Raw genomic sequence first — 53,211 nt, 5'->3', positions numbered from 1 at the left:
CTTGCCGCCCAGCTTTGCCAAAGCGTTCCACGATGCGGGCGTGCCGGTTGTGCACACGTTCGGCCGGTCTGCCACCTCGCCCGAGGTGCATGTGGTCGGGATCGACAATGTGGAATGCGGCCGCATGGCCGCGCGCGAGCTGGTCGCGCGGGGTTATGCCAGCGTGGGCTATCTGGGCGGGCCGCAGGATGCGACCTCGTCCCTGGACCGGCAGCGGGGCTTTTTCGAGGAAATGGCCAACCATCCGCAGATTCCCGTCAACCACTCCTTCGCCGGAGCTTATTCCTTCGAGGCCGGCCGGGCCGAGATGCTGCGCCTGCTGGCGGGTGATCCGGCGCAGGCCTATTTCTGCGGCGACGACATCCTGTCGATCGGGGCGCTGTCGGCGCTGGCCGATCACGGGCTGAAACCGGGCACCGATATCGGGATCATCGGCCTGAACGACATGGAGATGTCGCGCTGGGAATATATCAACCTGACGACTATCCATCAGCCGATCAAGCAGATCATCACCTCGTCGGTCGATCTGGTGGAAGAGATGCTGAAGGCGCCCGATCGCTACCCCGAGGCACGGATTTTCCCCTGCCGGGTGGTCGAGCGGGGCACGTTGCGGCCCCGCCTCTGATCAGCGGAACATCGGCGGGCGGGCGTCCTGCCAGGCACCATCTGCTTTGCCCGACGCAACAGCCGCGTGCACCGCTGCGATCGATCGCACGCCATCCGCTGCGGTGGGCAGGCCATCCCGGCTTTCACCGCGGATCGCATCCGCCAGATCGCAATAGATATTGGCTACAGCCAGCGGGAAGCCTTCGGGGTGCGCGATGGCGACCCGAGACAGGCGCTGCACTTCATCATGAAGCCCCCCCTCGCCCTTTTCGATGATCTGGGTGCGCCCTCCTACCGGGGTGTAGATCAACTGGTTGGGTTGCTCTGACGCCCAGCGCAACCCGCCGGTTTCGCCAAAGACCTGAATGTCAAAGCCATGCTGGCGCCCGATCGCCACAGAAGATGTCCAAAGACGCCCGACTGTGCCGCTTTCCATCCGGAAGTTGATCATTGCATCGTCTTCCAGTTCCCGGCTTGCGATCGTTGAGGCCATATCAGCCGAAAGCGTCTTCACCTCATCATCGCAGATAAAACTGGCCATATGCAGGGCGTGGATACCGCAATCGGCGAACTGCCCGGAAACCCCTGCCATCGCAGGGTCATAGCGCCAGCGCACGCGCGGATTGTCCGCATCGGTGGCATCCCCATGATGGCCGTGGCTGAAATTGGTCACCACAAGACGCACCTGTCCGATTTCGCCTGAGCGCACCATAGCGCGGGCCTGCCGCACCATCGGATAGGCGGAATAGCAATAGTTCACCGAGCAGATCTTTCCCGACGCTTCGGCGACGCGGACAATTTCCTCACCCTCTCCCACAGTCATTGTCATTGGCTTTTCACACAAGACATTGAAGCCCGCCTCAAGATAGGCCTTGGCGATCTCGAAATGCGTCGAATTCGGAGTGGCGATTGTCACCAGATCGATCCGGTCTTCACGGTCCTTCTCACCGGCCAGCATCTCTTGCCAGTCGCCATAGGCGCGATCGGCGGCAACACCCAATCGCTGCGCGTATTCTCGGCCCGCTTCGGGCCGGTGATCCAGCGCGCCTGCGGCAAATTCAAACAGCCCGTCAGCCTGTGCCCCCAAGCGGTGCGCGGGGCCAATCTGGCTGCCTTCACCACCACCGATCATGCCCCATCTCAACTTAGCCATGGTCATCGTCTCTCATTAGAACTTTTTTGTTTGAGCGATCAGAAATCGCGGATGTCTTTCCACTGCCGCTGCTCGGACGATGCCAAGGCGGCGGCAAGCACCCGGTTGACCTCATGCCCGTCGCGAAAGGTGGGCCAAGTGGCCGTTCTGGTGTGGACGGCCTGAAGAAAGTCTTTGGCCTCGATAATGATCTGGTCCTGATAGCCCGTTCCGTGGCCCGGACCCTGGCAGAAGGGCTCGTAATCCGGATGCGCCGGTCCGGTCAGGATTTTTGTGAACCCACGGGACGCTTCGGGTCCTTCCCGCTTGTAGAGCCACAGCGCGTTCTGGTCTTCCTGATCGAACCGGATGGCGCCCTTTGTTCCCGATATTTCATAAGCATAGCCCATTTTCCGCCCCGTCGCGACGCGGCTGAAATACAGGTTGCCCATAACCCCGTTTTCAAAACGGCACATCATCTGGGCATGATCATCATTTGTCACTTCACCACCCGGTCGGGTTTTGTGAACCGTTTCAACATCCGCCATCACACGCGCGATCGGTCCAACCAGCGCCAATGCACCGTTGACCATATGCGGTGCCAGATCTCCGATGGTGCCATTGGCCATGCCCGTCGTACGCCAGGAGGCAGATGCGTGCGGGTCGGCATAGAAATCCTCGGTGTGCTCGCCCCGGAACCAGGTGATATCCCCGATTTCACCATTTGCAATAAGCTGGCGTGCGTATTGCGTCGCAGGCGTACGAACATAGTTGAACCCCACCATGTTGACCGCGCCCGACGCTTCGGCAGCAGCAACCATGGCCAGACTGTCCTCAAGCGATGCGCCCAGTGGTTTTTCACACAAGACCGGTTTACCCAGTGCAAAAGCTGCTTCGGCAATCTGACGATGTGTCGATTGAGGCGAGGCGATGACAATTGCCTGAACCCTGGGATCCTCAACCAATACCCGCCAATCATCGGTCGCTCGGTCAAAACCGTAGGCCGTCCTGTAACGTTGGGCGCTTTCGGGGCTGGAGGCACAGATGACCTCGAGCCGGGGTCTCAATGCCGTGTTGAACACCGCGCCGACCGCTGACATGGCCACGGAATGGGCCTTGCCCATATAGCCGCCGCCGACGATTCCAATTCCGATTTCAGGCATCTGCAACGGCTCCGAACATATCATTTGCAACCGGTTGCAAAATCAGTATCGTGTGAATCGATTCAACGCAAGGTCCAAACTTTGCCGACCCATTCTGCCGGAGGACAAAACTTGAGCGTTTTGATGGATGGTATCAAAGGAAACCGTTTCGCCGTTCTGGGGCGTGCGGGTATGGACCTTTACGCAGACCCAATTGGCGTCAAAAGCGAGGATGCCAGCACGTTTCATGCCGACCTTGGTGGTTCTTCTGCCAACATTTGTGCCGGGCTGGTCAAGTTGGGCAGCGAGGCGTCGCTGATCACGTCCGTCTCGAACGATGCGATTGGGCGGTTCTGCCTCAACCGGTTGCGGCATTACGGGGTGGACACATCCTATATCCGCATTCTGGGCGGCGAATACCGCATGTCTTTGGCCGTGTACGAAAGCCGGATCGAGGACTTTCAGAATGTGATCTATCGCAACGGGGCCGTTGATTTCCAAGTCACGAAAGAGGATATGGACAGGGTCGATTATTCATCTTTCTCGGCAATCATCTCGGCTGGAACGGTCTTTGCGTCCGAACCGTCGCGCAGCGCCACATTCCGGGCCTTCGAGAACGCCCGAAGCGCAGGCCTGCCGATCATCTTCGACATCGATTTCCGCCCATACAGCTGGCCCTCGGCCGAGGTGGCTGCCGAAGTTCTGTCGCGGGCTGGCGAAGCCAGCAACCTGATCGTCGGCAATGACGAAGAGTTCGGATTCATGGCCGGCGGCATCGAAAAGGGTTTTGCCAAAGCGCAGGAACTTGCCCAAAAACCGGGTCGGATCGTCATCTACAAGATGGGCGAAAAAGGTGCTGTCACCTTCGTGGACGGGCAAGAGCTGCGAACCGGTATTTACCCGGTTACGGCTGTCAAACCCAACGGGGCTGGCGACAGTTTCATGGCCGGGCTTCTGGCCTCGATCGCGGCGGGGCACGATCTGAAAGACGCCGTCATGCGCGGTTCGGCCTGCGCGTCGATCGTGGTGTCGCATCCCGGTTGCGCACCCGCCATGCCAACGACACCAGAACTGGACGCGTTCCTCGCTTCGCATCCCGGCCCGACCACATAGGAGAGTACCATGCATATCGCGCCCTATGACAATCGGAACAAACCCATCGTAGACGCCGATGATCCGACCGTTCCGCTGAACTATTTCAACATCGTCAAGCTGAAAAAGGGCGAGGCCTTTGAATACAAGGTCCCGGGTTACGAGACCTGCATCGTGCCCGCCACCGGCAGGGTCGACGTGGACGTCGAAGGCGTGCGCTTTGCCCATCTGGGTAATCGGGGCGAGGATGTCTGGGATGGCGAACCCGAGGGAGCCTATGTCCCGTCGGGAGCACGGGCGCAGATGGTCTGCGTGTCAGAGGCTGCCGAGGTGTTCGTGGCAGGCGCAAAGTATGACAAGGTGCTGGATCCGTTCGACGTGCGCGAGCACGACCTGGTGCAATACGGCAGCGACGACACCAAGACCCACCGCAAAATCAAGCACATCCTCGGCCAGAAACAGCATGACAAGGTCGGTCGCCTATTGGTGAGCGAGCTGTTCACCGTCGGTCAGGGCGGCTGGTCGGGCTTTCCCAGCCACAAGCACGACACCAACCGCCTGCCGGACGAGACCCGGCATGACGAAACCTACAATTTCCGCTTCAAACCCAACTGGGGCTCGGGCCTGCAGATGCTGCAGCGCGAGGACAACGAGCCGGGCGATGCCTATCACATCGTCGATGGCTCCACGATCTGCATCGACAAGGGCTATCACCCCTGCTGCGTGCTGCCGGGATACGAGATGTATTACTTCACCATCCTCGGCGGGCTGACCCAGCGGTCGCTGGTGCAGTATTTCCAACCCACCCATGCCTATCAGATCGAAACGATCCCGGGCATCAAAGACATGATCGCCAAATTCAAATGACCCTCGCTACGCTCAAAGACGTCCTGCAACCCGCCTACGAACAGGGCTATGCCATCGGCGGCCTGGTGACGCTGGGCTGGGAGGACATGCGCGCCTATGTCGCCGCCGCCGAGGCCGAGAACGCCCCGGTGATCCTGCAAGCCGGACCCAGCTGCCGCGAGCACACCCCGCTGCCGATCCTGGGCAAGATGTTCCGGTATCTGGCCGAAAACGCCACGGTGCCCGTCGTGGCGCATCTGGACCACGGCTATACCTTCGAGGACTGCAAGATCGCGCTGGACAGCGGGTTCACCTCGCTGATGTTCGACGGGTCGCGCAAGCCCTTGCAGCAGAACATCGATGAAACCGCCGCGATTGCCGAAATGGCCCATGCCGCCGGGATCTCGTGCGAGGGCGAGATCGGCTTCGTCGGCTATTCCGGCGGTGAAGGTTCCAACGGCACGGATCCCGAGGAAGCCGCGAAGTTTGCCCGCGACAGCAGCGTGGACGCGATGGCAATCTCGGTCGGAAACGTCCACCTTCAGCAAAAAAAGGAAGGTGGTCTGGACGAAAACCGCATACGCCAGATCGACTCCATGACCGACGTTCCACTGGTCATCCATGGCGGATCGGGTGTGCCGGTCGAACAGCGCGCGCGGCTGGCGCGTGAAACCGCGATCTGCAAATTCAACATCGGGACCGAGCTGCGCATGGCCTTCGGCACCGCCCTGCGCGAGGCCGTAAACCGCGACCCCGACCGGTTCGACCGGGTAACGATCCTGAAGGAAACGCACGACTCGGTTGAGGCTGCTGCCCGCACGGTGATCCGCGCCTTTGGTGCGCCACCGCAGCGGTAACGCTCAGAGCGTGAATGCCGACCGGAAGGCGTTTAGCGCGTCTTCCGGGTCGCCTGCGGCGAAGGCTTCCATCCCGACCGGGCCGCGATAGCCCAATTCGTTCAACGCACGCGCCACGGCGGCATAGTTGATCTCACCGGTTCCGGGCTCGCACCGACCGGGATTGTCGGCCACCTGCACCTCTCCGATCCAGGGCAGGCATTTTTCACACCAGCGGATCAGATCCCCCTCGCCGATCTGGGTATGGTAGAGGTCGAGATTGATCCGCAACTGCGGACGATCAACCGACGAAGCCAAGGAAAGCACGTCCGCCGTTGACCCGAACGGACAGCCTGGATGGTCCAGCAGGTTCAGGTTTTCAAGCGTGAACACCACATCTTCGGCCTGGGCCAGATCACAGATCCGGTTCAGGGTGTCCCTGGCCTTGAGCCACATCGGCCCTGTGACCTCGTCATGTTGCCAGATCGGTATGCCACCATCACTCAACCCGGTGCCGTGCAGATTCAGACGCGCAACGCCCAGACGCTTGCCGACCTGAATTGTTTCGGCCGCCGAGGCCAGCGGCATCTCGGCCCCGTCATCGTCGGCCAGCCGCCCCTGAAGATAGCCGTTCATGATGGTGAAACTGGCGCCGGTTGCGACCAGTCTGGGAATATCGAGCTTCGGCCAGTTCCACAGCCCGACACCGAACCCCATCTCGGCCAGCCGGGCGGCGCGCCAATCCATCGGCCTGTCCAGCCACAGCATCTCGGCACAGGCCGCAAGTTGAAACGGTTGAGGCATTGATTTCTCTTTCGGTATGGAAAGACTTAGATCGACCCGCCTTCGACCATGAAGTTCCCGGCACTGCACATGGCCGCGTCGTTCGAGGCCAGAAACAGCACCATCCGCGCCACATAGACCGGGTCGATCGGGTCGGGCAGGCACTGACGGTCGATCTGCTTGGCCAGAGCCTCGGGGGTGACCCACAGATCTTTCTGGCGCTGGGTCATGATCCAGCCGGGCACGACCGTGTTGACGCGGATACGGTGATCGCCCAGCTCGCGCGCCATGGTGCGAGTCAGTCCATGCACAGCGGATTTGGCGGTGGCATAGGCAGGGAAACCCGCCCCGGCCTCCCACCACGAATTCGAGCCGATATTGATGATCGAACCTGCACCCCTGGCGATCATTCCGGGTGCCACCGACTGAATGGCAAAGAACATGTGGCGGATATTTGTCGCCATGCGCTCATCCCAGTAGTCAGGCGTGACGTCGCGCCAGTCGTGCCGGTCATCCCGGGCCGCGTTGTTCACCAGAACACCCGCCTCGCCCAGCTCTTCAACCAATTGCCCTATTGCGGCGTTCATCTCGTCAATGTCGCGAAGATCGCATTGGGCGAATGCATGCTCTCCGTCCAGTTCGGAAAGCAAAGCAAGCCCGGCTTCGGCGTTGAGGTCCAAAAACCCAACCTTTGCCCCCTGTTCGGCAAAGGCCCGAACGGTTTCCGCGCCAATTCCGCCGGCGCCGCCGGTGATGAAAACAGTCTTCCCTGCGAGGCTTGGGTAATTGGCAAAAGTTTGGCTCATCCGTCACGCTCCATGATCCATTCGACCTCGGGGGCCGGCACGAACCGCCATTTCCGCAGCGGTCCGGCCATGACGTTCAGATAATACATCTCGAACCCATAGGGCGCACCGCAAGGGTGATGGCCACGCGGGACAGTCACAACGTCGCCATCGGATACCGCCATCGTCTCATCCAACTGGCCGTCATCGGTGTAAACCCGCTGGATCCCAAATCCGTTCGACGGGTTCAGGCGGTGGTAGTAGGTCTCTTCCAGATAGGTGATGTGGGGATAGTCATCTTCGTCGTGGCGGTGGCTGGGATAGGACGACCAGTGGCCGTTCGGCGTGAACACCTCGGTCACCAGCAGGCTGTCGGCGTAATCCTCGGCCTCCATCGCGATGTTGTTAATATAGCGTGTGTTTGCACCCTTTCCACGTTCAGTCAGGGTTATCCCGTCCGGACCGATCCGCCGGGCCTCGTGGCCGCCCTTGCCCGGGGCTGAACACACGGCGATCACACAATCGGTTTCGGCCACGGCCTCCCATTCGGTTCCGTTCGGCAGATAAAGGCAATGAGGCGGGGTCTTTTCAAAGACGTTCATCCGCTCGCCCAACACGCCCCAGTCCTGCCCGGCCCCGGTGATCTTTGCCTTGCCTTCGACCATCACCAGAATGACCTCACGATCCGCGGTCACTTCGTTTGCGCGATCCCCGGCCTTTAGCTGATAAAGCCCAAAGCCCACGTATTTCCATCCAGCGCTTGACGGAGTGATGTCATGTACCTTGCCGCGGGTTCCGATCGGTTTCTTCAGCAGGTCTGCCATTCTTGATCTCCTTCTTGGGCGGCCCCCGAGTGCCCGCCTGTGTTGTATTCAGGCAGCTTGCCTTTGGTTCCGGGCCGATAGGGACTGGGCCAGCTGCGCCTGAGTCCATCTTTCCGCAACCGCGCGACGCAGAATATCCGCTTGGCTTTCCGGCGCATTGCCCCCGACCGGGGGGTCCGTGTCCAGATTGGTCGGGAAGGGATAGCCCTCAGCCGTGGCCGCAATTGCAGCCTCCACCTGCGCTGTGTCCAGCGCCCCGCGCTGTTTTAAGGCGATCAGTGACGGGAACACCGCCACGGACATCGCCCGCCGATCCACCGACTCCATCGCGCGCCCGAAGGCAGATGAGATTTGCAGCAGGTTTGCCATGCGATTGATGTTGGCGCTGCTGTTCGCGCCCGCCGAATGGAACAGCGCCGGATTGAAGAACACCGCGTCACCCTTTTCCAATGGCAACTGGATACAGCTGTCTTCGAAATGCGCCCGGTGTGCTTCATCGTGGAACGCCAGATAGCCCGGCGGGTAGAGCTGCGAGAACGGTAACAACTTGGTCGGCCCGCTTTCCACCGGCATGTCACAATGCGCAACCGCCCCTTGCAGGGTCAGCGAGGCCGTCACCAGATGAGCCTGTGCCGGATAACTGGCCGCGCTTTCGGCGCTTTGAAACCCAAGGTGATAATCCCGATGCGCCTGTTGCGCCTTGCCACCGGGGCGCACCTGATTGATCTGTGCGGTCATTTGATAGTTCGGCCCCAGCCACGCCTCGCAAGCCGCTGCAATGGCCACATTCCCGAAATAAAGCGCAAAGCCCTCGGGATCGCGCAAGCACTGTTTCTGCAATGCGTTCCATATCCGGTCATTCGCGCCCGAGGCCGCGAAGTGGTCACCTTCTCCGGCCCCGCCCTGACGTTCTTCCTCGATCATCTGATGGAACACAGCGGTCGCCCGGTCGATCACGGACGTATCCGCAAATGCGCCTTTTAGAACGATCACACCCGCAGATTTGTCCAGCACATACGCCCATTCCGCCAGCAGCGCTTTTCTTTGATCAGCCTTCTCCAACGCCGGGCGCAGCGCATGCATATCATAGATCGGAACGTTCTTTTGCACCGATGCGGCATGAGGCACCGCACCGGTTGTCAGGTTTTGCGAGGTCAACACCTTGAATTCGTCCAGATCACAGGATTCCCGGTCGAAATAGCCGACATATCCAAGGTCCTGTTGTACCATGACGCGCTCCTCTCTGATGGCATCGGTGTTGCCCCGTTTGGGGTGGTGATCTATGGGGTGATCTTCAGCCCGGCCTTGCCGCAGACCTCGACGATGTGGTCATAGCCCATTTTCGAGTACTCGTAGGGCGGCGCCTTGGCCGGGTCCTGCTCTGCCTCGACCACGATCCAGCCGCTGTAATCCATTGCTTTCAGTGCATTGGCCACGGCCTGAAAGTCGATGCAACCATCGCCCGGCACGGTGAACGCGCCCGCGATCACCGCATCCAGAAAACTGCGATTGTTCTCACGCGTGTCCTGTACGATTTCAGGGCGGATATCCTTGAAATGCACGTGATGCACCCGGTCGCCCCAACGGTTCAGCGTGGCCATCACATCGCCGCCACCAAACAGCAGATGGCCGGTATCGAAACACAGGCTCAATTCGGGGCCTGACCCCTCCATCAGCCAGTTCACCTCATCTTCGCTTTCGATGATCGTGCCCATGTGATGGTGATAGGCCATCGGCATGCCCTGATCTGCCATCCATTTGGCAAGCTCGGTCAGCTTCCCCGCATAGGCCAGAACCTCGTCCCGCGACAGTTTGGGGCGATCATTGACAGGCGTTCCAATCTGTCCCTGGACGGTATTGGAGCATTCGGCATAAACGATGCACGGGCTGTTCAGCGCAACGAATTGTTCGACCTGTTCGCGCACAACGGCGATCTCGGCGTACAGGTCGTTGACCAGCGTGCTGCCCGAGCACCACCCCCCACACAGCGCGATGTCATTTGCGTCCAGATAGGCCCGCAACCCTTCGGTGTCGGCGGGCATCCTCTGGCCGCGTTCGACACCTGTATAGCCGATCTCGCGCGCTTCTTTCAGCGCCTGCTCCATCGTGTAAGCTGCGGTCAGGTCCGGCAGGTCGTCATTCTGCCAGGCAATCGGAGAGATACCGATCTTCACGCTCATTTCGTGTTTCTTTCCTTGATGGCGACTTCATAGGCCGCGCGTTTTTCATTCACTTCGGGGCGGGTGCTGACCTCGGGCACCGCCACTTCCCACCAGGTTCCGCCATATTCGGTCGATGGATAGGGATCGGTGTCGATCACCACGACATAGGGGCCTTTGACCTCATCGCGTTTGGCCAGCGCGTCTTCGAGCTCGGCAATTGAACTGACCTTGACCGAAGTCGCCCCCATCGCTGCCGCATGGGCGGCAAAATCGATGGCTGATTTTGTCTCGTGCACAGTGTGGTCGAGAAGGTTGTTGAACTCGGCCCCGCCTGTCCCCATTTGCAGACGGTTGATGCACCCAAACCCGCGGTTGTCCGTGACGACAACAGTGAACGAAATCCCCATCATCGCCGCCGTCGCCATTTCCGAGTTGGCCATCATATAAGTGCCGTCACCGGTAAAGCAGATCACGTCGCGGTCGGGCTGGGCCATCTTGATGCCCATGGCACCGGCGATCTCATACCCCATGCAGCTGAAACCATATTCCATGTGATAGGCTCCGGGGCGTGGTGCCTTCCAAAGCTTGTGCAGCTCACCCGGCATCGTTCCGGCAGCGCACATCGCAACAGTGTTTTCCTTGGCGGCCCGCTGCACGGCGCCGATCACCTGCATATCCGTGGGAAGTGCATTGCTGTCCGCAGGGGCATCCGTCAGCGCATCAACTTTGCCGAACCAATCAGATTTCAATGCCGCGGGCAGATCCGGCGCGCGATGGCCGCCCAGCGCTTCGCTGAGTTCATCCAGACCAACCCGAGCGTCGGCCTGCAACGGCATCGCTCCGTGCTTCTCGGCGTCATAGGCGGCCGTGTTCAGGCTGATCAATTCCCGCTCGGGGTTCGCAAACAACCCCCATGACCCGGTGGTGAAGTCCTGAAACCGGGTGCCGACGCCCAGCACAAGATCCGCCTTTGCGCAGATGTCGTTGGCAGGTTCGCCCCCGGTCACACCAACAGGACCAAGGTTGAGCGGATGATCCCAGGCCAATGCGGACTTGCCGGCCTGTGTCTCGGCCACGGGGACATTGTGTGCCTCGGCAAAACGCTGCAACGTGGCGGTTGCGTCCGAATAATGCACACCTCCGCCGGCAACGATAACGGGGCGCTTGGCGGCCTTGATCGCGGCAACGGCGCGCGCCAGTTCCCCCTCATCCGGGCGAATGCGGCGCTGATACCAGACGCGCGGCTCAAAGAAGCTTTCGGGATAGTCATAAGCTTCGGCCTGCACATCCTGACAAAAGGCCAGCGTCGCCGGGCCGCAATCCGCCGGGTCCGTCATCGTGCGGAAAGCGCGCGGCAGAGCCGTCAGCAGATGTTCCGGGCGGGTGATGCGGTCGAAATACCGGCTGACCGGTCTGAAACAATCATTCGCACTGATGGTTCCATCCGAGAACACTTCGGGTTGCTGCAAAACCGGATCGGGGCCACGCGTCGCAAATACATCGCCGGGCAGCAACAAAACAGGCAGACGGTTCACGTGGGCCAGAGCAGCGGCCGTGACCATGTTGGTGGCCCCCGGTCCGATCGACGATGTCACCGCCATGGCGCGTTGCCGACCCAACTGCTTGGCATAAGCAATAGCGCTGTGTGCCATGGTCTGTTCGTTGTGACCGCGATAGGTGGGAAGACTGTCTTTCACCCCATGCAGCGCCTCGCCCAGACCAGCCACATTGCCATGGCCGAAAATCGCCCAGACACCTGCGATAAAGGGCTCTCCGGCCTCGTTCATCTGCGCGCCCAGATAGCGCACCAGAGCCTGCGCCGCGGTCAATCGGACTGTTTTGCTCATCATGATCCCTTTCAACTCGGAGCCGCCATCGGCGGTCCGCGGGTTTTCTCATTTGCGAAGGTGTCAGGCCTTTTGCCAGAGCCTGAAATCAGAGTGGCGTCAGGTGCCACCGCCCGATGGATGCCCCCGTGAGGGCATCCGAGTGTCTTGCTTTAGACAGTACCGCCCAGCGATCCCTCAAGCTCGGCCATTTCCTGACCACCGGCCATCAGGTCCTGCAACTCTTCGGGTGTGATTTCACCGCGTTTGGCAGTGCCCAGTGTTTTGCCGCGGTTCAGTACGGTAAAACGATCGCCCACCGCCAGCGCATGGCGCACGTTGTGGCTGATGAAAACCACGCCGACACCCTGGCTGCGCACCCGGTCGATCGTGGCAAGAACATTCGACGTCTGACGCACACCAAGCGCCGAGGTCGGTTCGTCGAGGATCAGGATCTTGGCGCCGAAATACACCGCCCGCGCGATGGCCACCGTCTGACGTTCGCCGCCGGACAATGTCCCAACCGCCTGATCCGGCGCGCGCAGATTGATGCCCATCTTGCGCATCTCTTCCATGCAGACTTCGTTTGCATGATCCACATCGAACCGCTTGAGCAACCCTTTGCCCTTTGTGGGTTCGCGCCCCATGAAGAAATTGCGCGTCACGCTCATCAGCGGGATCATCGCAAGATCCTGAAACACGGTCGCGATGCCCGCTTCCATCGCGTCACGCGGCGTGTCGAAATGCAACGGCTGGCCTTCGAACAAAATCTCGCCCTTGGTGGGTTTGTGCACCCCGGACATGGTCTTGATGAAGGTGGACTTGCCCGCGCCGTTGTCGCCCAGCAGGCAATGGCATTCCCCGGGCTTGACGTCAAAGCTGACGCCAGCAAGTGCGATGATATTGCCAAAGTGCTTTTCGATGTCTTTCATCTGAACGATGGGCGCCTGATCATCGACGGCATCGCCATGGTGGAACTTGGTGTCTTCGGTCATATCAGCGCTCCCCGGTTACGCGCTTGCGGATCGCGTTGTTGAACAGAACGGCAATCAACAGCATGGCACCCAGGAAGACCTGGAACCAATCCTGATCAAAGTCGGTATAGGTCAGTCCGATGACGACCATTCCAAAGATGATCGAGCCGAAGAAAGCCCCGATGGCCGAGCCGTATCCGCCGGTCAGCAGGCAGCCGCCGATCACCGCGGCGATGATCGCCTCGAATTCTTTCTGGAACCCCCGCCGCGCATCGGTCGAGCCTGCGTCCATGACGGTAATGATCGCCACAAGGGCGGCACAGCACGCCGTCAGCATGAACAGTGAAACCTTGACGCGGTTCACCGGTACACCCGAATTGGATGCAGCCGTGCTGTCACCACCCGAGGCGAAAATCCAGTTCCCTACCGGGGTACGCAGCAGCACGTAGGTCGCCGCCAGTGTAATGACGATGAACCACAGGATTTCGACCGGAATACCCGGGACCTTGGGCGCGCCGCTTTTGAATGTATCGATCATGCCGTTGGCGGCCAGCCATGCGAACAGGCTGCCGAATGCTTCGCCCGAAAAGAAGGGGGCCAGCCAGTCGTTTTCGACCGCGTCGCGCACGCCGCGCAGTTGGGTCGAACCGCCTGTCGCCATTTTCAGCCCCACCAGTGACAGGCCACGAAGGATGAACAGAAACGCCAGCGTTACAATGAACGAAGGCAGGCCCGAACGGATCACGATATTGCCGTTGACCGCACCGACACAGGCCGCAAATACGAATGTCATTGGGATGGCAAAGATCAGCGGCAATTGCCAGGTCACGACGCAGACGCCGAAAAACAGCCCCGAGAACGCGACCATCGATCCGATCGACAGGTCGAACTCTCCACCGATCATCAGCAGTGCCGCACCGATCGCCAGGATACCTAACTGTGCCGCAGGGGTCATGAAGTTCATGACACCGGCAAGAGTGAACATCGATTCATCTGCGGTGATCGCAAAGAACACGAATACCAGAACCGCCCCTGCAATGGCGCCCAGCTCGGGTCTTTTCATCAGTTTGGTCAGGAACGGTTCTTTCTTGACCCTTTCGTCCGACAGGACGGGCGCTGATTCACTCATGGTTTCCTCCCAATTCGGTGAGACCGGCGCGTTGGCGCCGATCCTGTTGTTTGTCGGATCGCGCCGAAATCAGCGGATACCCTGCGCGGACAGTTCGATGACCTGTGCGGCCTTGTCCTGAGTGATCAGGTTCGGACCCGAAGGCACGTCGCCGCCCGGCATCAGGCCGTATTTGGCGTGCAGACCCATGAAGTTCACCGACAGGTAGCCCTGAAGGTACTGCTGCTGGTCAATGGCAAAGGCCGCGTCACCATCCACGATTGACTGGAGGAAGTTGGCCGACAGGTCGAACGAGGCAACATTCAAATCCCGCCCCGAGGCTTTGGCCGCGGCGACCGAAGGCTCGCCGGCCGAGCTCGCGCCCAGCGCCATAACGGTATCGACACTTTCGTCAGCGGCCAGCGCTGCGGCAACTTTGGACTCGATCTCGGACGGATCGTTCGAGGTCGGCAGAACGGTTACTTTACCGCCAAACCCTTCGGTGAAGCCTTCACAGCGCAGGTCAAGTGACACGTTGCCGACCTCGTGGTTGACACAGATCGCATTGGTTCCACCCATCGAGGCCAGCTTTTCACCAGCCGCCTTGCCCGCATCATATTCGTCCTGACCCACATGCAGCAGAGCGCCCAGTTCCTTGGCCACTTCCGCACCCGAGTTGATCGAGATCACCGGGATACCGGCGGCAACCGCACGTTCGATCGAGGGGCCAAGCGCATCGGCATCCGGGATCGAGACGATCAGTCCGTCAGGCTCCTGGTTCACGGCGGCGTCGATCAGCTGCGACATGGCAACCATGTCAAAGGTCTCAGGTGCACGATATTCCACATTCACACCGACATCTTTTCCGGCCTGCTCTACGCCGTTCTTCACGACGTTCCAGAATGCGTCATTGGCCTGGCCATGCGACACGACCACGATTTCCTGCGCAAATGCTGGTGTGGCCAAGGCCAGTGCCCCGGCAGCAAGCGCGCCTTTAACGAATTTCTTCATTTCAGTTTCCTCCCAATGGTTCAGTCTGATCTTCTGTCGGGGTACCGGCCCCAATCATCCGGCTGTGCCGAATCTCAGTGGCTGCGGCGCTGGGCCGAGCTGGTATTAGTTTGAAGAATTTCGATCATTTTGCAACCGGTTTCAAAATCTCTTCCATCCGAACGGGCTTTCCCGTCTGCGCTGACAGGGTCGCGGCCTCGGCCATCGCCAGCGCTGCAACACCGTCCTTCAGCGTGACCGGAACTTCGGATCCACTTTCAACAGCGTCGACAAATGCGGCCCATTCCACACGGTAAGCAGGCATGTAGCGTTCCAGGAAGAAATAGGTCGGCTTGGCCCCCACCACACCGTCCGCCGTTGACTTTACGACAGTGTTTTCCAACATGTTCTGAGCCTGTAGCAACCCCTCGGACCCCAGCAGTTCGACCCGCTGGTCATAGCCATAGGCCGCGCGCCGCGAATTCTTGATGACCGCGATGCAGCCATCCGCGTAAGTCATTGTAACTGCAGCTGTATCCACATCCCCCGCGGCGCCGATTTCAGCATCCACAAGCGAGGACCCAACCGCCGAGATCGTTTCGGGAACGTCCCCCATCAGGAAGTTAGCCATGTCAAAATCATGGATCATCATGTCCCGAAACAAACCGCCAGACACCTTTACGTAGCTGACTGGTGGTGGCGCCGGGTCAAAAGATGTGATCGACAGGAGCTCTGCCTTGCCGATCTCACCCGCATCCAACCCCGCCTTCAAGGTCGCAAAATTGGGATCAAATCGCCGATTGAACCCTATCATGACCGGCTTGCCGCGTTCCGCGACGGTATTCAGACAATCCGAGGCGCGCTTCAGGTCCAAATCAACTGGCTTTTCACACAGGACGGCTTTTCCTGCGCCTGTCGCTGCTTCAATCAGGTCAGAATGCGTATCTGTTGGAGTTGCAATCAGAACCGCGCCGATTTCCGGATCCGCAATGATCTCTTCGGAACTGCGCGCCTCGGCCCTATGATCACTGGCAAGGCTGGCCGCGGCCTCGGTCAAGGCATCGGAAACAGCAATGAGTTTGCTGCCCGGATGCGATGCAATCGCCTGCGCATGAACACGCCCGATGCGCCCGGCACCCAACAATCCGACGTTCAACATACAGATCTCCCGAATCTTGTTGTTGCGCGCAACAATGATTCCATTTGCAACCGGTTGCAATATTTTTTTCACAACCTTGGCGCTTTTGCGGCCCAGGCCCCAAATCACCCTGAAAAATTCGCGTTATGATCCCGGATCCTGATCCGCCGGCTGCAACCCACACGCTGAAATCCGCGCATTGGCCGTCCTACGGGAATCCCCCAATTTCGGAACATGGTGAATCAGGTTAATGTTTGGTTAAGGAACACACACTACCACTCTGTGACCCCTTAGAAGGGCTGGCATGACCCCCTCGTCCAGCCCTTCATACCTCACACGACAACCGCGAAGAAACAGCCCGCATGCGGCCTGACGTGTTCATCGAAATCGAAATTCGAGAATGGCGATCCCTGAAGGACTCGAACCCTCAACCTGCTGATTAGAAGTCAGCTGCTCTATCCAGTTGAGCTAAGGGACCGCTGCACCCTTCTTGCGGTTTTTACGAGCGGGGTTCAAGAGCCAAGCGCATGAATGCGCTGTTCGGATCGTCACTGTACCCAAAGATCGGTCCGCAATAGGAATAACCCAACGCTTCGTAAAGCTTGCGGGCGGCATCATACTCTGGAAGATGCTCTGCCCCGGTTTCCAAAACCAAAGCTTTGACGCCTTCTGCGCGCGCCAGATCGGCCAGATGAGCCATCATGACACGCGCCAGTCCGCGCCCCCGTGCCTGTGCGAGGATATGCACCGATTTCACCTCGGCCGTGCCATCGGGCAACAGCTTCAAGGCACCGCAGCCCAAAGCCTGCTGATCGTCGTAAATCGCACAGAACCGAATGCCCGATCCGGCCAGTGATTCTGCGCTCATCGTATGGTTGCTTTCCGCAGGGCCGGCCGATTCGCTGTGAGCGAAATGAGCTTCCACAATCGGGCGCAACACGTCCGAGGTCGGGTCTGCCTCGCGAATTTCGATCATTCAGTGTGTCCAGGGCCCACGGCGGTCGGTGGCGAAGTTTTCTCCGTATCCGCGTGCGCGCAGGTTGGGTTTGCGCTTATGCGGCTCGCTGACCTGCGCATCGATGCCATTGTCCCTGGCATAATCCATCGCCTCTTTCTTGGTGTCGAATTTCAGGCGTATCTGGGTTTGCGTGTCATTGGATGATGTCCAGCCCATCAGCGGATCAACCTCACGTGCCGAAGCGGGGGCATATTCCAGAACCCACTTGCGGGTCTTGGCCATTCCTGAAGTCATCGCATTCCTTGCAGGCTGGTAAATCCGTGCGCGCATGTCGCCTCTCCGTACTCACTTGGCTGGACCTGTTTATGCGTCAGAGCGCAGCCCGGGACAAGACAACAATTGTCGCGGATTGTCGAAGCAAGCCAATGACAGAAACTGTCATCAGGGCCAACTATGATCTTCGACAAGTCAGCCGAAGGATAAGCAGATGATCCATCGTGAATGCATTCTGGACGTCAACGCAAACCCCGGGAACAACCGGGCGATGCCCTCGACCGAAGCCCATGCCGTGATCGCCGGCAAACCGATGATGACGAAGGCTCTCATCGGCGACCTTGCCGCGTTGGCCGGCAAGGTTGGCTCGGATCACAATCCGGATGCGTATCTGCCCAGTTTCAAAACTGGGGAATTTGTACCGGATCAGCCCTTGCAGTTGGACAAAATAAGAACAAATGTAGGGGCCTGATCCGGAGCCTGCCCATGCCATACGCCCATTCCGACAAGACTCAAATGACAACCGAAGATGTTCGGGCCCGCCTGAAACTGGAAGGCGGCAAACGGTTTGTCATGCATACGGAGTTCGCCCCCGCAGGAGACCAGCCAACCGCGATCAAGGAACTTGCAGGCGGCATTCTGGATGGAGAGCGCGATCAGGTTCTGTTGGGGGCGACCGGTACGGGCAAAACCTTCACCATGGCCAAGGTGATTGAAGAAACCCAACGCCCGGCCATCATCCTCGCCCCCAACAAGACATTGGCGGCGCAGCTTTACGGAGAGTTCAAGGGGTTTTTCCCGGAAAACGCGGTCGAATATTTCGTCTCCTACTACGACTATTACCAGCCCGAGGCCTATGTCGCGCGATCGGACACGTATATCGAGAAGGAATCGCAGATCAACGAACAGATCGACCGGATGCGCCACTCGGCCACGCGGGCGCTGCTGGAACGCGACGACGTGATCATCGTGGCCTCGGTCTCGTGCATCTATGGCATCGGCTCGGTCGAGACCTACGGGGCGATGACACAGGATCTGAAGGTCGGACACGAATACGACCAGCGGCAGGTGATGGCCGATCTGGTGGCCCAGCAATACCGCCGCAACGATCAAGCCTTCCAGCGCGGGTCATTCCGCGTGCGGGGCGACAGCCTTGAAATCTGGCCCGCTCACCTTGAGGATCGCGCCTGGAAATTCTCGTTCTTCGGTGAGGAACTGGAAAGCATCACCGAATTCGATCCGCTGACCGGCGAGCGCGCCGCGACGATGGAACAGGTGCGCGTCTATGCGAACTCGCACTATGTCACGCCGAAACCGACGATGCAGCAGGCCATCATCGGCATTAAAAAGGAACTGCGTCAGCGGCTGGATCAACTGGTGGGCGAGGGCAAGCTGCTCGAGGCGCAGCGGCTGGAACAGCGCACCAATTTCGACCTCGAGATGCTCGAGGCCACCGGCGTCTGCAACGGGATCGAGAACTACTCGCGCTATCTGACCGGCCGCGCGCCGGGCGAGCCGCCCCCGACCCTGTTCGAATTCATCCCCGACAATGCCATCGTTTTTGCCGACGAATCCCACGTCAGCGTGCCGCAGATCGGCGGCATGTATCGGGGCGACTATCGCCGCAAGTTCACGCTGGCCGAACACGGGTTCCGCCTGCCCTCCTGCATGGACAACCGCCCCCTCAAATTCGAGGAATGGGACGCCATGCGCCCGCAATCCGTCTTTGTCTCGGCCACCCCCGCGAAGTGGGAGATCGAACAGACCGGCGGCGTCTTCACCGAACAGGTGATCCGCCCAACGGGCCTTTTGGACCCCGAGGTCGAAATCCGCCCCGTCGAGATGCAGGTAGACGACCTGCTGGACGAGGTGCGCAAGGTCGCCGCCAATGGCTTCCGCACGCTGGTCACCACGCTGACCAAACGCATGGCCGAGGACCTGACCGAATATCTGCATGAACAGGGCATAAAAGTCCGCTACATGCATTCCGACATCGACACGCTGGAACGGATCGAGATTTTGCGCGACCTGCGGCTGGGCGCATTCGACGTGCTGGTGGGTATCAACCTGCTGCGCGAGGGGCTCGACATCCCCGAATGCGGGCTGGTCGCCATTCTGGACGCCGACAAGGAAGGCTTCCTGCGGTCCGAGACCTCGCTGATCCAGACCATCGGCCGCGCCGCCCGCAACGCCGAAGGCCGCGTGATCATGTATGCCGACAAGATCACCGGCAGCATGGAGCGCGCGCTGGAGGAAACCAACCGCCGCCGCGCCAAGCAGATCGCCTATAACGAGGAACACGGCATCACGCCTGAGACGGTGAAGAAAAATGTCGAGGACGTTTTGGCCGGTCTCTACGAAGGCGACGTCGACATGAACCGCGTCACCGCCACCATCGACAAGCCGATGCACGGCGCCAATCTCGAGGCCCATCTGGACGGTCTGCGCGACAAGATGCGCAAGGCGGCCGAGAACCTGGAATTCGAAGAAGCCGCCAATATCAGGGATGAGATCAAACGTTTGGAAGCGGTCGATCTGGCCATCGCCGACGACCCCATGGCGCGTCAATGGGCGGTCGAGAAAGCCTCGGAAGACGCGGTGAAATCGCGCGGGCGTTCAACGGCCGGACGGCCGGGGCAGCGGGGTGGGAATGTGAAGCGGCGTAAGCGGTGACTTAGTCCTTATTGATATGCCAAGTCCGGAGGATTCCGGACTTGGCTTTTGTCACTACTTTGGCCGATTGACGTTGTCCGACTTACTACTATCGGGATTGTCGCGAACGTACTCGCGGCCGTTTACAGTTATGACGTGAGCCCCAGGGTGCTCGCCGCGTTTCACTTCTGCAACGGCATTGCGTCTTGGCACGTTCTTTCGACGACCAATATCATAGTGCTCGTTCCGCCCACCTGGCCCGTCGTTTTGCCCTCTGATCTTAGTCATAGTCGACGCTCCCCGTGTATTTGAGTGGTTCGACTTCTTGGTAGCGTGCCCCACTTATGACTTCAGATACACGACCTTGATTAATTGCACCAAGTGACGCCGATATTTGAGCTTGGTTCAGTGCCGTATTTTCCCACAACCATTTTATGTGGCCAGCAGTTTTCGCGTTCATTCGGGGGCTACTATTCTTTTGCGGCATGAGGAAGCTCCTTCGTTTGCCAATAGGCAGCCGTTGAACCCCTTACAAGTTGCGTGTACTATTTCCTTGTCACGGGAGGACACACAATCGGCACTGGGCAGCCACCACGGCTGCCGCCAAATGTGGCCTCTGAAAAGGCGGGGCCGTTTCGATGAAGCGCCCCGCCTTTTTCATTGCCTCTGTATAGCGGAAATATGCTACGACCTCAACTGTCGTATACAATGAATATGATCCATAACTGCCTTCTGCCGAAATGCCTTTTTTTCTTGGACCTGTCAATCAAAAAAGCGCAATTTCGTACAGATTGTCGCAGTAGGCTGCACGCTGCCTAACTACATAGTGTGGCTAGCGCCTCATTGATTGCCAAATGATGATTCGCGTGATCGCCGCGCCGAAATTTACTAGCAATCGTAGGATTGACGGTTACATTGATCCATTCCGGAACATCCCACACTCCACCCTTGCCACCCACCTCCCCCTCCTCCACGTTTGAAATCACAAATTGTGATTCCAAACGGATGCCATGACGAGACCTAATACCCTGCCCAGCACGCATGCGGTCCAAAGCGCCATTCACCGGGTGCGCGGCACCCGCGTCGTGCTAGCCGAGGATCTGGCGCAGTTCTACGGAAAATCCGTCAGTGCCTTCAATCAGGCCGTGTCGCGCAACACCGACCTGTTCGAGGGCTACCGCTTTCAGTTGACCGATGCCGAGGTTGCCGATTTGCAATCACAGAATGTGATCTCAAAACCCAAAGGCCGCGGTGGGCGGCGGGTCAATCCGTGGGTCTATACCGATTACGGCGTGGCCATCGCCTCGGCCCTGTTCAAGGACCCGCGCGCAATCAAGATCACGCGGATGATCACCGAAGCCTTTGTCGATGGCGCGAACGCCCTGACCGAAACCCCGCGCAGCGCGCCCGAGATCCTGCCGCCCCAAGACGCCCCCGCCCCGCTGCTGCCCAACGGTGAGCAGTTGCGCGATCTGGCCGAAAACATCCTCGATTCCGGGCAGCAGAGCCTGGTCGATTACATCGCCAACCCCACCACCAAGCGTCAGCAGGCCGTGGCGACAATCATGAAGACCCTGGCCGAAACCGCCGGCGAAGAGGTGCGCACCCAGCACGAGCGTCTGCGCCTGCGCATCGCTGAACGGTTGGCTGCGGGCGATTATGCCGATGATGACGACCGCAAGGGGTTGCTGGACCTGCTGAATGCGATGAAAGGCTGATGCAGCCCTTGCCCCGGACCTTTCGGCCGCTAGACTCCGCCCCATGCGCGTTGTCCTGTTATCACTGACCCTCGGCACACCCACCGCCGCGTGGGAAGCAACGGTGGGCCAGATCTGCACCCTGTCACACGTGACGGACACGGCAGAGATATTCCTGACCTATGACCCGGCAAAGCCGCTCTATACCCTGTCCGTTACCCGCAAGACCGAAGGTTGGACCAATACCCCATGGTTCGCGATGCGGTTCCAGGGGCCAAACCCTATCGAAATCGCCACTCCGCATCATGTCCTATCTGACGGTGCATCGATGCTGACGGTTACCGATACCGGATTTGGAAACGTGCTGGACGGGCTGGAATACAACCTGACCGCCTATGCGTTTACGCAGGACAGCGTGAGTGAATTTCCCTTGGACGGTGCAGCGCCGCAGGTTCGCATCTTCCGCGAATGTGCCGGGGCCCAGCTGTCCTAACCGGGTCAGAAATCGAACAGATCTTCCAGAAAACCGCCACGCTTCTTTTTCTTGCGATAGCCGTGATCCGCCCGGTCATCGTAGCCGGGTTGTGGCGAAGAATACGCCATCGACCGATCGATGATCTTGTCCAGTTCGCCCCGATCCAGCCAGACACCTCGGCATTGCGGACAATAGTCGATTTCAACCCCGTTTCTGTCCGTGATGACCAGTTGAGTTCCGTCAATCGGGCATTGCATCATACGATCTCCTGTTTTGCCATCCATATGAGATGGGGTTGATCCGCTGCATTGCCATCCCACTGTGACATGACGCCCGTTCGCTTGAGGCTAACTGGATGACACAGGCAACCGGCCCCGGCCCGAGCAGATTTTCTGGACTTCGCGATTACAACCGTCAGGGGCGCACGAACTTGGCCGTTCCAAGAGACCGCTGTTGCGGTTCGGGATTGTTGTGAACTGGCGGCGCAGTTGCCCGGGGCGGGCTGGTAGCGCCACAGGCGACCCCGTCGCCATCCGGGTCATTACGCTTGTGATAACCCGCCTGCCCCTCGTAAAACGGCCCCACCCCCAGCGACTGCGTTGCATCACACCCTGCCAATGCGATCAGGTGGATCACCGCCTCTTCCCGCTCAAATTCGGACAGGCGCAGAAAAACACCCGTGGCGATCAGCACGGTGGTCAGCGGCAACAACAGAACCATGACCAGAATGCGTATCGGAGACAGCGCATGCCTGCGCGTCGCCTCTGCGCGCCGGTGTCGTCTGGACGGCCGCGGCTTCGGATCAGGCGTATCCTGCGAGGGTTTCTTGAACAGCATTGTCTGATCTGTAACGTCGATTTGTGGCAAAGCCGAGGCAATCCCATATCGCTGAGGTAAAACAAATGGCGCAATCCATTTCAGGCACTTAAAATGACAGGGAACCGTCATCTGCCCGATTTTTTGCTGCCGAACCGATATCGTGACCCAATCCGATCCTTATCAGACGCCCGACGCAGCGGCGCGCTTGCAAGCACAGGACCTTCTCTTTCAGGCCAAATTTGCCGCACTGGCCTTTCTGCGCCCTGACACCGGGTTGCCGTCTGTCTCGCGGATCGCGCTGGCCACGGATGAAGCAGGTTGCCCTGTTTCGCTGATTTCAACCCTTGCGGAACACACGCGCGCGCTGAGCGCTTGTCCCAACTGCGCCCTTCTGATCGGAGAGCCCGCAGACAAGGGCGACCCGCTGACCCATCCGCGCCTGACATTGCACGTGATCGCTCAGCCAGTTCACCGGGACATGGCAGGCTATGGTGACTTGCGCGACCGGTACTTGGCGCGACGGCCCAAAGCGAAACTCTATATCGATTTCGCCGATTTCGGACTGGTCCGGTTCGCCATCCAGGGCGGTCTTTTGAACGCCGGATTTGGCAGGGCCTGCCGCCTTACCGCACAGGATTTCTAGCCATCAGCGGACCACATGCACGGCACATGCCGCATGACGAACGACATGAGACGCGGTAGAGCCCAGTAGCAAGTCCTGCATCCCCGGCCGGTGGGACGCAATTATGATCAGATCGGGTTTGTTCGCCTCGGCCCAATCCAGAATGGTCCGGCCGGAATGTCCCTCGATCACCAAACCCTTTGCATTCGGCAGCTGCGATGCCAGTTCATCCAGTTCTGTCTGAATCGCCTTACGCGCCTCTGTCAGATATTCTGACGGCATGTACGAGATTGCATAGTTAGGAATATGCTCGACCACATGCAACAAGGTCACCTGCGCGTCTGGCGTGGCCAGAATCTGGGCCAGCTTCAAAGGCCCGGATGTATCTCTTTCAACATCGAATGAGATGGGGACCAGAATGTTGTGATACATGATGTGAGCCTCCGTTTTTGCAGGCTAACTTTGAAACAGATACGAATTGCAGGCTTTGATTCAGGTCAGGAACTGCCGAATGTCTCAGCGACGTCATACATGACCGGTTCAAAGCTTTTGCAGAGTTCGTTGATCTTGCGGTTGCGATCGCGCATTTCAGGCGTGCGCAGCATGGCAAGGAAATCTTCGCGGCGTTCCCATTGCGAATAGTTTGCTATTCGGGTTTGCGCGTCATTGACGTGCAGCCCGGCGGAAACGAAACCTGGCTGCTTCGAAATGAATTCGGCATAGGCATCCGTCAGAGCTTCCAGAAGGTCCTGACAGGTGCCGGGCGTCATTTCAAAGGTCGTGATAACTGTTTGAACACTGGCGTTTTTGGCGATTTTCAGCATCGGGATTCTCCACTTTCTGTCCCAAGCCTAACACATCAAAATGAAACGTCGCCTTTTTCCTGCCGACCTTGCAAACCGGGTCTGTCATTTTACGGTCAGATCAGAGTGAAATGGCCACCCGTTTCGGGGTGGCCAGACAGCCTTTTAACGTTCCATGCGCATCAGAACCGAGGCCGTACCCTTCACATGCTCTGGCCAACGCAACAGAAAACTGTCGCCTGTCGCCCCCTGTTCGACCTCAACATGAGGCGCGCTGAAGACGTGGTTGTTGAACACCCCCGAGAGCACACCGATCGTCGCAACCCCATCGCAGCTTCTTGCTTTGCCGTCGAAAGGCAACTGCCCGTTTGCCGAAACAGGCCAAAGATTGGACACCGAGTTCTGCGTATAACGAACCCTCAACGGGTTTGCGGATTTCCTTGTTACGCCATGATACGTATTGTTCTGGAAGGTCACGTTCGAGTGCCTGTCTTTGTTCAAGTCGGCAAAGCTTGTATCCACCCGATCCGCTCGAAAGATTTCACCGCTCGTGGCACGGAACTTGTTGCCGGTCACGACCAGGCCATTGAGAAAATGCCCGGGCCCATAGGGACGAATGACGATGAAACTGAACCAGGACGGGGCCTGACTGGAATAAAAGATGTTGTCCGTGATGCTCATTGCACTGAACGAAAAGCCACTCGTGTAGGTCGGCGACGGGTCGCGTTCATTCGTCCATTCGACGAAACAGTTGTCGACATAATTCTCGGCGATAGTGGAACTGTTGTAGGTGCCGATCATGATCAAACCGGCCGTACGCACACCTTGCGGGATGCTATCGCCCTGAAAGACATGGTTGCCCAGGATCATGTTGTTGTCACCGCCCAGAACGGCGAAATGTCTGAAACGCACCGCTCGGTTGTGGCGCAACTTCACATCGTTTGAATTGGTATTCAACGCAATGGAATATCGGTCCGTGACGACAAGGGATTCTTCTGCTGACAGGAACTGGCAATTATCGATCAGCATACCCTTGCACCCCGTTCCGGTCGACGTGATCCCCCGGTTTTTCGGGCGGCTGATAAAACAGTCGCTCAACGAAAACGTACTGCCGGAGGCCGCCAAACGAATTCCGCTGCATCGGCTGTTGCACTGAAATTCGATCTGTTCCATGCCGAATTTCCGAAGCGTGCTGAAGCCGCTGAAATCCAGCAGGTACTTGAGTGAATAGAATGTGAAAGACTGGGTCCCCGAAGCCCCCACAAGAGGCGCACTCAGTGTGATCTCACCCGCACCGACATTCTTTGACCGTACATAGATTTCGCGCCCGACTCCGCTGCCGGCAACGTAGGACCCAACAGGAATGTTGGCGACATTCGCGACATTGGTCAGACGCGTTTTGTCCGACGGATCATAGGTCGCAGTCGAGGTGAACGTTTCGGTATCCCACGCCGAACTGCTTTTGACATCAAACTGACCATTCCGGATCACGCGACGGGTTGAAAAACCACTCTGCTTGTTGGGAACCGCTGCGGCCATGTCGATCGGCGCGGTGACGGAAATCTTGCGACCACCCAAATCCAGCGAGTCATGATCCGAATTGTTCAGAAGGGCCTGAAACGCTTTTTTGAACGCCAGTTCTTCGTCTCCGAAAGCCGAGATGTAAGCCGGCAGATGGAAATCCTTTGTCAGCAACAGCATCTTGTCATCCGGCATGGTGACTGTGCCTTCAAAGTCCATTTCGGATGTCATACTGGTGTTTTCGGCCAGATGATAAGTCCCTTGCGGAACGTAAACCCGACGGCCACCCGCCGCCTGATCGGCCGCTTCAAACGCAGCTGAATCATCCGTCACACCGTCGCCGATGGCCCCATAGTCGCGCACATCCACAACACTGATCATCTCACGCAAGAAGACACCGGTGACATCCGTGATCTCTAGGTCGTCGACACGCACCAGCGCCCCATTCGCGCCCTCAATATCCAGACCAAAATGGCCATACAGGGCGGCCAGCCCCCAAGGCATGTCCACGCCGGGGCGTTTGCCGGTTCCGACAATCGCCGTTATTTCATGCACTGCTCCATAGCCCGACAGCTGTGTTGCAGGCCCCTGCTCCACAACACCTGACACATGCGTGTCCTCCGCGCCCCCGGCCCAGGCCGCTATGCGCACCGACGGCAAAGGGCCGCTGATCGCCTTGACCCGCGCTTTGATCTGCAAATAGCAACCAGGCAAAATCGGCGTCTGGCCCATGTATCGAAGCTGTTGGGTGGTTTGGACTTTCAGGATCTCCAGACAGCCACCAAAATCGGCATCCGCAGGCACGAAAACCCCCGTGCCGGATCCACCATATGTGGGCGAGCCGGGCGTTCCGTCCCCCGCAGACCAAACGTTCAGGCCATTCGCGAATTGAGGCGGCATGAAGACGATGCCGTCAGTGATTGCCTTGTTCATTGAAAACCCTTTCTAAATCGCGCCACGCCAATCTGGCGACGCGTCCAAACCCCGTGTCCAGGTCCGCCCCGAACGCGTCAGTCTGAATACCGAAAGAGAATTAACCACGGCTCATATCACCGTGACGGTGGTGTTGCCTCAGGCCGCAGGGTCAGCGTTGCCCAACAATTGGACGCCATTGATTTTCCAACCGCCTTCCAGAGGGATCATCTGATAGTCCAATATGTGCACACGCCCGTTTGCATCCGTGATCATCACCTTCTGCCATAAGGCTCCTGCAATTTCACGCAACTCCAGAAAACGTATGTCGGCAGGACGCCAGACCATCGGATATCCATTGCGCACCATCTGTCCGAAATTGTCGGGGTTCTGAAAAAGGCGCTGGATGCTGGGGCTGGCAAAGGTGAAGGCCGTGGCAAAATCATCCGCCTTGAAGGCCTGTATCTGCGCCGAAATGTTTGCTTCGATCTCTGCGTTTTGCGCAAACGCGCCCGACCCCAGCCCAACACTCAGGGATACAGCAAGCAAAAATCGACGCATGGGGCCACCTCCTGCAAAAAAGAGTAGCCCCATAGGGGGTCAGGTCAAATCAGACCAGCTCTCCGGCCAGCGCCTTGTCGATCAGGCCAATTGTCTCTGGCACACCGTACAGCGCGATAAAGCCGCCAAAACGCGGGCCCTGCGATGCACCCAGAAGCACTTCGTACAACGCCGTGAACCAACCGCGCATGGGGTCGAACCGCTCACGCCCGATGGAATAGACCACTGATTGGAGCGCCTCGTCCTCGGTCGGGCCATCATAAGCCTCAAGCGCGGCTTTCAGCGCTTCCAGCGCCTCGCGCTCCTGATCCGTGGGTGCGCGATGTTTGCGCGTTGGTTTGACGAAATCGTTGAAGTAGCGAACCGCAAAGCCCGCGGCCTGATCCAGATCGGGATGGCTTTCAGCCGTTGCTTCCGGCGCATAGCGGCGAATAAAGCCCCACAGCGTCTCCTTGTCTTCCGCGCCCGAGACCGACGCCAGGTTCAGCAACATAGCAAACGGTACGATCAGGGTCGATTCTGGAACGTCGCCACCGTGAATGTGCCAGACCGGATTGTTCAACTGAGCTTTCAGGTCCTGCCCCGGATAGGCGCGCAGCTGCTGATGATACTCATCATAGGCTCTCGGGATCACGTCGAAATGCATCCGCTTGGCCGTCTTGGGCTTTTGGTACATGAAATACGCTAGGCTTTCAGTCGGCGCATAGGTCAGCCATTCGTCAATCGAGACACCATTGCCCGACGATTTCGAGATCTTCTGGCCATTCTCATCCAGAAACAGCTCATAGCTGAAATGCTCGGGCGCGCGGCCGCCCAATGCACGGCAGATCGCGTCATAGATCTTTTCGTTGGTAGCATGTTCTTTGCCGTACATCTCAAAATCGACACCCAGCGCTGCCCAGCGCGCCCCGAAATCCGGCTTCCATTGCAGCTTCACGTTGCCACCGGTGACGGGAACGGTCCATTCCTTGCCGTCTTCATCATCGAATGTGACGGTATAGGTCTCTGCACACACTTTCTTCATCGGCACATACAGAACCCGACCGGTTTCCGGGTGGATCGGCAGGAAGATCGAATAGGTCTGCTGGCGTTCTTCCCGCAGGCTTTTCAACATGATGGCCATCACGTCGTCATAGCGTTCAACTGCACGCTTCAGAATCTCGTCGAATTGGCCCGAGCGATAGAAATCACGCGCCGAATAGAACTCATATTCGAATCCGAAGGTATCGAGGAACCGGCGCAGCATCGCGTTGTTGTGCTCGCCGAAGCTGGGGTATTCGCCAAACGGATCGGGAACCGAAGTCAACGGGCGCTGCAAATGTTCCTCAAGCGCCTCCGGGTTGGGCACGTTGCTGGGCACCTTGCGCATCCCGTCCAGATCGTCTGAAAAACAGATCAACTTGGTCGGCATGTCCGAAAGCGCCTCGAACGCGCGCTTGACCATCGTGGTCCGCGCGACCTCGCCGAACGTTCCGATATGCGGCAAGCCAGACGGGCCGTAACCAGTTTCGAACAGCACATACCCCTTTTCCGGAGCACCCTTCTGATAGCGTTTGAGCAACCGGCGCGCCTCTTCAAAAGGCCAGGCCTTGGACGACATCGCGGTTTCACGCAGTTCAGACATTTCAATGTGCTCCATCGGGGAAAGTGCCGCGGTCACCCCATGCAACCGGACCGGCCCCTCCTATTGTGCCAGTGCAGCATGAGTCAATAAAGCAGTGGCGCAATTCGCGACACACTGCGCCAAAAAACAGTCGCCCTCGGGCAGGTAGGGAAACGTTCCATGGCCCGCAAACACTCTGCCCGGGATATCTGCGCTGCATTTTCACCGGCCAGCCTTGCTCAGGCCACAATGGTGGGCCGATTGTTCACCCGAAACAAAAAAGACACGGGCGCGGGCGCAAACTTGACCCGGTTGTTTCGCACGCTCACCGGGCAGTGTTAGACAAAGGCGACACGGGGGGTTCCCCGGACCAGAGGAAACGGGATGCGACGCGAAACCACCAACCGTATACGCTTTGTACTCGAAGATATCGTGCCGCCTATCCTGCGTGACAGCGCCGCCTTTCATTGGCTGGCATGCAGGGTTTGGGGCGACCATATCACGCGCCTTGCCGAATTCCGTGAACGTGCAACCTATCTGACGGATGACGAATACGAAAGACTCTACCGCGATCATCCGCGCGTACATCAGGGCACCGACAATTCCGAAGCCTGCATCAAGCGGATTGCCAAGGATATCGTCGGGCAAAGCATCTGCGATGTCGGCTGCGGCACCGGAGTTCTTTTGCAACGCATAAAGGCCGCCCGACCCGACATCACGCAACTGACAGGAGTGGATTTCGTCGTCGATGATGCGGCAGCCATCGACAATATCGACTATGTCGCAGCTCGGATCGAAGAACTGCCGTTCGAAGACAACAGCTTTGACACCGTAATCTGCACCCACGTGATCGAGCATCTTCTGGATTACCGGCAAGCAATCGCTGAACTGCGTCGTGTCGCGCGAAAACGCGTCATTATCGTCGTCCCGCGTGAACGCGAAAGCAGGTACACCTTCAATCCGCATTTCAACTTTTTCCCCTACACCCACAGCTTTCTGCGCGCGGTGCATCCCAGCCCGGACATCCATGTCTGCGAAGATCTGGGGCGCGACATCTACTATTGCGAAGACCGCCCCGGGGAAAAACCGGAACCGGAGCATCAAGGATGACTCCGCCCGCCCCAACGACACTGGTCTGGGTTGGTTTGCTGTGCACACCAGTTATGATCTCGGCCGGGCAAATCCTGTTCAAACTGGCAGGAAACCGGATTGACGGGCGCGAAGCCACCGGAATTGCGGGCCTCATCCAGACGCTGTTCGATCCTTTCCTTCTGACAGCCTTTGCCATCTATGGCTCGGCTACGGTGCTGTGGGTGTATGTCCTGCGGTATCTGACCCTGTCCCAGGCCTACCCTTTCATGGCCCTCAGTTTCGTTCTTGTGCCACTGGCCTCGCACGTCTTCTTCGGCGAAACACTTGGGCTGCGCTACTGGCTGGGGGCCGCGCTTTTGATTTCGGGAATGATGGTCATGAACACCTGATCGCGCGGGGGTGGATGAAACAAGGTGTTGAACCTGACCCGCTGCGCTCATATCGTGCGTCCTCGAACGACCCCAATCAGGACCATCCCATGACCGAGCAAGTGCCCCACCCGATGTCCCCGCAGGATTGCCTTGTGGCGATCATGGTTGCAGTCTCGGCGTCTGACGAAAACATCCGAACCGCCGAGCTGGTCAAGATCGAAGTCGCCGTGAACATGCTGCCGGTCTTTGCCGGGTATGACATCGATCGGACCCGTCGTGTATCACAGATTGTTTTTGACCTGTTCGAACAAGAAGACGGTTTGGATGCGCTGTTTGGCCTGATCCGTGAAAACCTGCCCGAGCGTCTGAACGAAACGGCCTATGCGCTGGCTTGCGATGTTGCAGCCGCCGACGGTTCGCTCGCTGAAACGGAACTGCGCCTGCTGGAAGAAATCCGGTACGAACTGAATATCGACCGGCTGCATGCCGCCGCAATCGAACGCGGGGCACGCGCGCGCCACACGGTCTGATCTGGGCAATCTACGGGTTTCAGCTTCCGTAGAGCGAACCCCAACGTTCCAGCAAGGCCCGTTGCAGTTTCCGCGACCTGCGGTTCCAGCTGCGCGCGCCTTCAGGCCGTTCGCGTTGTGCGCGAGGAATCTTGGCGCGGTGGGCCACGTCCGCCGTAAAAATGGCAAAGGCAAGATCGACCCCGTCCGCCGTTGTCAGGAAACCGCCCAACCCGGATACGAAGTTCAATGTGCCTGTCTTGGCATCGACCTTGATCGGGTGGTTCTTGACCGGCCGCCCATTGCGATCCGTCAAGGCAAAAGGCTTCATCAATGGGCGCAATGCGCCCATTTTCCGGGCCGCGACCAGGGCCGCAACCAGATCCGCCGGCACCATACGCGAGGCATCGCCAAGACCGGAATGATCGACCATCGCGATCCCGTTCACGCCAAAGCTCTGAGACGCCCAACGGTTCATCTCGGCCGCCGACTCCGCCAGGTTGCGCGGGTCAACGCCCCGCGCTTTGGTTGCGGCCAGACCAACCATCTCGGCCGTCAGGTTCGTCGAGTATTTCAGCATCCCGCGCAAAATACTGTTCAATGGATCGCTGCGATGCACCACAAGGTCGACGTCTTTTGGCGTCTCTCGTGTCACTTGCACCCGATTCAAAACGATTCCATTGGATCGGGCTAAAGTACGAAACACATCACCCGCGTACAATGCGGGCTTGCGCACAGGCAGCCAGCGCGCCCCGCCATTGCCCAGCGCGCCCTTGGCCACGGTCCAGCGGTCCTGCCGCGCACTTGGCTGATAGGTATAGATAGGCAAGCTGCGGTTCTCGACCCGCATGGCTGCCACATCCACTGCCGGCACATATCGTGCGCTGCGTGCATCCATGGTCACATCGTACCCCTTGCCGGCACGCTTCCACTCGAAATGGACCCGATTGAAATTCAACGATATCCCGCTTACCGCCGGGCTGTACCCCACATGATCCGGCTGTCCGGGATCAATGCTGAACACGAAGGGCAGCGCTCCGTCATAGACCTTGAAAGCTCCTCGAACCTCGGTGATTCCGGCCTCGCGCAGGTTGGCCGCCATCGTGGCCAGCGCATCCGTATCCAACAGCGGGTCACCCCCGCCTGCCAGTATCAGATCGCCATGCAGAATCCCGTTTTCAATTGGCCCATCTGCGATCAAACGGGTTTCGAACCGGTGGTCAGGCCCCAGAACGTCCAGCGCGTAAAGCGCGGTCATCGCCTTGCCGACACTGGCCGGGGGCAAGCCCGCACCTTCACCAAAAACCTCCAGCGGCTTTCCGGTCGCCACATCCGCGACGGCGAAAACAACTTCGCCCGTCAACCCTGCGGCTGCAACCAAACGCTCGGCACCACTCAACAGCGCCGCACGCGCGCGCGGTCTGAGCGAGACCAGCGGCGCCTGCGCCAAACCAGTTGCCGGGATCAGAGACGCCCCCAATCCTCCCAGAAACTCACGACGTGAAAAACGACCAGCCATAGTTGGAATAAAATCCCACAGATCAAATGCGCGCAACCACTCGCTGCGATTATGCGCCGGGCAAGGCTATTCCGGCAACACTTCCGCGCGCCATTCGCCGCGCGTCCGAATCTCAGTGGAACTGACATCAACCATCGGCACATTCACGAAACACCAGGCCGGAGCCTGCGCCCGCCCCAAAAGATGCCGCGCCTGCCCGTCGATCCTGTACTTGGCATAGACCCGTGCCGCCCTGGACATCCGGGCAGATATCCGGTCGCCGGGCCGCGCGACCACACCGACAGGGACACTGTCCATGATCCCTCGCCAGTCTTTCCAGCGGTGAAACTGCGCCAGATTGTCCGCCCCCATCAGCCACACAAATCGGACCTGTGGATACAATCGCTGCAACACTGTCAGAGTATCCGCAGTCGCGCGTGTACCTGTGAGCGCCTCGATGTCCGTCACTTCGACACGCGGATGCTGCATCACATTCCGCGCTGCCGCCATTCGCTTGTCCATGGGCGCGGGCCCGCGTTCCTTCAACGGATTGCCCGGCGATACCAGCCACCAAACCCGATCCAGCCCGAACGCCTTCATCGCTTGAAGCGTGACATGCACATGGCCCTGATGCGGTGGATCAAACGACCCACCGAACAGACCGACGACCTGCCCAGGTCGCGCATAGGGTATGCCGTACCGCTCCATACCCTGCTGATGTTCAGAACTGCGAGGCGTTGTCAATCAACAGGTTGCACCACATCACCCAGCCGAACCCGCCCGGGTCGGACGACTTCGGCGCACCATCCTCCGTGCCCACGCACGGAGGAATAGCCACCTTTGCCCAGCGCTTCTTCCATCCGGCTGCACGGCGCACAAATCACGGTGAGGCGCAAAATTGCCTCGCCCACCTGCACCTCGCGCCCTTTGAGCGCCGTCAGATTGATCCCCGAAACCACCAGGTTGCGCCGCAGGATTTCAGGCGCAACCGGCCCCTGCCCCAGATACGACCCAATCGCCGCCAGATGCTCCTGCTGGATCAAAGTCACTGCTCTCTTGCCAACGCGGGCGCGGTCACTGATCAGACCGGCCTCAGTAATCACGGATTCCTCCAGTGACACCATCTCGGCCCGGCGCTCTGGTCGCGCTCCGATCCAAGTCACGCAACCGGGCTGCGCCCAACCCGCAATCAACTCGGCCAGTTCCGACATAACACCCCCATTTACAACGCACCCACACTATGCCGCCCGACCCAAAGACGAAATTCACAAAACCACCAGCTTGCCCCGCCCGTCCCGCTCGGATATCCAGCGTTTCAACCAAATTCCCCGACCCAGAGGACGCGACATGGCTGCCTATCAATATGTCTACCACATGCAGGGTGTCTCCAAGACCTATCCCGGTGGCAAGAAGTGTTTTGAAAACATCCACCTCAGCTTTCTGCCCGGCGTGAAAATCGGTGTCGTCGGCGTCAACGGCGCCGGTAAATCGACGCTGATGAAGATCATGGCCGGCCTGGACACCGACTTCACCGGCGAGGCATGGGCCGCCGAGGGGGCCAAGGTCGGCTATCTGCCGCAGGAACCGCAACTGGACGAATCCCTGACCGTTCGCGAAAACGTCATGCTGGGCGTGGCCGGGAAAAAGGCCAAGGTCGACCGCTTCAACGAGATCGCGATGGAGATCGCCGAGAACTACTCGGACGAGCTGATGGAGGAAATGACCACCCTGCAGGACGCGATCGACGCGGAAAACCTGTGGGATCTGGACAGCCAGATCGATGTCTCGATGGAGGCGCTGCGCTGCCCGCCGGACGATGCCAACATCGCCAACCTCTCGGGTGGTGAGAAACGCCGCGTGGCGCTGTGCAAGCTGCTGCTGGAAGCGCCCGACATGCTGCTTCTGGACGAACCGACCAACCACCTGGACGCGGAAACCATCGCCTGGCTGCAACAGCACCTGATCGACTACAAAGGCACCATCCTGATCGTCACCCACGACCGTTATTTCCTGGATGACATCACCGGCTGGATTCTCGAATTGGACCGCGGCCGTGGCATTCCGTACGAAGGCAACTATTCCTCGTGGCTGGAGCAGAAAGCAAAACGGCTTGAGCAGGAAGCACGCGAGGACAAATCCAAGCAGAAGACGCTACAGCGCGAACTGGAATGGATGCGTCAGGGTCAAAAGGCGCGTCAGGCCAAATCCAAAGCCCGGATCAACGCCTATAACGAGCTGGCGGAACAGTCCGAGCGCGAAAAGCTGACCCGCGCTCAGATCGTCATCCCCAACGGCCCGCGCCTAGGCAGCAAGGTGATCGAGGTCAACGGGCTGGCCAAGCACATGGGCGACAAGCAACTGATCGAAAATCTCTCGTTCAGCCTGCCGCCCGGTGGCATCGTCGGCGTGATCGGCCCCAACGGCGCCGGTAAATCGACCCTGTTCAAAATGCTCACCGGCCATGAAAAGCCCGATGCCGGCACCATCGAATACGGCGACACGGTCGAGCTGTCCTATGTCGACCAGTCCCGCGACGACCTGAAAGACAACGACACAGTGTGGGAGGCGATCACCGGCGGCGCCGAGATCATCCAGCTGGGCGACGCGCAGGTCAATTCCCGCGCCTATTGCTCGTCCTTCAACTTCAAGGGCGGCGACCAGCAGAAGAAAGTCTCGCTGCTGTCAGGCGGTGAGCGCAACCGCGTCCACATGGCCCGCCTGCTGAAAGAGGGCGGCAATGTCCTGCTGCTCGACGAACCGACGAATGACCTCGACGTCGAAACCCTGCGCGCGCTGGAAGACGCCCTGGTCGACTTCGCCGGCTGCGCCGTGGTCATCAGCCACGACCGTTTCTTCCTCGACCGGATTTGCACGCATATTCTGGCCTTCGAGGGTGACGCCCATGTTGAATGGTTCGAGGGCAACTTCGAGGATTACGAAGAAGACAAAAAGCGCCGCCTGGGACCGGATGCGCTGGAGCCCAAGCGGTTGAAACATAAGAAGTTTGCGCGGTGAAGAGTTCTTGACGCACAACCGAGGGGCGATTAGGCATTGAGATAATAATTGAGTGAGTTCAATGCCTGATCTACAGAGAATTGATTTTGAAACGCCGCAGCACAACTATTTTCAACTAGCATTTTTTGGTGGTGACGCTGACAAAAACCGCGTCGATATGTATGATGCCAGCGCCTCGTTTTATGGCTTCTCACGGACCATAGCGATCCTAGGTCACTACTACTCGACCGGTAAAGTAAACGCTCATGCACCAAAAAGTGAAGTTAGCGTATTTCTAGAAACATCAGAAGACGGATCATTCAAACAAACTGTTATGGCTGCTGCGGTCGGTGCCGTTGTTTCCACACCATTGGCGGTCTTCATAACCAGAGCAATGGATACTTGGATCCCGTCGCCTGACACCGAAACTCAACAAATAATAGACCTCCTGAAAGAACAAAATGAACTGCTAAAGAAGCAAAGCTCATCAGGTACTACGCCAGCGCAAAGCGATGAAAAAATGAAGCAGGAAATCAAAAAAGCTGACGAGTTCATTGAGTCTAATAGAGATCAATTGGACGTGCTAAGAAGCGTAACTGCAAATTCATTTAAGGACATATTTCGACCTGTGGGAAAGAGCGTCGGGGTCGTTGGCATTACATCCGGGGACCTGAAATTTCCCATCGGCGCCGTCAATCCGAGGGCACTCTCTTTGATCGAAGCAGACCGTCCAGATGAGGAATATATCTTCATAGTAGGAGTCGTGAACTCTTTCAGTCGGAGTTCAAAATCCGGTGTCATGTTTGCACCCGACTTAGGTCGTGGTTTCCGCTTCGAATTTCGGACCAGCAAAACGCTTCCACCTGAAGACGATTTCTCTTGGAGCCAATACTACCAAAGGCCAATTCGCGTTTCTGGCAGATTTGTTCGCTTCTTTGATGGTAAAATTAAGAAATTTCTCGCCGATCACGTTGAACGCGTGGACAATCTAGTCAACTGAGCAAGCGTAGGATGGGGTTCCACCCCATCACTCACTCAACGATCATACCCGAAAACCCGCACGATCTGTTCCCGCGCACCAAACCACTCCCGAACTCCAACCTTCCAAATGATGGGGTGAAACCCCATCCTACGGCTCACCGAACGCGCCATCGGTGACCACACCACTCCATTCCGGATCAACCCGGCTTGCGCGAATATCACGATGGATCGACGCATACGGCCACTCGGTAGAGTGTTTCCCCGGCCGGCTCATGAATGCGACCGCCAAGAAGCAGCGGCTCAACATAAAACACATCGGACTGATTGCAGGGGCAGCACTTTGCCAGATCGGTTTCCGCGAAACCTTCTGGCCCGGCACCAACAAACCCGGCCTCCGAACCTTCCCATGAGGGCTCACTGCACCAAAGTTCACAGGAAACGATTTCAACCTTTTCTGTCAGGTCCTGTTCCCGCTCTGTGAGTTCCAGCAACAGTTCGAACAATTCTGGGTTTAGCATCCAGGCCGTAAACCACAACGCGTTCGGCCAGGGCGTGGTATTCACGGCCGCAGAATTAGTTTGATACTCTCTCTTGTCACCCGGTCCCAACACTGCTAAACGCACCCAATCTTGCGGCCTCGGATTCGTTCCGGGGCCTTAGATATTTTGAACCGGGGACCTTCGGGGCCCTATACCCTTGGCACCTACGGGGGCCTCTCACATAGCGGGGAACCCCCTCGCACTTGCTAAACGGAAGACAGAAAGCATGGCACTCAAGTCGTACAAGCCGACGACGCCGGGCCAGCGCGGGCTGGTGCTGATCGACCGTTCGGAGCTTTGGAAAGGACGTCCGGTCAAGTCTCTCACTGAGGGTTTGACCAAATCGGGCGGCCGGAACAACACCGGACGGATCACTTCACGCCGCCGCGGCGGTGGCGCAAAGCGTCTCTACCGGATCGTTGACTTCAAACGGAATAAATTTGATGTCGCGGCAACCGTCGAGCGGATCGAATACGACCCGAACCGGACCGCATTCATCGCACTGGTAAAATACGAAGACGGCGAGCAGGCATATATCCTGGCTCCGCAGCGTCTGGCTGTTGGTGACAAGGTCATCGCGTCGGCAAAAGCTGACATCAAGCCGGGCAACGCAATGCCTTTCTCGGGCATGCCGATCGGTACCATTGTCCACAACATCGAGATGAAGCCTGGCAAAGGCGGTCAGATCGCACGTGCGGCCGGTACATACGCTCAGTTCGTTGGTCGCGATGGCGGCTACGCTCAGATCCGTCTGAGCTCGGGCGAGCTGCGCATGGTCCGTCAGGAATGCATGGCCACCGTTGGTGCCGTGTCCAACCCCGACAACTCGAACCAGAACCTCGGTAAAGCCGGTCGTATGCGCCACAAAGGCGTACGTCCGTCGGTTCGTGGTGTTGCAATGAACCCGATCGATCACCCGCACGGTGGTGGTGAAGGTCGTACCTCGGGTGGCCGTACACCGGTTACACCGTGGGGTAAGGACACCAAGGGTAAGCGTACCCGCAACAAGAACAAAGCGTCCCAGAAGCTGATCATCCGCTCGCGGCACGCCAAGAAGAAGGGACGTTAATCTATGTCTCGCTCTGTTTGGAAGGGTCCTTTCGTCGATGCTTATGTGCTTAAAAAAGCCGAAGCAGCGCGCGAGTCGGGCCGCAACGAAGTCATCAAGATCTGGTCACGTCGTTCCACCATTCTGCCCCAGTTCGTGGGTCTGACCTTTGGTGTGTACAATGGCCAGAAGCATATCCCGGTAAACGTCACGGAAGACATGATTGGTCAGAAGTTCGGTGAGTACTCGCCGACCCGGACCTATTATGGTCACGCCGCAGACAAAAAAGCGAAGCGGAAGTAAGTCATGGGCAAGGAAAAGAACCCCCGCCGCGTGGCTGAAAACGAAGCAATGGCGAAAACCCGCATGCTTCGCACCAGCCCGCAGAAACTGAACCTGGTTGCGCAAATGATCCGCGGCAAGAAAGTCGAGAAGGCTCTGACCGACCTGACTTTCTCGAACAAGCGTGTCGCGCAGGACGTCAAAAAGTGCCTGCAGTCCGCAATCGCGAATGCCGAAAACAACCACAACCTGGACGTTGACGAGCTGATCGTCGCCGAAGCATGGGTTGGCAAGAACCTGGTCATGAAGCGCGGTCGCCCGCGTGCCCGTGGCCGTTTCGGCAAGATCATGAAGCCGTTCTCGGAGATCACCATCAAGGTGCGTCAAGTTGAGGAGCAAGCCTAATGGGACATAAAGTCAATCCGATCGGCATGCGCCTGCAGGTCAACCGCACCTGGGACAGCCGCTGGTACGCTGACACCAAGGATTACGGTGATCTTCTGCTGGAAGACATCAAGATCCGTGAGTTCATCCAGAAAGAGTGCAAGCAGGCCGGTGTTGCACGTGTGATCATCGAACGTCCGCACAAGAAGTGCCGCGTCACGATCCACACCGCACGTCCGGGTGTCATCATCGGCAAGAAAGGTGCAGACATCGAAGTTCTGCGCAAGAAGCTGGCCCAGATGACCGACAGCGAACTGCACCTGAACATCGTCGAAGTGCGCAAGCCCGAGCTTGACGCGCAGCTGGTTGCCGAGTCGATCGCTCAGCAGCTGGAACGTCGTGTTTCGTTCCGTCGCGCAATGAAGCGCTCGGTTCAGAACGCCATGCGCATGGGTGCCCTGGGTATCCGGGTGAACGTCGCTGGCCGTCTGGGCGGCGCCGAAATCGCACGGACCGAATGGTACCGCGAAGGCCGCGTGCCTCTGCACACCCTGCGTGCCGACATCGATTACGCACATGCCGAAGCGATGACCCCCTACGGGATCATCGGGATCAAGGTCTGGATCTTCAAAGGTGAGATCATGGAGCACGATCCGCAGGCACGTGACCGTAAAGCACAGGAACTCCAGGACGGCCCTGCACCTCGTGGTGCTGGTGGCGGTCGTCGCTAAGGAGGGAAAGATATGCTTCAACCAAAGCGTACTAAATTCCGCAAGATGCACAAAGGCCGGATCAAGGGCGAAGCCAAGGGCGGCTCTGATCTGAACTTTGGCACCTACGGTCTGAAAGCCCTGCAGCCCGAGCGCGTCACCGCACGCCAGATCGAAGCTGCACGTCGTGCCATGACCCGTCACATGAAACGTCAGGGTCGTGTCTGGATTCGTATCTTCCCCGACACTCCGGTCACTGCAAAGCCGATCGAAGTTCGTATGGGTAAAGGTAAGGGTTCGGTGGACCGCTGGGTTTGCAAGGTCAAGCCCGGTCGCGTGATGTTCGAAATCGACGGCGTCAATGACGACATCGCCCGCGAGGCCCTGCGCCTGGCCGCGATGAAGCTGCCGATCAAGACCCGCGTCGTGGTTCGCGAAGACTGGTAAGCGATCCGGGGGTTTCCCCGTTCGTGATATATTTGACCCCCGTCGGGAAACCGGCGGGGGTTATCATTTGGGGGCTCTGCCCCCGCCGCGGCAAGCCGCGACTCCCCCGGGATATTTATGGCCAGATGAAGCAGGGGATCCGGATTTCATCTGGCAAAAAATATCCCGGAGCGCGAGGCAGAGCCTCGCAAAAGAGCCATCGCAATCGCGGTGAAGCTGGGTTAAGAGGGCGCTATGGCACAGATTGAATCACTCTTCGTAACCCGTCTCTACCGCGCTGCATTGTCTGAGTTTGATCCCAGGATCGACCCGGAAGAACTGGAAAACTCGTGCCTTGTCATTGCCGCGGACGATGAGGCCGGGCAGGATTGGTGTGAGGAAAACGGCTATCCCGGTTATACCAGTTATGCCTCGCTGACTGATCTGCCATGGCGGTTCCCGATCTTTGCCGATTTGGTCAAAGTGCTGGATCAGCATGTGGCGGCCTTCGCCAAGGATCTGGAATTCGATCTGGGCGAGGGAGAGTTGAAGCTCGAGGACCTCTGGATCAATATCCTGCCCGAGGGCGGCATGCACTCCAGCCACCTGCACCCGCACAGCGTGATCTCGGGCACGACGTACGTGTCGATGCCCGAGGGGGCAAGTGCGCTGAAGCTGGAAGACCCCCGCTCGGGCCGTATGATGGCGGCCCCAACGCGGATCAAAGGTGGGCGGCGCGATTTGCAGCCCTTTATCTATATGAAGCCTCAGGTCGGCGACGTGCTGCTGTGGGAAAGCTGGCTACGCCACGAGGTGCCGATGAACATGGCCGAGGAAGAGCGGATATCGGTCAGTTTCAACTATCGGTGGGACTGAACGCTCCCACCGAATACCGGCATCTTGAATGTCAGCGAACACCGTTGGTACTTCGCTCAGAATGAGCTTACGCCTTGTCAGCTGGCAGGTGAAGGCCAAGCAAATTCTGGACGAAGCGCTTCATATACCGGTCGTCCGTCATCAGGCTTGGGGTACCCTTTGCTGTCATCATAAAACGCGTGGTAAGTCGCTGCCGGAAACTGGCTGTCATCATACCCCATCACGTTGGGTACAGCCACGCGTATGCGCTTTTGCTTATCATCAAGCATCAGCGCGGCCCCGCACTCTGAACATGTGCAAAGCTCTAAAGGGCCATCGGGATTGTTGGCGTTGAATGGTTGACGGTTCATCTTATCTTCGGGGTCTGCTGACAGGTCTGAGTAGTTAAAAAACGCAACATGGGTTGTGTGCTGTCCGGTCACGGACTTACAGACATCACAATGGCATTCATGGTTGTCTATCGGTTCTGCCGCTGCGACTATCTTGACGTGTTCACATCCTCCTGAATAAGGACTGGTCATTTTCTTACCTCCTCTGTGAACTTCAGGCTTTTGGGCCTTCTCTATTGGGCGCCGAACGCGGCCTGTTGGCAATACAGACCTTGGCCTGAGTTTGGAGGAGGAATACTTCGCGGAACCTTTGTGGTTGGCCACCTGCTCAGCGACCGGGAGCAACTTATTCCCTTGGCGTAAAGAAGACGTCAAACTTACCCTTGCCACCCACCCCCTAAACCCTTATACGACGGCATCCTGCAAGTCCCCCGGCCGAGTCGGGGGGTTCGTATGTCTATCATTCATCCACCAGGTCCAAGGTGACCCTGCAAGGGGGCCTTCTGGTGTTTTGAGCAAAGGAAAAAGGCGATGAACGCCCAAGAACTGCGTGACAAGACCCCGGACCAGCTCCGCGAGGAACTGGCCAACCTGAAGAAAGAAAGCTTTAACCTGCGCTTTCAACAGGCAACCGGTCAGCTGGAAAATACAGCTGGTATCAAAGCGGCCCGCCGCAATGCTGCCCGCGTCAAAACCATTCTGAACGAAAAGGCCGCTGCCGCGGCATCGGAGGAGTAATCCTATGCCCAAGCGTATCCTGTCCGGAGTAGTAACCAGCGACGCCAACGAGCAGACCGTGACTGTTTCGGTTGAACGCCGTTTCAAGCACCCGCTGCTGCAAAAAACCGTTCGTAAGTCCAAGAAATACCGGGCTCATGACGAAAAGAACGCCTTCAAGGTCGGCGACACTGTACGCATCATCGAATGCGCGCCGAAATCGAAGACGAAACGTTGGGAAGTTCTGGAGGCGTAAGCCCCCAGACCTTTCCATTTGTCGAAACCCTGGGGGAATTAACAAGACCAGCCCCCACAGGTCGGGAGAAACCACATGATCCAGATGCAGACCAATCTGGATGTCGCTGACAACTCCGGCGCACGCCGAGTTCAGTGCATCAAGGTCCTGGGTGGTTCCAAGCGTAAATACGCCTCCGTCGGCGACATCATTGTCGTCTCGGTGAAGGAAGCCATCCCACGCGGCCGCGTAAAGAAAGGTGACGTCCGCAAGGCCGTCGTCGTGCGCACCGCCAAAGAAGTCCGTCGCGAAGACGGCACCGCGATCCGTTTTGATCGCAACGCCGCCGTCATCCTGAACAACAACAACGAGCCAGTCGGTACCCGTATCTTTGGCCCCGTTGTTCGCGAACTGCGCGGCAAGAACTTCATGAAAATCATCTCGCTGGCTCCGGAGGTGCTGTAATCATGGCTGCTAAACTCCGCAAAGGCGACAAGGTCGTCGTGCTGGCCGGCAAGGACAAGGGCAAAGAGGGAACCATTTCCTCGGTTGACCCCAAGGCCGGTAAAGCTGTTGTCGATGGCATCAACATCGCCATCCGCCACACCCGTCAGTCGCAGAACTCGCAAGGTGGTCGCCTGCCTCAGGCAAACCCGATCGACCTGTCGAACCTGGCACTGCTGGACAAGAACGGCAAAGCAACCCGCGTTGGCTTCCGCATGGAAGGTGACAAGAAGGTGCGCTTCGCCAAGACCACAGGGGACGTGATCGATGCTTGATTCCGCAACCTACACCCCGCGTCTGAAAGCTCAGTACGTCGAAACCATCCGTGCCGCTCTGAAAGAAGAGTTCGGTTACAAGAACGACATGCAGCTGCCCAAGCTGGATAAGATCGTTCTGAACATCGGTTGTGGCGCCGAGGCCGTCAAAGACTCGAAGAAAGCAAAAGCTGCGGTCGAGGATCTGACTGCGATTGCCGGTCAAAAGGCCGTTGCAACCAAGGCGAAGAAGTCGATCGCGGGTTTCCGCGTCCGTGAAGACATGCCGCTGGGTGCGAAAGTGACCCTGCGCGGTGACCGGATGTACGAATTCCTGGATCGTCTGATCACCATCGCGCTGCCGCGCGTTCGTGACTTCCGCGGTGTAAAGCCTTCTTTCGATGGTCAGGGCAACTTTGCCATGGGCATGAAAGAGCACATCGTGTTCCCGGAAATCGATTTCGACAAGGTCGACGAGGTCTGGGGCTTGGATATCGTAATTGCCACCACAGCGAAAACCGACGCTGAAGCAAAGGCACTGTTGAAAGCGTTCAACATGCCGTTCAACGCATAAGCGCCGGGAGGATTGAGACATGGCTAAAAAAGCAATGATCGAACGCGAAAAGAAGCGCGAACGCCTGGTGGCCAAATATGCCGCAAAGCGTGCCGAGCTGAAAGAAATCGCGAATGACGAGAGCAAGCCGATGGAAGAGCGCTTCAAGGCGCGTCTGAAACTGGCGAAACTGCCGCGCAACAGCTCGGCCACTCGTCTGCACAACCGCTGTCAGCTGACAGGTCGTCCCCACGCTTACTACCGTAAGCTGAAGGTCAGCCGTATCGCGCTGCGCGAGCTGGGTTCTGCTGGTCAGATCCCCGGCATGGTGAAATCGAGCTGGTAAGGGAGACATAGATATGAATGATCCTATCGGCGATATGCTCACCCGTATCCGCAACGCGCAAATGCGCGGCAAGTCCACCGTTTACACCCCGGCTTCCAAGCTGCGCGGTTGGGTTCTGGACGTGCTGGCGGACGAAGGCTACATCCGTGGCTATGAAAAGACGACCGGTGAAAACGGTCATCCGGCCATCGAAATCAGCCTGAAGTACTACGAAGGCACCCCTGTTATTCGCGAACTGAAGCGGGTCTCGAAGCCCGGCCGTCGCGTATACATGGGCGTCAATGACATCCCGCAGGTCCGTCAGGGACTGGGTGTGTCGATTGTCAGCACTCCGAAAGGTGTGATGTCGGACGCAAACGCTCGCTCCAACAATGTTGGCGGCGAAGTGCTCTGCACCGTCTTCTAAGGAGGTCTGCAATGTCTCGTATTGGTAAAAAGCCGGTCGAGCTGCCCAGCGGCGTTACTGCCACTGTGTCGGGTCAGACCATCGAAGTGAAAGGTCCGAAAGGCACCCGCAGCTTTACCGCCACCGACGACGTAACGTTGTCGGTTGAAGACAACGTGGTCAAGATCGACCCCCGCGGCATGTCCAAACGTGCCCGCCAGCAGTGGGGCATGAGCCGCACCATGGTTGCCAACCTGGTAACCGGTGTGACGACCGGCTTCAAAAAAGAGCTGGAGATCCAGGGTGTTGGTTACCGGGCTCAGATGCAGGGCAACACCCTGAAGCTGAACCTGGGCTACAGCCATGATGTTGATTTCACTGCTCCGGAAGGTGTCACCATCACCGCCCCGAAGCAGACCGAGATCGTTGTGGAAGGTATCGACCAGCAGTTGGTGGGCGAAACCGCGGCGAAAATCCGCGAGTGGCGCCGCCCCGAGCCCTACAAAGGCAAAGGCATCCGCTACAAGGGCGAGTTCATCTTCCGCAAGGAAGGCAAGAAGAAGTAAGGACGAACACAATGGCAAACAGCAAAAGAACCCTGTTTCTGAAGCGCCGCCTGCGCGTTCGGAACAAACTTCGCAAGGTCAACGCGGGTCGTCCGCGTTTGTCCGTACACCGTTCGAACAAGAACATCTCTGTTCAGCTGATCGACGACGTGCGTGGCGTGACCCTGGCCTCGGCATCGACCCTGGAAAAAGATCTGGGTGTAGTTGGCAAGAACAACGTCGAAGCGGCCACCAAAGTGGGCGCGGCCATCGCCGAGCGTGCCAAGAAGGCAGGCGTCGAAGAGGCCTATTTCGATCGTGGCGGCTTCCTGTTCCACGGCAAAGTGAAGGCTCTGGCCGACGCTGCGCGTGAAGGCGGCCTGAAGATCTAAGACTTGCGGGCAGCTTTGCGGCTGCCCCGATGATCCGGGGGCCTCGGCAACAGTCGGGGCTCACTTGGATTGAAGAAACGGCGCCGTATGCGCCAGTTGAGAAAAGGGATGCCAAATGGCAGAACGTGAAAACCGTCGGGGCCGTGGCCGCGACCGTGAAGAAGCACCGGAATTTGCAGATCGTCTGGTTGCGATCAACCGCGTGTCGAAAACCGTAAAAGGTGGTAAGCGCTTTGGCTTCGCCGCTCTGGTGGTTGTCGGCGATCAGAAAGGCCGCGTCGGCTTTGGCAAAGGTAAAGCGAAAGAAGTACCTGAAGCCATCCGTAAGGCGACCGAGCAAGCCAAGCGTCAGATGATCCGCGTGCAACTGCGCGAAGGTCGGACCCTGCACCACGACATCGAGGGCCGTCACGGCGCTGGTAAAGTGGTAATGCGCACCGCGCCTGAAGGTACTGGTATCATCGCCGGTGGTCCGATGCGTGCTGTGTTCGAAATGCTGGGCGTCAAGGACGTTGTGTCCAAATCGCTGGGCTCGCAGAACCCGTACAACATGATCCGCGCCACCATCAACGGCCTGCAGAAAGAGCAGAGCCCGCGTTCGGTTGCCGCACGTCGTGGTAAAAAAGTTGCCGACATCCTGCCCAAGCGGGACGAAGCACCGGCTGCTGAAGCCGAAGCGTAAGGAGAGCGACCCATGGCAAAAACCATCGTCGTCAAGCAGATCGGTTCTCCGATCCGCCGCCCCGCCGAACAGCGCGCAACCCTGATCGGCCTGGGCCTGAACAAGATGCACAAAACCCGTGAGCTGGAAGATACCCCTTCGGTCCGCGGCATGATCCGCAAGATCCCGCATCTGGTAGAGATCGTCGAAGAGCGCGGCTAATCCCGCAGCTTCGAAGACTTAGAAACGCCTCCGACCTCGGTCGGGGGTGTTTTTGTTTAATGGCTTGCTTTCCGGTGCCGTAAACTGATCCTCCTTCAATTCACCTTGAGCGCATGCCGCCTATGACTCGACGCATATAGTTCATGAATTGTGTGCGCTCAGGGTCATTCAAGACCTGTAATGCATCGGCATTCACGTTCTGAGCTGCCTCGTAGGCGCTGTTGCGAAGTGCTGCGGCCTTCTCGGTCAACCAAATCAATTGAGCCCTAGCGTCAGCAGGGTTCTTCGTTCTTTTGATCAAGCCATCACGTTCCATACGGTTGAGCGTGTTGGCCAATGTCGCCTGTTCGACGTCAATTTTGGTCAGCAGATCCTTTTGCGTCACACCGTCTTTGAGCCAGAGTTCCAGCAAGATTGGGAATTGTCCGACGACGATGCCAAAGGGCGCAATGCGTTGCTGCAACTCCTTTGCGAACAATCGTGCCATGTGATTAACCAGATACCCGGCCGAGTTTTCTTTTTCGAAGTCCATGTCCTAGATTTACACTTGAATAGCATGCTATGCAATTTTATATAGCTTGCTATATTTCAGGATCGAAGGGAATCGAAATGGCTCGTATCAAAGAGTTGGACACGATCGTCACGCTGGCAGATCAGATGCAGACCGAGGAAGGACCGGTGGTGCTGATCAACCTGTTTACGGTGGACGCCGAAGACGAAAAGGCGCTGCTTCGGGCATGGGCGCATGATGTGGATTTCATGAAATCGCAACCGGGATATATCTCGACCCAGCTCCATCAGGGTATCGCGGGCAGTTCGACCTTTGTGAACTACGCGATCTGGCAGAACGTGCAAAGCTTTCGCGACGCATTCACTCATCCCGAGTTCCAGCGTCGGATCGCGGACTATCCAGCAAACGCAGTGGCCAGGCCACATCTTCTTCGCAAGCTCGCAGTCGAAAACCACTGCGTCGCCTGACCCTCATTTGGGAGTAGCAACATGTTAAGAACCATCCACCCCATCGCCGGAGTAGTAGGCTTTCTTACGATCCTCGTATTCTGGACATCCACTTTGTACAGTGAGTTATTTGCAAACCATGCGACCATCGCGGCAGTAAAGTCCATGATCGTCAGCGGGCTCTTTGTTTTGGTGCCTGCAATGATGATTGTCGGTGCATCCGGGGCGACACTTGGGCGTCGTCGAAAAGATGCCCCTACGCTCACCAAAAAGAAACGGATGCCGATCATTGCTATGAACGGTCTCATCGTCCTTGTTCCAGCCGCCGTCTACCTGAGCGCAAAGGCAAACGCGGGCTCGTTTGATACCAGCTTCTATATTGTACAGATCATCGAACTGATTGCCGGGGCGACCAATCTGACACTGATGGGGCTGAGCATACGTGATGGTCGGGCGATGGCCGCCCGCAATAAAACGCGCGAAAGAAATGAAAGCGGCGTGTGATTGACGTGGCCCACGACATGTATAGCCATTCAACAGATGCATATCGGCTAGACCAATATCTGCGTTGTTAGCGATAGCAAACGCTCCTATCTCTGCCTTGTCCAATGAAGGAACTCAAAAGGAAACGTCAGGGAATACGCCCTGATACGAGAAAGGAATACAGAGATGACAACTGCAACACTGACCCATACCGGCTTCAACTTCGGCACCCGGATCGCTGACATGGTCACACGGATCAAAACAGCCCGTGCACGTGCTGCTGAGTATCAGCGCACCTATACCGAGTTGCAGCGCCTGACCAACCGCGAACTGGATGACATCGGCATCCGCCGCTGCGACATTGCAGATATTGCGCACAAGCATGTTTACTGCTCGTGATCGCGGATATCCCAGTGCAAGACACAAAGGCGCCGCACGGCGCCTTTTCTGTTTCCGGGAGAAGCCCGCAGAACGGCCACAGAGCACCTGAGCGCCCCCTCATTCTGCCGAAGTACGCTGCCCCTACTGTGTGACGCTAATATCGGGTCCATGCCCCCTGCTGGATGTCGGGGGCTATGGCACCATCTCAAAGCTCGTGGCTCGACCGAACATGGCAAGGCCGCAATATGCGTGTGCGCTCTGCTGACGCGCCGGAGGCCACCAGACCCTATGGTCGCCTGCGGCAGCTGCTGGCGCATGACGCGGGCCGAAACGTCTTGAAACACACGGTGTCCGGATTGGCATTCCACACTTGAACAGGTTGATCGGGTGGTTTGTCATCTGCACCTTTATCTTCTGCAACGCGCAGTCCTGGTCGCAGTGATCCAGAACCGACGGACCACGTGCTTTGAGCTGAGCAGGCAATGCCCTTGCGGACGATTCTCGATGTAACGGGCAGCTCAAAAGGGGACGTGGCCGGTGCATGAAACCTGGAGATACGCAGGCGCAGATCTGCCGTTGCGTGTTCCAACAACGTGCCAGACGTCTGGGCGACCCGGACGAATCGGTCTTTCAGACCGCATGGCGACCCATCGTCAAAGAAACCGTATCCACATCGGCACGGTCCTATTTAAGGCCATCGGAAACGGACAACGGCCCCATCTTTTTATCGGCAACCTGAAAACGGGCTCGGCGCTGACACCGCGCATTTGTTTCCAACGCCAGACGGCGCAGAATTTCGGGGCTGAAATGAAATCGGCGCCGACGGGTGAAGCCGCCGGGGCCGTGATCAGCCGCTCATGTTGGGTCAAAAACCGGTGCTCAGAACGATTTCATTGCTCTTTTTCAGCACTGCATCTGACGTCCAGCCGTCTTTGCGGCGATCAAAAATATCGCGCTTATTCGACTTGAGTGCCATGCTTTCTGTCTTCCGTTTAGCAAGTGCAGGGAATTTCCCCGCTATGTGAGAAGCCCCCGAAGGTGCTAAGGGCATAGGGCCCCAAAGGTCCCCGGTTCAAAATACCTATGGCCCCGGAACGAATCCGAGGCCGCAAGATTGGGTGCGTGAAACTGGGTTGGGGGTGGGTGTCTATAGGGGAAGAACTACTTTCCTTGCTCGAGAGCGAAAGCTCACTCCCTGCATATCTCAAAGCTATCCACCTATCCGCCACGCATGAAACTAGCCGCCCCAACTATACCGCTTCCGGCAGTTTCGAGGTCCTTGTCATCAAATCTCCGAAACGCACCGACAAACAGGACTACTGTGATTGTTGTTATCGAGATAATAGGAGCTGTTATCATCGCCACCGATAGAGCCGGCCCTACGAAAACGAATGGCCCCCAAAAAACGTTGTGGACGAGGTGCCAGAGAATCCCAGCCTACCCAATATCACTACCACACCGGTCGCCACTGCGACCCACTTGATGACACGCCGCTGGCCAATCTCTCGCCGCGTCAACCTACTAAGCGCAGCCTCCGCTTCTAAAAGCTCAAACTCTAACTCTTCGCGCCGCGTGTCACGCGACGCGCCTTCAGGAGGCAGGTCGGGATCAATCGGTGGAATTGTGTCAGGCATTCGCGGCTTGTTTCTGAGCCTCAATACGTTTCATCACATAATGCTGCTTGATAAAGTCATCAGGGATTCGCGCGTAATTTCCTCCCATTTTTGTAGCCACATCCCAGGGCCCACCAGGAACATGTGTCAACTCTGAAAGCTGAAAGGCCGTAAGGCTTCCGTATATGTTGTACACTTGATCAAGCAGATTCTCGTCCTCAGGAGACATCTGAACATCCGCAGCTGGCACAACGTTAGAGACATTAATGCCTTGCTGCCTGAATGCGTTATACACTTCGGGAATAACAGGACCATATTGCCAAGCCTCAATCCGGTTAGCAATTAAAGGCGCGTCCTTTGTTTCCAGAGTCCACCCATGCGCTATGTAAACAAGCTTTAGGAGCGACATAATAGACAAAGTTCTATTGTCCCGCTTGGCGCGAGTTACAAACCAATTTGCAACTTGACGGGCGTCATAAATCAAACTTCGGACCTCCTAGTCCATATTATATAAGCACTAGTTCACAAAATGTGAATCTAAGAACGTTCCACGGCCACTAAATGTCACAACTATTAACCGAACAAAAAAACCCCCGCTTTCGCGGGGGCCTTTATCTCTCTCCAAAGACGGGTCCGATCAGAGACCGGTGGACACGTCGATGGTGTTACCCTCTTCCAGGGTCACATATGCTTTTTTGACGTCTTTCCGACGGCCCAGCTGGCCGCGGAACCGCTTGACCTTGCCTTTGGTCACGGTGGTGTTCACCGCCTTGACCTTCACACCAAACAGCGCCTCGACGGCCTCTTTGATCTGCGGCTTGTTGCTGTCGATCGCCACTTCAAAGACAACCGCGCCGTTTTCGGACGCCATGGTCGACTTTTCGGTGATGATCGGCTTGCGGATCACGTCGTAGTGTTCTGCCTTCGCGCTCATTTCAGACGAGCCTCCAGTGCTTCGACAGCCGCTTTGGTGAGCACCAGGGTGTCACGCTTGAGGATGTCATAAACGTTTGCACCCATCGACGGCAGGATATCCAGACCTTCGATGTTGCGCGACGCCTTCAGGAAACCTTCGTTCACGGTCGCGCCGTCGATGACCAGAGCGCGTTTCCAGCCCAGGTTTGCAACCTGTTTGGCCAGTGCGGCGGTCTTGCCTTCGGCTTCGGCGTTCTCGATCACAACCAGTTCACCTGCCTTGGCTTTGGCCGACAGAGCGTGGCGCAGGCCAAGCTTGCGGAACTTCTTCGGCAGGTCGTGGCCGTGCGAACGCGGGGTCGGGCCCTTGTAGATACCACCCTTGCGGAAGATCGGCGCGTTACGGTCACCATGGCGTGCGCCACCGGTGCCCTTCTGGCGATAGATCTTCTTGGTCGAGTAGCTGGTTTCCGAGCGGGTCTTGACCTTGTGGGTGCCGGCTTGCGCGTTGTTGCGCTGCCAACGGACCACACGGTGCAGGATGTCCGCGCGCGGCTCGAGGCCGAACAGGTCTGCATCCAGCTCGATGTCGCCGGCCTTGCCGCCGTCCAGTTTGATTACATCAAGTTTCATGCTTCACCACCTTCCGCGGATACTTCTTCCGCAGGTGCTTCGGTTGCAGCCGATTTCACAGCAGCCGGGAAAGGCAGGCCTTCCGGTGCTTTCTTCTTCACGGCGTCCTTGACGGTGACCCAGCCCGATTTCGGTCCGGGAACGGCGCCTTTGATGAAGACCAGACCACGGTCGGCGTCGGTTTTGACAACCTCGAGGTTCTGGGTGGTAACACGGGCAGCACCCATGTGACCGGCCATCTTCTTGCCTTTGAACACCTTGCCCGGGTCCTGACACTGACCGGTCGAACCGTGCGAACGGTGGCTGATCGAAACACCGTGCGAGGCGCGCAGACCACCGAAGTTGTGGCGCTTCATTGCACCGGCAAAGCCTTTACCGATCGAGGTACCCGAAACGTCAACCTTCTGACCAGCCAGGAAGTGTTCTGCCGAGATTTCGGCGCCCACTTCGATCAGGCCATCTTCGGAGACGCGGAACTCAGCCAGCTTACGCTTGGGCTCGACCTTGGCAGCGGCATAGTGACCGCGCATGGCTTTCGAGGTGCGTTTTGCCTTGGCAGCACCGGCGCCCAGCTGAACGGCGGTGTAGCCGTCTTTGTCAGCGGTCCGCTGTGCAACGACCTGCAGGTTGTCCAGGTGAAGAACGGTCACAGGGATCTGCTTGCCGTCTTCCATGAACAGGCGGGTCATGCCAACTTTTTTTGCGATAATACCAGAGCGCATTCTCATACCCTCCGATTACGACTGCAACTTGATCTCGACGTCCACACCAGCAGCGAGGTCGAGCTTCATCAGCGCGTCAACGGTCTGGGGGGTCGGATCAACGATGTCGAGAAGACGCTTGTGCGTGCGGATCTCGAACTGGTCGCGGGATTTCTTGTCAACGTGAGGGCCACGGAGAACCGTGAACTTCTCAATCTTGTTCGGCAGCGGGATCGGGCCGCGCACGTTCGCGCCGGTCCGTTTGGCAGTGTTGACGATCTCTTGCGTGCTGGCATCCAGAACGCGATAGTCAAATGCCTTCAGCCGAATACGGATGTTTTGGCTTTGCATATTAACAGCCTTTTATCAGGCGTTGAGGTTGAGAGGAGGACAGACGCGCATCGCCAACCCTCATCGAACCCAAAAGGCGGGAATCACCCCGCCTTGACGTTCTTGTTGAGAACTCGCGCGTAATAGTGGGGTTGGTGGGGTTTGGCAAGGGGGAAATGGAACGCTCACCTGCTTATCAGAGCATAGCAGCGGCCTCATCTGGTGAGCATATCTTCAAGTGCTCAAATCCGAGCTTTCCTGAGAGCTTTTTGTCGAAGTTCTTGTCACTTGTAACGAATACATCTCGCTTGTGGTGTTCATGCGCCCAGATCATTTGTCTATCACACCAAGCATTGCGCCATTTCTTACGATACTTGTTCAACATATCATCAGAACATGGAGACACCCTTTCAATGTACTCCGACGACTTGAAATCGATATTTGCGAACAGTGCATTGTGAAACTGTCGCTCCCTTTCAAGCATATCTGCACCAACAATTAGCGCGTGGTCAAAATAGCTTATGTCAAAGTACGCCATGCCCAAAATGTGCGGTATATCGTTGAAGCCTAACCTACCCAACCTCTCCTCAAACTCTCTATATGAATTCAAGTAGGAGCCGCCCTCTTGTTTTTCCGAGGCACTAACGGCGACAAAAGCTGCTTCACAACGCCGTATTCTATGGGCTGTAACTATTGCCAATACCGAAAGACTACCGGCTCGGCACAAATCCAAAATCGATCCACGAGTGGTGTCACGGCATACCTAAGGATTCTCTCGGACAGAAACAAAAAAGCCAAAGTAATATAATTGCTCCAAACGGGTTGATAAAAAGAGCTGCCACTTGCCAAAGCAGTCGATCTTGCCCCCGCCTCTCTGCCATATCACCAACCAACGCAAACAATTGCCAGATTAGCCAGAGAATGAGAGCAAGGAATAGGAGAGCGAATATTGCTTCCATCGTGTAACTTTTGTCTGCTCATTCGTACCAATGTTTTTGACATTTGAATTTTCATCATGCAACTCATCCGATACTTATATCTAACTACAATTTAGTTGACGCGTGCACGAGTTCGTTCAGATTTGTGGATCTAAAGTAACCTCATCTCAGACCGGAAAACAAAAAAAGGCCGCCCCGGTGTGGAGCGGCCTTCTTTAGTTCGACGGTGTGGGCTCTCATTGCTCTTTCAGAGCAACTGCCGCCCAC

The 53,211-nt window shown here is 57.8% G+C and carries 68 protein-coding genes and 1 tRNA gene (1 of these 69 only partly in view); 34 read left to right on the top strand and 35 right to left on the bottom strand.

Annotation, left to right across the window (positions count from 1 at the left end; translation table 11 throughout):
* Positions 1-625, top strand: partial view of a LacI family DNA-binding transcriptional regulator gene (locus ACR0FB_RS19280; RefSeq protein WP_480492503.1) — the 3' portion only. It extends 374 nt beyond the left edge of the window; only the last 625 of its 999 coding nucleotides appear in the window; the start codon falls outside the window, past its left edge; the stop codon is at positions 623-625.
* On the opposite strand, the gene ACR0FB_RS19275 is transcribed toward ACR0FB_RS19280, so the two are convergent.
* Positions 626-1,759, bottom strand: coding sequence for a Gfo/Idh/MocA family protein (locus ACR0FB_RS19275; RefSeq protein WP_480621617.1), 1,134 nt, complete (start codon positions 1,757-1,759; stop codon positions 626-628).
* Between the two features lie 38 nt (positions 1,760-1,797).
* Complete coding sequence (locus ACR0FB_RS19270) at positions 1,798-2,901, bottom strand: Gfo/Idh/MocA family protein (protein ID WP_480621618.1); 1,104 nt, start codon at positions 2,899-2,901, stop codon at positions 1,798-1,800.
* Positions 2,902-3,024: 123 nt separating this feature from the next.
* On the opposite strand from ACR0FB_RS19270, the gene iolC reads away from it, so the two are divergent.
* The 3 genes from iolC to ACR0FB_RS19255 are packed head-to-tail and all read left to right on the top strand — an operon-like array spanning position 3,025 to position 5,675.
* Entirely contained in the window at positions 3,025-3,993 is a 969-nt protein-coding gene (gene iolC / locus ACR0FB_RS19265) for a 5-dehydro-2-deoxygluconokinase (protein WP_480621619.1), read from the top strand.
* Between the two features lie 9 nt (positions 3,994-4,002).
* Positions 4,003-4,839, top strand: coding sequence for a 5-deoxy-glucuronate isomerase (locus ACR0FB_RS19260; protein ID WP_480621620.1), 837 nt, complete (start codon positions 4,003-4,005; stop codon positions 4,837-4,839).
* Positions 4,836-5,675: a class II fructose-bisphosphate aldolase gene (locus tag ACR0FB_RS19255; RefSeq protein WP_480621621.1), complete on the top strand. Its 840-nt coding sequence runs from the start codon at positions 4,836-4,838 to the stop codon at positions 5,673-5,675. The genes ACR0FB_RS19260 and ACR0FB_RS19255 overlap by 4 nt, the downstream gene beginning before the upstream one ends.
* Before the next feature lie 3 nt (positions 5,676-5,678).
* On the opposite strand, the gene ACR0FB_RS19250 is transcribed toward ACR0FB_RS19255, so the two are convergent.
* From ACR0FB_RS19250 to ACR0FB_RS19190, 13 genes are all read right to left on the bottom strand, one after another.
* The gene (locus ACR0FB_RS19250) at positions 5,679-6,458 is read right to left on the bottom strand and encodes a TIM barrel protein (protein WP_480621622.1); all 780 of its coding nucleotides are present in this window, start codon (positions 6,456-6,458) and stop codon (positions 5,679-5,681) included.
* A gap of 26 nt (positions 6,459-6,484) precedes the next feature.
* Entirely contained in the window at positions 6,485-7,243 is a 759-nt protein-coding gene (locus ACR0FB_RS19245; protein ID WP_480621623.1) for an SDR family NAD(P)-dependent oxidoreductase, read from the bottom strand.
* A complete protein-coding gene (iolB, locus tag ACR0FB_RS19240; RefSeq protein WP_480621624.1) occupies positions 7,240-8,046 on the bottom strand; it encodes a 5-deoxy-glucuronate isomerase in 807 nt (268 codons plus the stop codon). Before iolB ends, ACR0FB_RS19245 begins: the two co-directional genes overlap by 4 nt.
* Before the next feature lie 48 nt (positions 8,047-8,094).
* Positions 8,095-9,276, bottom strand: coding sequence for a phytanoyl-CoA dioxygenase family protein (locus ACR0FB_RS19235; RefSeq protein ID WP_480621625.1), 1,182 nt, complete (start codon positions 9,274-9,276; stop codon positions 8,095-8,097).
* Between the two features lie 50 nt (positions 9,277-9,326).
* Positions 9,327-10,226 (bottom strand): myo-inosose-2 dehydratase, encoded by a 900-nt coding sequence (gene iolE / locus ACR0FB_RS19230; protein ID WP_480486631.1) that lies wholly within the window; start codon positions 10,224-10,226, stop codon positions 9,327-9,329.
* Entirely contained in the window at positions 10,223-12,055 is a 1,833-nt protein-coding gene (gene iolD / locus ACR0FB_RS19225) for a 3D-(3,5/4)-trihydroxycyclohexane-1,2-dione acylhydrolase (decyclizing) (protein ID WP_480621626.1), read from the bottom strand. The genes iolE and iolD overlap by 4 nt, the downstream gene beginning before the upstream one ends.
* Before the next feature lie 152 nt (positions 12,056-12,207).
* On the bottom strand, positions 12,208-13,029 hold the full coding sequence (locus ACR0FB_RS19220; protein WP_152459131.1) for an ATP-binding cassette domain-containing protein: 822 nt from the start codon (positions 13,027-13,029) through the stop codon (positions 12,208-12,210).
* 1 nt (position 13,030) lies between these two features.
* Positions 13,031-14,137: an ABC transporter permease gene (locus tag ACR0FB_RS19215; protein ID WP_171118992.1), complete on the bottom strand. Its 1,107-nt coding sequence runs from the start codon at positions 14,135-14,137 to the stop codon at positions 13,031-13,033.
* 69 nt (positions 14,138-14,206) lie between these two features.
* Positions 14,207-15,127: a sugar ABC transporter substrate-binding protein gene (locus ACR0FB_RS19210; protein WP_171638033.1), complete on the bottom strand. Its 921-nt coding sequence runs from the start codon at positions 15,125-15,127 to the stop codon at positions 14,207-14,209.
* Between the two features lie 124 nt (positions 15,128-15,251).
* The gene (iolG, locus tag ACR0FB_RS19205) at positions 15,252-16,265 is read right to left on the bottom strand and encodes an inositol 2-dehydrogenase (protein ID WP_480621627.1); all 1,014 of its coding nucleotides are present in this window, start codon (positions 16,263-16,265) and stop codon (positions 15,252-15,254) included.
* 380 nt (positions 16,266-16,645) lie between these two features.
* Positions 16,646-16,722, bottom strand: a tRNA-Arg gene (locus ACR0FB_RS19200).
* 21 nt (positions 16,723-16,743) lie between these two features.
* Positions 16,744-17,220, bottom strand: coding sequence for a GNAT family N-acetyltransferase (locus tag ACR0FB_RS19195; RefSeq protein ID WP_171638037.1), 477 nt, complete (start codon positions 17,218-17,220; stop codon positions 16,744-16,746).
* Entirely contained in the window at positions 17,221-17,532 is a 312-nt protein-coding gene (locus ACR0FB_RS19190) for an ETC complex I subunit (RefSeq protein WP_152459136.1), read from the bottom strand.
* 157 nt (positions 17,533-17,689) lie between these two features.
* Here ACR0FB_RS19190 and ACR0FB_RS19185 point away from each other — a divergent pair, with 157 nt between their 5' ends.
* Both ACR0FB_RS19185 and uvrB read left to right on the top strand, forming a co-directional pair.
* Positions 17,690-17,947: a hypothetical protein gene (locus ACR0FB_RS19185; RefSeq protein WP_171638041.1), complete on the top strand. Its 258-nt coding sequence runs from the start codon at positions 17,690-17,692 to the stop codon at positions 17,945-17,947.
* 14 nt (positions 17,948-17,961) lie between these two features.
* The gene (gene uvrB / locus ACR0FB_RS19180; RefSeq protein ID WP_480621628.1) at positions 17,962-20,148 is read left to right on the top strand and encodes an excinuclease ABC subunit UvrB; all 2,187 of its coding nucleotides are present in this window, start codon (positions 17,962-17,964) and stop codon (positions 20,146-20,148) included.
* Positions 20,149-20,202: 54 nt separating this feature from the next.
* Here the strand turns inward: uvrB and ACR0FB_RS19175 are convergent, their stop codons facing one another.
* Positions 20,203-20,415, bottom strand: a complete 213-nt coding sequence (locus ACR0FB_RS19175) for a DUF3892 domain-containing protein (protein ID WP_480621629.1) — start codon at positions 20,413-20,415, stop codon at positions 20,203-20,205.
* A 722-nt stretch (positions 20,416-21,137) separates the two neighbouring features.
* On the opposite strand from ACR0FB_RS19175, the gene ACR0FB_RS19170 reads away from it, so the two are divergent.
* Entirely contained in the window at positions 21,138-21,845 is a 708-nt protein-coding gene (locus ACR0FB_RS19170; RefSeq protein WP_480621630.1) for an ORF6N domain-containing protein, read from the top strand.
* Positions 21,846-21,888: 43 nt separating this feature from the next.
* Positions 21,889-22,317 carry a hypothetical protein gene (locus tag ACR0FB_RS19165; RefSeq protein ID WP_480621631.1) on the top strand — a complete coding sequence of 143 codons (429 nt, stop codon included), beginning with the start codon at positions 21,889-21,891 and terminating at the stop codon, positions 22,315-22,317.
* 5 nt (positions 22,318-22,322) lie between these two features.
* Here the strand turns inward: ACR0FB_RS19165 and ACR0FB_RS19160 are convergent, their stop codons facing one another.
* Both ACR0FB_RS19160 and ACR0FB_RS19155 read right to left on the bottom strand, forming a co-directional pair.
* On the bottom strand, positions 22,323-22,556 hold the full coding sequence (locus ACR0FB_RS19160) for a TFIIB-type zinc ribbon-containing protein (protein WP_480621641.1): 234 nt from the start codon (positions 22,554-22,556) through the stop codon (positions 22,323-22,325).
* A gap of 157 nt (positions 22,557-22,713) precedes the next feature.
* The gene (locus ACR0FB_RS19155) at positions 22,714-23,136 is read right to left on the bottom strand and encodes an excalibur calcium-binding domain-containing protein (RefSeq protein WP_480486616.1); all 423 of its coding nucleotides are present in this window, start codon (positions 23,134-23,136) and stop codon (positions 22,714-22,716) included.
* A gap of 142 nt (positions 23,137-23,278) precedes the next feature.
* On the opposite strand from ACR0FB_RS19155, the gene ACR0FB_RS19150 reads away from it, so the two are divergent.
* Positions 23,279-23,761, top strand: coding sequence for a HugZ family pyridoxamine 5'-phosphate oxidase (locus tag ACR0FB_RS19150; RefSeq protein ID WP_480621632.1), 483 nt, complete (start codon positions 23,279-23,281; stop codon positions 23,759-23,761).
* A gap of 3 nt (positions 23,762-23,764) precedes the next feature.
* Here ACR0FB_RS19150 and ACR0FB_RS19145 read toward each other — a convergent pair whose 3' ends face one another.
* The 5 genes from ACR0FB_RS19145 to ACR0FB_RS19125 all read right to left on the bottom strand — a co-directional run bounded on the left by ACR0FB_RS19145 (position 23,765) and on the right by ACR0FB_RS19125 (position 29,161).
* A complete protein-coding gene (locus ACR0FB_RS19145) occupies positions 23,765-24,172 on the bottom strand; it encodes a universal stress protein (RefSeq protein ID WP_171725080.1) in 408 nt (135 codons plus the stop codon).
* Positions 24,173-24,237: 65 nt separating this feature from the next.
* On the bottom strand, positions 24,238-24,564 hold the full coding sequence (locus tag ACR0FB_RS19140) for an antibiotic biosynthesis monooxygenase family protein (protein WP_152459145.1): 327 nt from the start codon (positions 24,562-24,564) through the stop codon (positions 24,238-24,240).
* A 144-nt stretch (positions 24,565-24,708) separates the two neighbouring features.
* Positions 24,709-26,997, bottom strand: a complete 2,289-nt coding sequence (locus ACR0FB_RS19135; protein WP_480621633.1) for a glycosyl hydrolase family 28-related protein — start codon at positions 26,995-26,997, stop codon at positions 24,709-24,711.
* 138 nt (positions 26,998-27,135) lie between these two features.
* Positions 27,136-27,537 (bottom strand): DUF4864 domain-containing protein, encoded by a 402-nt coding sequence (locus tag ACR0FB_RS19130; RefSeq protein ID WP_171725082.1) that lies wholly within the window; start codon positions 27,535-27,537, stop codon positions 27,136-27,138.
* A 49-nt stretch (positions 27,538-27,586) separates the two neighbouring features.
* A complete protein-coding gene (locus ACR0FB_RS19125; protein ID WP_480486608.1) occupies positions 27,587-29,161 on the bottom strand; it encodes a lysine--tRNA ligase in 1,575 nt (524 codons plus the stop codon).
* A gap of 363 nt (positions 29,162-29,524) precedes the next feature.
* On the opposite strand from ACR0FB_RS19125, the gene ACR0FB_RS19120 reads away from it, so the two are divergent.
* The 3 genes from ACR0FB_RS19120 to ACR0FB_RS19110 all read left to right on the top strand — a co-directional run bounded on the left by ACR0FB_RS19120 (position 29,525) and on the right by ACR0FB_RS19110 (position 31,133).
* Positions 29,525-30,250, top strand: a complete 726-nt coding sequence (locus tag ACR0FB_RS19120; protein WP_171725084.1) for a class I SAM-dependent methyltransferase — start codon at positions 29,525-29,527, stop codon at positions 30,248-30,250.
* Positions 30,247-30,621: an EamA family transporter gene (locus ACR0FB_RS19115; protein ID WP_216600271.1), complete on the top strand. Its 375-nt coding sequence runs from the start codon at positions 30,247-30,249 to the stop codon at positions 30,619-30,621. The genes ACR0FB_RS19120 and ACR0FB_RS19115 overlap by 4 nt, the downstream gene beginning before the upstream one ends.
* Positions 30,622-30,710: 89 nt before the next feature.
* Positions 30,711-31,133: a tellurite resistance TerB family protein gene (locus ACR0FB_RS19110; protein ID WP_152459150.1), complete on the top strand. Its 423-nt coding sequence runs from the start codon at positions 30,711-30,713 to the stop codon at positions 31,131-31,133.
* Positions 31,134-31,152: 19 nt separating this feature from the next.
* Here ACR0FB_RS19110 and dacB read toward each other — a convergent pair whose 3' ends face one another.
* The 3 genes from dacB to ACR0FB_RS19095 form a co-directional block, all read right to left on the bottom strand.
* Positions 31,153-32,631 (bottom strand): D-alanyl-D-alanine carboxypeptidase/D-alanyl-D-alanine endopeptidase, encoded by a 1,479-nt coding sequence (gene dacB / locus ACR0FB_RS19105; RefSeq protein ID WP_480621634.1) that lies wholly within the window; start codon positions 32,629-32,631, stop codon positions 31,153-31,155.
* A 66-nt stretch (positions 32,632-32,697) separates the two neighbouring features.
* Positions 32,698-33,318: a nicotinate-nucleotide adenylyltransferase gene (locus ACR0FB_RS19100; RefSeq protein ID WP_171638069.1), complete on the bottom strand. Its 621-nt coding sequence runs from the start codon at positions 33,316-33,318 to the stop codon at positions 32,698-32,700.
* Positions 33,319-33,350: 32 nt separating this feature from the next.
* Entirely contained in the window at positions 33,351-33,821 is a 471-nt protein-coding gene (locus ACR0FB_RS19095) for an MOSC domain-containing protein (RefSeq protein WP_171638071.1), read from the bottom strand.
* Positions 33,822-33,957: 136 nt separating this feature from the next.
* Between ACR0FB_RS19095 and ettA the strand changes: the two genes are divergently transcribed.
* Positions 33,958-35,625, top strand: coding sequence for an energy-dependent translational throttle protein EttA (gene ettA / locus ACR0FB_RS19090; protein ID WP_171638073.1), 1,668 nt, complete (start codon positions 33,958-33,960; stop codon positions 35,623-35,625).
* A gap of 61 nt (positions 35,626-35,686) precedes the next feature.
* On the top strand, positions 35,687-36,604 hold the full coding sequence (locus tag ACR0FB_RS19085) for a DUF7946 domain-containing protein (protein ID WP_480621635.1): 918 nt from the start codon (positions 35,687-35,689) through the stop codon (positions 36,602-36,604).
* A 199-nt stretch (positions 36,605-36,803) separates the two neighbouring features.
* On the opposite strand, the gene ACR0FB_RS19080 is transcribed toward ACR0FB_RS19085, so the two are convergent.
* Positions 36,804-37,148 carry a hypothetical protein gene (locus tag ACR0FB_RS19080; RefSeq protein ID WP_480621636.1) on the bottom strand — a complete coding sequence of 115 codons (345 nt, stop codon included), beginning with the start codon at positions 37,146-37,148 and terminating at the stop codon, positions 36,804-36,806.
* A 202-nt stretch (positions 37,149-37,350) separates the two neighbouring features.
* On the opposite strand from ACR0FB_RS19080, the gene rplB reads away from it, so the two are divergent.
* From rplB to ACR0FB_RS19050, 6 genes are all read left to right on the top strand, one after another.
* The gene (gene rplB / locus ACR0FB_RS19075) at positions 37,351-38,193 is read left to right on the top strand and encodes a 50S ribosomal protein L2 (protein ID WP_170356688.1); all 843 of its coding nucleotides are present in this window, start codon (positions 37,351-37,353) and stop codon (positions 38,191-38,193) included.
* Positions 38,194-38,196: 3 nt separating this feature from the next.
* On the top strand, positions 38,197-38,475 hold the full coding sequence (gene rpsS, locus ACR0FB_RS19070; protein ID WP_068348022.1) for a 30S ribosomal protein S19: 279 nt from the start codon (positions 38,197-38,199) through the stop codon (positions 38,473-38,475).
* A 3-nt stretch (positions 38,476-38,478) separates the two neighbouring features.
* Positions 38,479-38,859 (top strand): 50S ribosomal protein L22, encoded by a 381-nt coding sequence (gene rplV, locus ACR0FB_RS19065; RefSeq protein WP_039538267.1) that lies wholly within the window; start codon positions 38,479-38,481, stop codon positions 38,857-38,859.
* Positions 38,859-39,569 carry a 30S ribosomal protein S3 gene (gene rpsC, locus ACR0FB_RS19060; RefSeq protein WP_171638079.1) on the top strand — a complete coding sequence of 237 codons (711 nt, stop codon included), beginning with the start codon at positions 38,859-38,861 and terminating at the stop codon, positions 39,567-39,569. The genes rplV and rpsC overlap by 1 nt, the downstream gene beginning before the upstream one ends.
* A gap of 12 nt (positions 39,570-39,581) precedes the next feature.
* A complete protein-coding gene (gene rplP, locus ACR0FB_RS19055) occupies positions 39,582-39,995 on the top strand; it encodes a 50S ribosomal protein L16 (RefSeq protein ID WP_117872242.1) in 414 nt (137 codons plus the stop codon).
* A gap of 234 nt (positions 39,996-40,229) precedes the next feature.
* Complete coding sequence (locus ACR0FB_RS19050) at positions 40,230-40,850, top strand: 2OG-Fe(II) oxygenase family protein (protein WP_171725088.1); 621 nt, start codon at positions 40,230-40,232, stop codon at positions 40,848-40,850.
* A gap of 77 nt (positions 40,851-40,927) precedes the next feature.
* On the opposite strand, the gene ACR0FB_RS19045 is transcribed toward ACR0FB_RS19050, so the two are convergent.
* Complete coding sequence (locus ACR0FB_RS19045; protein ID WP_209835310.1) at positions 40,928-41,371, bottom strand: GFA family protein; 444 nt, start codon at positions 41,369-41,371, stop codon at positions 40,928-40,930.
* A gap of 339 nt (positions 41,372-41,710) precedes the next feature.
* On the opposite strand from ACR0FB_RS19045, the gene rpmC reads away from it, so the two are divergent.
* The 11 genes from rpmC (at position 41,711) to rpmD (ending at position 45,993) form a co-directional block, all read left to right on the top strand.
* Complete coding sequence (rpmC, locus tag ACR0FB_RS19040; RefSeq protein ID WP_010437082.1) at positions 41,711-41,917, top strand: 50S ribosomal protein L29; 207 nt, start codon at positions 41,711-41,713, stop codon at positions 41,915-41,917.
* A gap of 4 nt (positions 41,918-41,921) precedes the next feature.
* Entirely contained in the window at positions 41,922-42,152 is a 231-nt protein-coding gene (gene rpsQ / locus ACR0FB_RS19035) for a 30S ribosomal protein S17 (RefSeq protein ID WP_171638085.1), read from the top strand.
* Positions 42,153-42,227: 75 nt separating this feature from the next.
* Entirely contained in the window at positions 42,228-42,596 is a 369-nt protein-coding gene (gene rplN, locus ACR0FB_RS19030) for a 50S ribosomal protein L14 (protein ID WP_008757934.1), read from the top strand.
* A 2-nt stretch (positions 42,597-42,598) separates the two neighbouring features.
* The gene (rplX, locus tag ACR0FB_RS19025; RefSeq protein ID WP_152459159.1) at positions 42,599-42,910 is read left to right on the top strand and encodes a 50S ribosomal protein L24; all 312 of its coding nucleotides are present in this window, start codon (positions 42,599-42,601) and stop codon (positions 42,908-42,910) included.
* Positions 42,903-43,463 (top strand): 50S ribosomal protein L5, encoded by a 561-nt coding sequence (gene rplE, locus ACR0FB_RS19020; RefSeq protein WP_171638087.1) that lies wholly within the window; start codon positions 42,903-42,905, stop codon positions 43,461-43,463. The genes rplX and rplE overlap by 8 nt, the downstream gene beginning before the upstream one ends.
* Positions 43,464-43,482: 19 nt before the next feature.
* A complete protein-coding gene (gene rpsN / locus ACR0FB_RS19015; protein WP_010437098.1) occupies positions 43,483-43,788 on the top strand; it encodes a 30S ribosomal protein S14 in 306 nt (101 codons plus the stop codon).
* 13 nt (positions 43,789-43,801) lie between these two features.
* Positions 43,802-44,194: a 30S ribosomal protein S8 gene (rpsH, locus tag ACR0FB_RS19010; protein WP_480621637.1), complete on the top strand. Its 393-nt coding sequence runs from the start codon at positions 43,802-43,804 to the stop codon at positions 44,192-44,194.
* 11 nt (positions 44,195-44,205) lie between these two features.
* The gene (gene rplF / locus ACR0FB_RS19005; RefSeq protein ID WP_152459161.1) at positions 44,206-44,739 is read left to right on the top strand and encodes a 50S ribosomal protein L6; all 534 of its coding nucleotides are present in this window, start codon (positions 44,206-44,208) and stop codon (positions 44,737-44,739) included.
* Between the two features lie 11 nt (positions 44,740-44,750).
* A complete protein-coding gene (gene rplR, locus ACR0FB_RS19000) occupies positions 44,751-45,110 on the top strand; it encodes a 50S ribosomal protein L18 (protein WP_058283506.1) in 360 nt (119 codons plus the stop codon).
* Between the two features lie 115 nt (positions 45,111-45,225).
* On the top strand, positions 45,226-45,792 hold the full coding sequence (gene rpsE / locus ACR0FB_RS18995) for a 30S ribosomal protein S5 (protein WP_170328768.1): 567 nt from the start codon (positions 45,226-45,228) through the stop codon (positions 45,790-45,792).
* A 12-nt stretch (positions 45,793-45,804) separates the two neighbouring features.
* Positions 45,805-45,993 (top strand): 50S ribosomal protein L30, encoded by a 189-nt coding sequence (gene rpmD / locus ACR0FB_RS18990; protein WP_050605831.1) that lies wholly within the window; start codon positions 45,805-45,807, stop codon positions 45,991-45,993.
* Between the two features lie 100 nt (positions 45,994-46,093).
* Here rpmD and ACR0FB_RS18985 read toward each other — a convergent pair whose 3' ends face one another.
* Complete coding sequence (locus ACR0FB_RS18985; RefSeq protein WP_171725090.1) at positions 46,094-46,525, bottom strand: MarR family winged helix-turn-helix transcriptional regulator; 432 nt, start codon at positions 46,523-46,525, stop codon at positions 46,094-46,096.
* A 77-nt stretch (positions 46,526-46,602) separates the two neighbouring features.
* Here ACR0FB_RS18985 and ACR0FB_RS18980 point away from each other — a divergent pair, with 77 nt between their 5' ends.
* The 3 genes from ACR0FB_RS18980 (at position 46,603) to ACR0FB_RS18970 (ending at position 47,832) form a co-directional block, all read left to right on the top strand.
* Positions 46,603-46,971 (top strand): antibiotic biosynthesis monooxygenase family protein, encoded by a 369-nt coding sequence (locus tag ACR0FB_RS18980; protein ID WP_480621638.1) that lies wholly within the window; start codon positions 46,603-46,605, stop codon positions 46,969-46,971.
* A 21-nt stretch (positions 46,972-46,992) separates the two neighbouring features.
* Positions 46,993-47,454, top strand: a complete 462-nt coding sequence (locus tag ACR0FB_RS18975; RefSeq protein ID WP_480621639.1) for a hypothetical protein — start codon at positions 46,993-46,995, stop codon at positions 47,452-47,454.
* A 165-nt stretch (positions 47,455-47,619) separates the two neighbouring features.
* Positions 47,620-47,832 carry a DUF1127 domain-containing protein gene (locus ACR0FB_RS18970; RefSeq protein WP_171638095.1) on the top strand — a complete coding sequence of 71 codons (213 nt, stop codon included), beginning with the start codon at positions 47,620-47,622 and terminating at the stop codon, positions 47,830-47,832.
* A 1,608-nt stretch (positions 47,833-49,440) separates the two neighbouring features.
* Here the strand turns inward: ACR0FB_RS18970 and ACR0FB_RS18965 are convergent.
* The 6 genes from ACR0FB_RS18965 to ACR0FB_RS18940 all read right to left on the bottom strand — a co-directional run bounded on the left by ACR0FB_RS18965 (position 49,441) and on the right by ACR0FB_RS18940 (position 52,706).
* Positions 49,441-49,911, bottom strand: a complete 471-nt coding sequence (locus tag ACR0FB_RS18965) for a Panacea domain-containing protein (protein WP_480621640.1) — start codon at positions 49,909-49,911, stop codon at positions 49,441-49,443.
* 153 nt (positions 49,912-50,064) lie between these two features.
* On the bottom strand, positions 50,065-50,361 hold the full coding sequence (locus ACR0FB_RS18960) for a 50S ribosomal protein L23 (RefSeq protein WP_008757532.1): 297 nt from the start codon (positions 50,359-50,361) through the stop codon (positions 50,065-50,067).
* On the bottom strand, positions 50,358-50,975 hold the full coding sequence (gene rplD, locus ACR0FB_RS18955) for a 50S ribosomal protein L4 (protein ID WP_171638100.1): 618 nt from the start codon (positions 50,973-50,975) through the stop codon (positions 50,358-50,360). The genes ACR0FB_RS18960 and rplD overlap by 4 nt, the downstream gene beginning before the upstream one ends.
* Complete coding sequence (rplC, locus tag ACR0FB_RS18950) at positions 50,972-51,697, bottom strand: 50S ribosomal protein L3 (RefSeq protein ID WP_480492524.1); 726 nt, start codon at positions 51,695-51,697, stop codon at positions 50,972-50,974. Before rplC ends, rplD begins: the two co-directional genes overlap by 4 nt.
* A gap of 15 nt (positions 51,698-51,712) precedes the next feature.
* Positions 51,713-52,027 (bottom strand): 30S ribosomal protein S10, encoded by a 315-nt coding sequence (gene rpsJ / locus ACR0FB_RS18945; RefSeq protein ID WP_008756422.1) that lies wholly within the window; start codon positions 52,025-52,027, stop codon positions 51,713-51,715.
* A gap of 175 nt (positions 52,028-52,202) precedes the next feature.
* The gene (locus tag ACR0FB_RS18940) at positions 52,203-52,706 is read right to left on the bottom strand and encodes a hypothetical protein (RefSeq protein WP_480686181.1); all 504 of its coding nucleotides are present in this window, start codon (positions 52,704-52,706) and stop codon (positions 52,203-52,205) included.
* Positions 52,707-53,211 lie beyond the last annotated feature (505 nt).

This window comes from Ruegeria sp. P10 (assembly GCF_056534925.1).
The sequence above is the reverse complement of the archived record's forward strand: the minus strand, read 5'-3'. Positions and strand labels throughout refer to the sequence as shown.

Coding starts and splice junctions, on each gene's coding strand:
- ACR0FB_RS19260 (WP_480621620.1), top strand. CDS start 4,003: ATGCATATCGCGCCCTATGACAATCGGAACAAACCCATCGTAGACGCC.
- rplN (WP_008757934.1), top strand. CDS start 42,228: ATGATCCAGATGCAGACCAATCTGGATGTCGCTGACAACTCCGGCGCA.
- ACR0FB_RS19275 (WP_480621617.1), bottom strand. CDS start 1,759: ATGGCTAAGTTGAGATGGGGCATGATCGGTGGTGGTGAAGGCAGCCAG.
- rpsJ (WP_008756422.1), bottom strand. CDS start 52,027: ATGCAAAGCCAAAACATCCGTATTCGGCTGAAGGCATTTGACTATCGC.
- ACR0FB_RS18980 (WP_480621638.1), top strand. CDS start 46,603: ATGGCTCGTATCAAAGAGTTGGACACGATCGTCACGCTGGCAGATCAG.
- rpsN (WP_010437098.1), top strand. CDS start 43,483: ATGGCTAAAAAAGCAATGATCGAACGCGAAAAGAAGCGCGAACGCCTG.
- rplP (WP_117872242.1), top strand. CDS start 39,582: ATGCTTCAACCAAAGCGTACTAAATTCCGCAAGATGCACAAAGGCCGG.
- rpsC (WP_171638079.1), top strand. CDS start 38,859: ATGGGACATAAAGTCAATCCGATCGGCATGCGCCTGCAGGTCAACCGC.
- rpmD (WP_050605831.1), top strand. CDS start 45,805: ATGGCAAAAACCATCGTCGTCAAGCAGATCGGTTCTCCGATCCGCCGC.
- iolG (WP_480621627.1), bottom strand. CDS start 16,265: ATGTTGAACGTCGGATTGTTGGGTGCCGGGCGCATCGGGCGTGTTCAT.
- ACR0FB_RS19130 (WP_171725082.1), bottom strand. CDS start 27,537: ATGCGTCGATTTTTGCTTGCTGTATCCCTGAGTGTTGGGCTGGGGTCG.
- ACR0FB_RS18960 (WP_008757532.1), bottom strand. CDS start 50,361: ATGAGCGCGAAGGCAGAACACTACGACGTGATCCGCAAGCCGATCATC.
- iolB (WP_480621624.1), bottom strand. CDS start 8,046: ATGGCAGACCTGCTGAAGAAACCGATCGGAACCCGCGGCAAGGTACAT.
- ACR0FB_RS19185 (WP_171638041.1), top strand. CDS start 17,690: ATGATCCATCGTGAATGCATTCTGGACGTCAACGCAAACCCCGGGAAC.
- ACR0FB_RS18975 (WP_480621639.1), top strand. CDS start 46,993: ATGTTAAGAACCATCCACCCCATCGCCGGAGTAGTAGGCTTTCTTACG.
- ACR0FB_RS19250 (WP_480621622.1), bottom strand. CDS start 6,458: ATGCCTCAACCGTTTCAACTTGCGGCCTGTGCCGAGATGCTGTGGCTG.
- ACR0FB_RS19165 (WP_480621631.1), top strand. CDS start 21,889: ATGCGCGTTGTCCTGTTATCACTGACCCTCGGCACACCCACCGCCGCG.
- ACR0FB_RS19100 (WP_171638069.1), bottom strand. CDS start 33,318: ATGGAGCGGTACGGCATACCCTATGCGCGACCTGGGCAGGTCGTCGGT.
- rpsH (WP_480621637.1), top strand. CDS start 43,802: ATGAATGATCCTATCGGCGATATGCTCACCCGTATCCGCAACGCGCAA.
- ACR0FB_RS19195 (WP_171638037.1), bottom strand. CDS start 17,220: ATGATCGAAATTCGCGAGGCAGACCCGACCTCGGACGTGTTGCGCCCG.
- ACR0FB_RS19145 (WP_171725080.1), bottom strand. CDS start 24,172: ATGTATCACAACATTCTGGTCCCCATCTCATTCGATGTTGAAAGAGAT.
- ACR0FB_RS19115 (WP_216600271.1), top strand. CDS start 30,247: ATGACTCCGCCCGCCCCAACGACACTGGTCTGGGTTGGTTTGCTGTGC.
- rpsQ (WP_171638085.1), top strand. CDS start 41,922: ATGCCCAAGCGTATCCTGTCCGGAGTAGTAACCAGCGACGCCAACGAG.
- rplD (WP_171638100.1), bottom strand. CDS start 50,975: ATGAAACTTGATGTAATCAAACTGGACGGCGGCAAGGCCGGCGACATC.
- ACR0FB_RS19110 (WP_152459150.1), top strand. CDS start 30,711: ATGACCGAGCAAGTGCCCCACCCGATGTCCCCGCAGGATTGCCTTGTG.
- ACR0FB_RS19255 (WP_480621621.1), top strand. CDS start 4,836: ATGACCCTCGCTACGCTCAAAGACGTCCTGCAACCCGCCTACGAACAG.
- iolE (WP_480486631.1), bottom strand. CDS start 10,226: ATGAGCGTGAAGATCGGTATCTCTCCGATTGCCTGGCAGAATGACGAC.
- rpsE (WP_170328768.1), top strand. CDS start 45,226: ATGGCAGAACGTGAAAACCGTCGGGGCCGTGGCCGCGACCGTGAAGAA.
- ACR0FB_RS19170 (WP_480621630.1), top strand. CDS start 21,138: ATGACGAGACCTAATACCCTGCCCAGCACGCATGCGGTCCAAAGCGCC.
- uvrB (WP_480621628.1), top strand. CDS start 17,962: ATGCCATACGCCCATTCCGACAAGACTCAAATGACAACCGAAGATGTT.
- rplB (WP_170356688.1), top strand. CDS start 37,351: ATGGCACTCAAGTCGTACAAGCCGACGACGCCGGGCCAGCGCGGGCTG.
- rplE (WP_171638087.1), top strand. CDS start 42,903: ATGCTTGATTCCGCAACCTACACCCCGCGTCTGAAAGCTCAGTACGTC.
- ACR0FB_RS18985 (WP_171725090.1), bottom strand. CDS start 46,525: ATGGACTTCGAAAAAGAAAACTCGGCCGGGTATCTGGTTAATCACATG.
- rplV (WP_039538267.1), top strand. CDS start 38,479: ATGGGCAAGGAAAAGAACCCCCGCCGCGTGGCTGAAAACGAAGCAATG.
- ACR0FB_RS19135 (WP_480621633.1), bottom strand. CDS start 26,997: ATGAACAAGGCAATCACTGACGGCATCGTCTTCATGCCGCCTCAATTC.
- ACR0FB_RS19085 (WP_480621635.1), top strand. CDS start 35,687: ATGCCTGATCTACAGAGAATTGATTTTGAAACGCCGCAGCACAACTAT.
- rpmC (WP_010437082.1), top strand. CDS start 41,711: ATGAACGCCCAAGAACTGCGTGACAAGACCCCGGACCAGCTCCGCGAG.
- ACR0FB_RS19245 (WP_480621623.1), bottom strand. CDS start 7,243: ATGAGCCAAACTTTTGCCAATTACCCAAGCCTCGCAGGGAAGACTGTT.
- ACR0FB_RS19050 (WP_171725088.1), top strand. CDS start 40,230: ATGGCACAGATTGAATCACTCTTCGTAACCCGTCTCTACCGCGCTGCA.
- ACR0FB_RS19125 (WP_480486608.1), bottom strand. CDS start 29,161: ATGTCTGAACTGCGTGAAACCGCGATGTCGTCCAAGGCCTGGCCTTTT.
- ACR0FB_RS19210 (WP_171638033.1), bottom strand. CDS start 15,127: ATGAAGAAATTCGTTAAAGGCGCGCTTGCTGCCGGGGCACTGGCCTTG.
- ACR0FB_RS19120 (WP_171725084.1), top strand. CDS start 29,525: ATGCGACGCGAAACCACCAACCGTATACGCTTTGTACTCGAAGATATC.
- ACR0FB_RS19160 (WP_480621641.1), bottom strand. CDS start 22,556: ATGCAATGCCCGATTGACGGAACTCAACTGGTCATCACGGACAGAAAC.
- ACR0FB_RS19220 (WP_152459131.1), bottom strand. CDS start 13,029: ATGACCGAAGACACCAAGTTCCACCATGGCGATGCCGTCGATGATCAG.
- ACR0FB_RS18970 (WP_171638095.1), top strand. CDS start 47,620: ATGACAACTGCAACACTGACCCATACCGGCTTCAACTTCGGCACCCGG.
- dacB (WP_480621634.1), bottom strand. CDS start 32,631: ATGGCTGGTCGTTTTTCACGTCGTGAGTTTCTGGGAGGATTGGGGGCG.
- rplR (WP_058283506.1), top strand. CDS start 44,751: ATGGCAAACAGCAAAAGAACCCTGTTTCTGAAGCGCCGCCTGCGCGTT.
- rplF (WP_152459161.1), top strand. CDS start 44,206: ATGTCTCGTATTGGTAAAAAGCCGGTCGAGCTGCCCAGCGGCGTTACT.
- ACR0FB_RS19095 (WP_171638071.1), bottom strand. CDS start 33,821: ATGTCGGAACTGGCCGAGTTGATTGCGGGTTGGGCGCAGCCCGGTTGC.
- rplX (WP_152459159.1), top strand. CDS start 42,599: ATGGCTGCTAAACTCCGCAAAGGCGACAAGGTCGTCGTGCTGGCCGGC.
- ACR0FB_RS19140 (WP_152459145.1), bottom strand. CDS start 24,564: ATGCTGAAAATCGCCAAAAACGCCAGTGTTCAAACAGTTATCACGACC.
- ACR0FB_RS19235 (WP_480621625.1), bottom strand. CDS start 9,276: ATGGTACAACAGGACCTTGGATATGTCGGCTATTTCGACCGGGAATCC.
- ACR0FB_RS19045 (WP_209835310.1), bottom strand. CDS start 41,371: ATGACCAGTCCTTATTCAGGAGGATGTGAACACGTCAAGATAGTCGCA.
- ACR0FB_RS19155 (WP_480486616.1), bottom strand. CDS start 23,136: ATGCTGTTCAAGAAACCCTCGCAGGATACGCCTGATCCGAAGCCGCGG.
- rplC (WP_480492524.1), bottom strand. CDS start 51,697: ATGCGCTCTGGTATTATCGCAAAAAAAGTTGGCATGACCCGCCTGTTC.
- rpsS (WP_068348022.1), top strand. CDS start 38,197: ATGTCTCGCTCTGTTTGGAAGGGTCCTTTCGTCGATGCTTATGTGCTT.
- ACR0FB_RS19190 (WP_152459136.1), bottom strand. CDS start 17,532: ATGCGCGCACGGATTTACCAGCCTGCAAGGAATGCGATGACTTCAGGA.
- iolD (WP_480621626.1), bottom strand. CDS start 12,055: ATGAGCAAAACAGTCCGATTGACCGCGGCGCAGGCTCTGGTGCGCTAT.
- ACR0FB_RS19215 (WP_171118992.1), bottom strand. CDS start 14,137: ATGAGTGAATCAGCGCCCGTCCTGTCGGACGAAAGGGTCAAGAAAGAA.
- iolC (WP_480621619.1), top strand. CDS start 3,025: ATGGATGGTATCAAAGGAAACCGTTTCGCCGTTCTGGGGCGTGCGGGT.
- ACR0FB_RS19175 (WP_480621629.1), bottom strand. CDS start 20,415: ATGACTAAGATCAGAGGGCAAAACGACGGGCCAGGTGGGCGGAACGAG.
- ettA (WP_171638073.1), top strand. CDS start 33,958: ATGGCTGCCTATCAATATGTCTACCACATGCAGGGTGTCTCCAAGACC.
- ACR0FB_RS19270 (WP_480621618.1), bottom strand. CDS start 2,901: ATGCCTGAAATCGGAATTGGAATCGTCGGCGGCGGCTATATGGGCAAG.